The sequence below is a fragment of the Streptomyces sp. NPDC004610 genome (assembly GCF_040609715.1).
GTDB lineage: Bacteria > Actinomycetota > Actinomycetes > Streptomycetales > Streptomycetaceae > Streptomyces.
On record NZ_JBEXLA010000023.1, the window covers coordinates 1 to 57,671 of the forward strand.

A 57,671-nucleotide genomic window follows, 5' to 3' on the forward strand; every position below is an offset into this window, starting at 1 on the left:
AACCCGCTACGACAAGACCGCCGAGTCCTACCAGGCAGCCGTCACCCTCGCATCGCTCCTGATGTGGGCGTGACAATTGAAGACAACTCCTAGGACGCGTGGGGCGGTGGCCAGGGATCGCCCCAGTCGGCGTCCCGGGCGGCCTTGTAGAGATCACCGTGGCGCTTGGTCACGGTGATCCGCCCGAGCCGCTCCTCCCGCTCGCACAGATCGAGCAGCACCTGCCCCTTGCGGAGCTGCGGCTTGCGCACGACCCGCGCGGGCGCGGGCCCGTTCGGGAACCGGGTGGCGGCGACGTACGAGAACTTCTCGTCCTCGTACGCCAGCGAGCCGCCCTTGATCTGGCGGTGCAGGGAGGAGCGGCTGACCCGGGCCGCGAAGTGGCACCAGTCGGTGCCGGGCACGATCGGGCATCCGGCGCTGTGCGGACAGGGCGCGGCGATCCGGAACCCGGCGCCGATCAGCCGCTCCCGGGCGGCGAGGATCCGCTCGTAACCGTCGGGGGTACCGGGCTCGACCACGACGACGGCCTGCCCGGCGGAGGCGGCGGCGTCGACGACGGCGGCACGGGCCTCCTCGGTCAGCTCCCCGAGCACATAGGAGACGGTGACGAGATCGGCGGGTTCGACACCGAGCCCGGCACCGATCCGGGCGCGCTCCCAGCGGGCGGCGCGCAGCTCCGGGCGGGCGGCGGCGAGTTCCCGGCCGAGGGCGAGGGCGGGTTCGGCCCAGTCGAGCACGGTGACCGGCCGGGTGCCGTCCCAGGTCGCGCTGACCGCCCAGGTGGCGGCGCCGGTCCCCCCACCGATGTCGAGATGCGACCCGGGCGTCCACTCCGGCACGGCATCGGCGAACTCCCCGAGCGCCGCACTGACGGCCGCGAAGGTGGCGGGCATCCGATAAGCGGCATAGGCGACCACATCGGCCCGATCCCGCAACACCGGCGCATCGGTGGGCGTCCGCCCCCGGTACACACCGATCAGCCGCTCCACCGCCCGCCCGGCCTCCCGCGACGGCACCCCGTCCAGCATCCCGGCCAGCACCCCACGAAGCGACTCACCCACAGACCCACCAACGTTCACCCCAAGATTCTCTCAGCCCACAACACCACCCCCGAACACCCCCGGCAAAGGGGCGCTGGGGGTACCCCCTCTGGGGGAGGAACTGCGCACCCAGCCACACCCCACCCGCACCCCGAAGACAACCCTCACCACCCACCCCCCCTCAGGGGCGCGGGGAACTGCGCGACAAGCCCCCACGCACCCGCACCCCAAAAACAACCCCCACCACCCACCCCCCTCAGGGGCGCGGGGAACTGCGCAACCACCCCCCACCCACCCGCACCCCGAAAACAACCCCTCACCCACCCCGAACCGCCCGAGCCAACCGCGTCCCCGCGGCAGCGCGCGGCCGACTGTCCAACCCCTTCCGCACCGGATGCACCGTATTCGCCAGCAACACCAAAAACGTGTCCGTCGCCGCGTCCAGCACCACCGACGTCCCCGTGAACCCGGTGTGCCCCGCGGCCCCCCGCCCCGCCAGCTCCCCCATGAACCACGCCTGGTCGAGGGCGAAGCCCAGCCCCGGCGGGGTGAACAGCAGCTCCACGAATCCCGGCCCCAGAATCCGGGCGGGCCCATACGCGCCGCCCGCCAGCAGCGTCCGGCACAGCACCGCCAGATCCCGCCCAGTGGAGAACAGCCCCGCGTGCCCCGCGACCCCGCCGAGCGCCCACGCGTTCTCGTCGTGGACGACCCCCCGCAGCATCCCCCGGTCCGCCTTGGCCCACGGCCGCCGCTGGTCCTCCGTGGCGGCAGCCCCCGCGCACGGCCCGAACCCCGTGCCGGTCATCCCGAGCGGCCGGGTGATCCCGTCCCGGACGAGGATGTCGAGCCCGCGCCCGGAGACCCGTTCCAGGATCTGCTGGAGAACCAGCATGTTCAGATCGGAGTACCGGTACTCCCCCACCGGCCCGACCGGCGCCTGCGCCCGCAGCAGGGCCCGCCGCTCCGCCGCGTCCGCGCAGTCGTACAGCGGGGCGTCGGGGCGGAGCCCGGAGGTGTGGGTGAGGAGGTGGCGGACGGTCACCCCGTGCCGGGCGAGGGCGCGGTACTCGGGCAGATACGCGCCCACCCGGGCGTCGATCCCGAGGGTGCGGCGCTCGATCTGCTGGACCGCGGCGACCGCCGTGCAGAGCTTGGTGAGGGAGGCCACGTCGAAGGGGGTGGCGAGGGTCATCGGGATCTGGCGGTCGGGCGGGAGTTCGACGCCCCGCCGGGTCTCGGGGTCGTAGGCCGCGTACCGGACGGCCAGTCCGGCGGCCTCCCGGACCGCGACGACCGGGCCGCGCCCGGCGACGACGACCGCGCCGGGCGCCCAGGGGTGCTCGCCCCGGGTGAGGTCGCGCACCTCCCGCACCAGCAGGGCGATCTCGGCGGGGTCGAGCCCGGCCCGCTCGGGGCTGCCGTCGCGCAGGCGCGGCGCGCTCAGCGCCCCTCCCCCGCCGCCCCGGTCCGCTCCCCCGCTCCCCCGTTCCGCGCGCTCCACGGACGGCACATACCCGCGAAGCAGGCCGCGGCCACCAGCGCCGCCGCCAACTGGACGACGGCCATCGGGACGGCGGTGTGCTCCCCGGCGACCCCGACCAGCGGCGAGGCGATGGCGCCGATCAGGAAGGACGACGTACCGAGCAGCGCGGAGGCGGAACCGGCCGCGTGCTTGACCCGGAGCAGGGCGAGGGTCTGGGTGTTGGGCAGGGCGATGCCCATGGCGGACATCAGCACGAACAGCCCGGCGGCCACCGGCACGAGCCCGACCTCGCCGAACACCCCCGTGGTCATCAGCAGCAGCGCGGCCGACGCGGCGATGATGACCGCCAGGCCGACGGCCGTCACCCGCTCCAGCGGCACCCGCCCGACCAGCACCCGCCCGTTGATCTGCCCGCAGATCACCAGCCCGATGGAGTTGAGGCCGAAGAGCAGGCTGTAGGTCTGCGGGGAGGCGCCGTAGATCTCCTGGACGACGAACGGGGAGGCGGCGATGTAGGCGAAGAGGGAGGCGAAGGCGAAGCCGCCGGTGAGCATGTAGCCGGTGAAGGGCAGATCGCCGAGGAGGCCGCGCATCGCGCGCAGCGCCTCACCGATCCCGCCCGCGTGGCGCTCGGCGGGCGGCAGGGTCTCGGGCAGCCGGGCCCAGACGACGAGCGCGAGCAGCACCCCGACGACGGCCAGGGCGACGAAGACGCCCCGCCAGTCCGTCCCCCGCAGGATCTGCGCGCCGATCAGCGGCGCGATGATGGGGGCGACCCCGGAGATCAGCATCAGCGTGGAGAAGAACCGGGCCATGGCGACCCCGTCGTACAGATCGCGGACGACGGCCCGCGCGATGACGATCCCGGAGGCCCCGGCGAGGCCCTGGGCCAGCCGGAACGCCACCAGCGTCTCGATATTGGGCGCGACCGCGCACAGCGCGGTGGCCACGACGTACACCGCGAGGCCGATGAGGAGGGGGCGGCGGCGGCCCCAGCGGTCGCTCATCGGGCCGACGATCAGCTGGCCGAGGGCCATACCGGCGAGGCAGGCGGTGAGGGTGAGCTGGACGGTCGCGGCGGGCGCGTGCAGGGAGTCGGTGACCTCCGGGAGGGCCGGGAGGTACATGTCCATGGCCAGCGGGGGCGTGGCGGTGAGTCCACCGAGGATCAGGGTGACCAGCAGCCCGGTCCGGCGGGCGGCACGGACGGGCGACCGCGGGTCGGGCGCGGTCGCCTTGGTCAGATCCGGTATGTGTGCCCGGCTGTCGGGCATGTCGGGTCCCCTCCCTAGGTGTGCGGTTCCGAACCTATGCTCTCAGCTCGAACGGAGTGTCCGGGGCGACCGGGGTTCCACCGGGAACGGCCGGGGTGAGGAGCGAGCGGCGATGACGGCTGACGAGGGCGGCGGCGTGCGGTGGGGGATTCTGGCGACCGGGGGGATCGCCGCCGCGTTCACCGCGGACCTGATCGATCTGCCGGAGGCGGAGGTGGTGGCGGTCGCTTCCCGCTCCGAGGACTCCGCGCGGGCGTTCGCGGAACGCTTCGGGATCGCGCGGGCGTACGGCGACTGGGCCGCGCTCGCCGCCGACGAGGACGTGGACGTGGTGTACGTGGCCACCCCGCACTCGGCGCACCGGGCGGCGGCCGGGATGTGTCTGGCGGCGGGGCGGAACGTGCTGTGCGAGAAGGCGTTCACGCTGAACGCGCGCGAGGCCGGCGAACTGGCGGCGCTGGCGCGGGAGCACGACCGCTTCCTGATGGAGGCGATGTGGATGTACTGCCATCCGCTGGTGCGGCGGCTGAAGGCGCTGGTGGACGACGGGGCGATCGGCGCGGTGCGCACGGTGCACGCCGATTTCGGGCTGGCCGGCCCGTTCCCGCCGTCGCACCGGCTGCGCGACCCGGCGCAGGGCGGGGGCGCGCTGCTGGATCTCGGGGTGTACCCGGTGTCGTTCGCGCAGTTGCTGCTCGGCGAGCCGGACGGGGTCACGGCGAGCGCGGTCCGCTCCGAGGAGGGCGTGGACCTCCAGACGGGCGCGGTGCTGACCTGGGCGGGCGGGGCGCTGGCCGCGCTGCACTGCTCGCTGGTCGGCGCGACGGGCACCACGGCGTCGGTGACGGGGTCGGCGGGCCGGATCGACGTACCGGACGGGTTCTTCCACCCGGAGCGGTTCGTGCTGCACCGCGCGGGCCGCGACCCGGAGGAGTTCGTCCTCGACCCGGCGGACGGCCCGCGCTCCACCTTGCGGCACGAGGCCCGCGAGGTGATGCGCGCCCTGCGGGCCGGTGAGAAGGAGTCCCCGCTCGTCCCGCTGGACGGCACCCTCGCGGTGATGCGGACGCTGGACACGATCCGCGACCGGATCGGCGTCCGCTACCCGGGCGAGACGGTCTGACCGCGACCGGACCACCACCCGACCCTCGATTTCCGCATGGCGGACTATAAATTCCGCACGCGGGGCTCCGGGCCGTCATCGATCCCGTAGCCTGCGGCTCCATGGATGCCAAGAACACCGAGGACCACCCGGAGCAGGAGCAGGAGCAGGTGCGGGAGCAGGTAGAGGCGCAGGCGGAGCGCTCGGGCGGGTCACGGGTCGCGATCGTGACCGGCGCGGGCTCCGGGATCGGTCGCGCGGTCGCCGTCGAACTGCTGCGCTCCGGCTGGTCGGTGGCGCTGGCCGGGCGGCGGCCCGGGACCCTGGAGGAGACGGCGGCGCTGGTGCCGGGCGCGGACCCGCTCGTCGTCCGCACGGATGTGGCCCGGCAGGAGGACGTGACCGCACTGTTCGCGGCGGTCCTCGGCCGCCATGGCCGCCTGGACCTGCTGTTCAACAACGCCGGCACCTTCGGTCCGGGCGGGGTGCCGGTCGAGGAACTGTCCTACGACGCCTGGCGGCATGTGGTGGACACCAACCTCAACGGGGCGTTCCTGTGCGCCCAGGCCGCCTACCGGCAGATGAAGGAGCAGGATCCCCGGGGCGGCCGGATCATCAACAACGGCTCGATCAGCGCCCACACCCCGCGCCCCCGCTCGGCCGCCTACACCGCCACCAAGCACGCCCTCACCGGCCTCACCAAGGCCCTGTCCCTGGACGGCCGTCCGTACGGGATCGCCGTCTCGCAGATCGACATCGGCAACGCGGCCACCGACATGACCGCCCGGATGCAGTCGGGGGTGCTCCAGGCCGACGGCTCGGTGGCGCCGGAACCGGTGATGGACGCGGCCGATGTGGCCCGGACCGTACGGCACATGGCGGAACTGCCGCTGGAGGCGAACATGCAGTTCGTGACGGTGCTGGCGACGGGGATGCCGTTCATCGGGCGCGGCTGAGCGCCCGCCCGGGGCCCGCTTCACCCGCCGTACAAGTGGAGTTATCCGGTCCGCGGCATTGCGGCCCCTGACGCACCTGTGCTCAACTTCCCTCCACCAGAGCTTCACACTTGGGGGTCGGGGCTTCCGAGGCCCGCTCCCAGGGGGCGCTTTCCGCGGCCCACTCCGAGGGGGGAGGCGGCCGTCCCGCGGCCCGGAAGGGGGTGGACCTCGCGAGGGACCGCGAGGGACGCACCGGCCCGCGGGACGGCCGCGCCAATTCCGGAAGCCTGATCGCCGGTTACGCCTGCCCCGTCTCGAAGCGGGAGATGTGGCGGCCGTCCGGTGCCACCACGAAGCTCCACCGGGTGCGCATCTCGCCCCAGGTGTCGTTGCGGTAGCGGGCCACCAGGGAGCGCCCGCTGTCCGATTCGACGTCCAGATGGCCGTGGGAGGAGAAGATCTCCCGGTCGATCCAGTCGTCGAGGTCCCGGTCGGAACCGTCGTCCGACATGGTCGCGCCGGGGGTGAGCAGCGCCATGAAGGCGTCCCGGTCATGGGCGTTCACGGCGGTGACGAACGCGCGGACGGCCGGATCGCTGAGCTTGGCGGTCTGAATCGTCATACCGGCCAGCCTCACACCGCGCGCGGGGCCCCGCCACCCGGCCCTTACCCCCCTCCCCTGTGCGCCCGCCACCCGATCGGCCCTCCAGGACGCGGCGGCGCCCCCGCCGCGATGCCACGGTGATCGGAAGCGCCGTCCTTGGAGGCGCCCTCCTCGGACGCGCCCTGCTTGGACGCGCACTGCTGGACGCGCCCTGCTGGACAGGCCCTGCTGGATGAGCCCCCCTGGACGCGACCGCCCCGCCGACGCCGACTCGCTCGCCAACCCCCCGACCCACCGACCCACCGACCCGCCCCGGGAGCCACCGTGACCTGTGCCGACCGACGTGATCTGGGCCTGCTCCTGCTCCGGCTGTCCACCGGCGGGGTGCTGGCCGCCCATGGCGCCCAGAAACTGCTCGGCTGGTTCGGCGGCCACGGCATCGAGGGCACCGGCCTGTACATGGAGTCCGTCGGCTACCGTCCCGGCCGTGCCAGCGCCGTCGCCGCGGGTCTGGCGGAGGCGGGCGGCGGCACCCTGCTGGCGCTCGGCCTGGCGACCCCGGCCGCGGGCGCGGCGGCGGCCGGGGCGATGACGGGCGCGGCGGCCGTGCACGCCCCCCACGGCTTCTTCGCCCAGGAGGGCGGCTTCGAGTACCCCGTCGCCCTCGGCCTGGCCGCGACCGGTCTCGCCGTCGCCGGCCCCGGGCGACTGTCCCTGGACCACGCCCTCGGCCACGCCCTGAACCGCGGCTGGATGGTCCCGGCCGCGCTGGGGGTGACGGCGGCGGCGACGGCCGTGGTGGTCGGACTGCGGGCGCGGCGGCTGCGCCAGGAGGTGACGGGCGGGCAGGAGGCCCTGTTCGACGAGGAACAGGCACTGTCCTCCTGAGCACCACCCCACCTCATCCCACCCCTTGATCATACAATCACTCTTAGTCGTCAAAAGATTACCGGCTGTCGTCCCGGGCACCTTCGAAGTGAGGAACTCGGGGTTCGGGGAAGGGGGTTGGTCGTCCGTGGGGTCGCACTTATGGCTGCGCCGGATGGCCTATCCCGTGCTGCTGCTGGCGACCTTCGTCACTCCCGCGGCGGCCCTCGCGCTCGATCTCGACCGCGCCCCGACGACCACGGTGTTCCAGTACGGCGTCATCGGCTATCTGGTGCTCCTGGAGCATCTGATCCCCTATGACCGCTCCTGGAACCCCACCCGCCGCGAATGGGGCTGGTACGGGGTCTACTTCGTCCTCACCGCGATCGGCAGCATCACCGCGCAGTTGCTGGTGGACGCCCTGGTCTCGGTGCTCTCCCCGGCCGAGCCGGCGCTCCCTGCGGCCGTCGAGATCCCCTGCGCGCTGCTGGTGGGATCGCTGGCCAGCTACACGGTGCACCGCCTGGGCCACACCAACCGCTGGCTGTGGCGGCTGCACGGCGTCCACCATGTGCCGGAGAAGGTCAATGTGGCCAACAACGGCGTCAACCATGTGCTGGACGTGCTGTTCGCGCAGACCGGGGTGCAACTGGCCCTGAGCCTGCTGGGGTTCTCCCGGGACACGGTGTTCGTGGTCGGCCTCTTCGTGATCACCCAGGGCTATTTCATCCACGCGAACATCGATGTGCGGCTGGGCCGGCTCAACCACTGGCTGGCGGGTCCGGAGCAGCACCGGCTGCACCACAGCACCGATCTGTCGGAGGCCGGTCACTACGGTTCGGATCTCGCCGTGTGGGACCGAATATTCGGCAGCTACACCTGGTGTCCGGACCGCAGACCCCGTGCGGTGGGCCTGAGCGACCCGACGTCCTTCCCCAGGACCGAGGCCGTGCTCAGCAGCCACACCCAGGCCCTGCGGGGCCCGGTGCGCTGACCCCGCGCCCTTCCGGAACCCGCTGACCGGCTCCGGACCACGCGGCCCGCCCCGGCCCCCGGCCCGAACCGGACCACCAGGCCCCTCCACCGTGCCGTCCGCACGACGCGGCGACCGCCTGTCGCCCGCGCGCCCCCGTACGGCCACCATCCGCCCGGCCCCCGGCCGGGTCGTCGCCCTGCCCTTTCCCCCGTGTCCGCGCGTGCCGCTCACGCGCTCACACCATGACAGACCTAGGACTCGGCCATGTCCCACCCCTCGCCCGCCGTCCCCCGCGACAAGATCGCGATCATCGGAATCGGCTGCCGCCTGCCCGGCGGCGCCAGCGACCACCGCGCCTTCTGGCAGAACCTGGTCGACGGCAGAGACTGCATCACGGCGACGCCCCCGGACCGCTACGACACGGCGACCCTGGGCAGCCGGGACAAGGCCACCCCGGGACGGCTGGTCGGCGGACGCGGCGGGTACATCGACGGGTTCGACGAGTTCGACCCGGCCTTCTTCGGCATCAGCCCGCGCGAGGCCGCCCATATGGACCCGCAGCAGCGCAAGTTGCTGGAGGTGTCCTGGGAGGCGCTGGAGGACGGCGGACAGCGGCCCGGTGAGCTGGCGGGCACCGATGTCGGGGTGTTCGTCGGCGCGTTCACCCTGGACTACAAGATCCTCCAGTTCGCCGACCTCGGCTTCGAGACCCTGGCCGCGCACACCGCGACCGGCACGATGATGACGATGGTGTCGAACCGGATCTCGTACTGCTTCGACTTCCGCGGCCCCAGTGTCTCGCTGGACACGGCGTGCAGTTCCTCGCTGGTGGCGGTGCATCTGGCCTGCCAGAGCCTGAGCCGGGGCGAGAGCGGTCTCGCGCTGGCCGGCGGCACCCTGCTGCACATGGCGCCGCAGTACACCATCGCCGAGACCAAGGGCGGTTTCCTCTCCCCCGAGGGCCGCTCCCGCACCTTCGACGCGTCGGCGGACGGCTATGTGCGCGCCGAGGGCGTGGGCATCGTCGCCCTGAAGCGGCTGGACGACGCCCTGCGCGACGGCGACCCGATCCACGCCGTGATCACCGGCAGCGGCGTCAACCAGGACGGCCGGACCAACGGCATCACCGTGCCCAGTGCCGACGCGCAGGTCGCGCTGATCGAGCGGGTGTGCGCGGAGGCCGGGGTGGTGCCGGGCAGCCTCCAGTACGTGGAGGCGCACGGGACGTCGACGCCGGTCGGGGATCCCATCGAGGCGGGGGCGCTGGGGCGGGCGCTGGCCATCGGGCGGGAGCCGGGCGCCGAGTGCTATGTGGGGTCGGTCAAGACCAACATCGGGCACACCGAGTCGGCGGCCGGGATCGCCGGGCTGATCAAGACCGCGCTGGCCCTTGAGCACCGGACCATCCCGCCGCACATCAATCTGGAGCAGCTCAACCCGGCGATCGACGCGGACGCCCTGCCGTTCCGCATCCCGACCCGGGCGGTCGAGTGGCCCGAGCACGAGGGGCCCGCGCGGGCCGGGGTGAACTCCTTCGGGTTCGGCGGGACGAACGCGCATGTGCTGCTGGAGGCGGCACCGGAGCGAGGGGAGCGACCGGAGCCCGACGGGACGCCCGGGGTCGCGGAAGCGTCCGGGACTGCCTGGGCCGTCGGGGCTGCTGGGGCCTCTGGAATCGGTGGGGCCTCTGGAATCGGCGGGGTCACCGGGGCCGCCGGGACGGTCGGAGCCCGCGGGGCCGCCGAGACCCCTGGGACCGCCGAGGCACCCGGAATCCCCGGGGCCGCCGAGACCCTCGGGACCGCCAGGACCGCCGAGACCCGCAGGGCCGCCGAGGCCCTCGGCACCCCCAGGACCGCCGAGACCCCCGAGACCGCTGGGACCGCCGGGACCGCTGGGCCCCCCGGGACCACCGAGACCGCCGAGACCACCGAGACCGCCGAGACCACCGAGACCGCCGAGACCGCCGAGACCGCCGGAAACACCGAACCCCCCGGCGCCACCAAGGCGACCGGAGTCTCCGAGACCCCCGGAACCCCCGACACCCCCAGCACCCCCGGAACCCCTGGCACCCCCAGCACCCCCACCTTCTCGCTGCTCCCCCTCACCACCCGTGATCCGGAGCTGCTCGCCGAGGCCGCCGCCGGGATCCGGGACGAGTTGGCGGGGGGCGCGGCGCTGACCGATGTGGCGTTCACGCTCGCCCGGCGCCGGGAGCATCTGGACGCGCGCCTCGCCGTGGTGCACGACACGCCGGAGGTGCTGGCGGAGGCGCTGGGAGCCGCCGCGCGCGGGGAGGCGCACCCGGGGCTGGTGACCGGGCAGCGGCGGGCCGATCCGCGGCTGGTGTGGGTGTTCACCGGGATGGGGCCGCAGTGGTGGGCGATGGGCCGGGAGCTGTTCGCGACCGAGCCGGTCTACCGGGCGGCGGTCGAGGAGTGCGACCGGGAGATCCGGGAGCTGACCGGCTGGTCGCTGGTGGAGGAGCTGGCCGCCGACGAGGCCGACTCGCGGATGGCGGAGACCTGGCTCGCCCAGCCCGCCAACTTCGCCGTCCAGGTGGGCCTCGCCGCGCTGTGGCGCAGCCGGGGCGTGCGGCCGGACGCGATCGTCGGGCACAGCACCGGTGAGGTGGCCGCGTTCCACGAGGCCGGGGTCTACACCCTGCGGGAGGCGTGCACGGTCGTCGTGCACCGCAGCCGGCTCCAGCAGAAGCTGGTGGGCACCGGGGCGATGCTGGCGGTGAGCCTGTCGGAGGAGGAGGCGCAGCGGCTCGTCGCGCCGTACGCGGACCGGGTGTCGGTGGCGGCCGTGAACAGCCCGACCGCGATCACCCTGGCCGGGGACGAGGCGGCACTCGGGGAGCTGGCGGAGGCGCTGCGGCTGAGGGATGTGTTCGCCAAGTTCCTCGCCGTGCGGGTGCCGTACCACAGCCCTCGGATGGACCCGATCAAGGAGGAGTTGCTGGCGTCGCTGGCCGGGCTTGAGCCGGGGCGGGCGCGGGTGCCGCTGTATCTGACCGGAGGGCTGGCCGCGGCGGCGCAGGGGCGGGCCGAGGGGCCCGAGCTGGACGCGGACTACTGGTGGCGCAATGTGCGTGACAGCGTGCGGTTCCGGGACGCGGTGGACCGGCTGGTCGGGGACGGGTTCGGGCTGTTCCTGGAGATCGGGCCGCACCCGGTGCTGGGGCACTCCATCGCCGAGTGCCTGACGGCGGCCGGGGCCGAGGGGCGCAGTGTGCCGTCGATCCGGCGGCAGGAGGGCGAGCGGGAGCGGTTCGCCCTGGGGCTGGCCGCGCTGCACACCCTGGGGGTGGACATCGACTGGGCGGCGCTGCACCCGCGCGGGCGGGTCGTCCCGCTGCCGCGCTACCCGTGGCGGCGCGACCGGCACTGGACCGAGCCGAAGGCCGTCGAGCAGATCCGGCTCGGCAGGCGGACGCATCCGCTGCTGGGGCGGCGGATGGCGACGGCCGAGCCGGTCTGGGAGGCGCGGCTCGATGTCGAGGCGCTGCCGTATCTGGACGATCACCGGATCCAGGGCAACGCGCTGTTCCCGGCGGCCGGTTATGTGGAGATGGCGACGCAGGCGGTGCGGGCGCTGACCGGCGGCGGTGAGGCGGTGATCGCCGACGTGGAGCTGCGCAAGGCGCTGTTCCTGCCGTCGCAGGGGGCGGCGAGCGCCGGTGTGCAGCTGTCGTTCTCGCCGCAGGACGCCGGGTTCACGGTGGCGAGCGGGTCCGGCGAGGAGGGCCGGGAGCCGTCGGTGCACGCGCGCGGGGTGGTGCGGACCGGGCAGCGCGCGGCGGGCGCGCGGGCGCTGGACACCGAGGCCGTGCGGGCGCGCGGTGTGCGGCGGCTGACGGGCGCCGAGTGCTATGCGGCGCTGGCGGAGCTGGGCTACCACTACGGTCCGGCGTTCCAGGGCATCGAGGAGGTGTGGATCGGGCCCGGTGAGGCGCTGGCCCGGATCCGGCCCACCGCGCCGATCGGGGCCGACGCGGCCGGGCACCATATGCATCCGGTGCTGCTGGACTCCTGCTTCCAGACGTTGCTGACCCCGCAGTTGCTGGCGGGCTCGGGCGGTTCGGGCGGGATCCGGCTGCCGCTGTCGATCGCCGAGGTGCGGATGGCGGCGGTCGGCGACCGCGTGATCTGGGCGCACGCGGTCGTGACCCGCGAGGACGGCGGCGAACTCACCGGTGACATCGCTGTCCACGACGAGGAGGGCGCCCCGCTGGGCCGGGTGAGCGGCTTCCGGGCGGCCGATGTGGAGCGGGCGTCGGCGGCGGTGAGCGTGAGCACCGTCGACTCCTGGCTGGCGGACGTCGGCTGGGTGGAGCGGCCCCGGGAGCCGGAGGCGGCGCGGGGCGCCCCGCGCTGTCTGCTGCTGGCCGACGCGCACGGCGTGGCCGACGCGCTGGCCGCGGAGATCGCCGACCGAGGCGGCCACTGCCACCTGGTCCGCCCCGGTGCGGCCTATCACCTGGCCGGGGACGGGCGGGAGTCGACGGTGCGGCCGGGGTCGGCGGAGGATCTGCGGCGGCTGTTCGCGGAGCTGGCGGCGGCCGGGGCGGGCCCGTACGACGAGGTCGTGCATCTGTGGTCGCTGGATCTGCCCGCGCTGGACGCGGCGGGCGGCGCCGAGGAGCTGCGGGAGGCGTCCGGCGCCACCGGCTACTCGCTGGTCGCGCTCGCCCAGGCCCTGACCGGGGGCCGGCTGCACATCGTCACCCGGGGCACCCAGGCGGTGCGGCCCGGCGATCCGGTGGAGCCGGTGGGCGCCCCGGCGTGGGGCGTCGGCCGGGTGCTGTGGCAGCAGGAGCTCACCGCCCGGCGCGGGCGCCTGATCGACCTCGACCCGGTGGCCGGGGACCCGCGCGCGGAGGCGGCGGCGCTGCTGCGGGAGCTGACCGGCACCGACGGCGAGGACGAGATCGCGGTGCGCGGCGAGCGGCGGTTCACCAGCCGACTCGCGCCCGTCGAGGGGCTGACCCGGCCGCTGCCGCTGCGGCTGCGGGCCGACGGGGCGTATCTGGTGACCGGCGCGTTCGGCGCGCTGGGGCGGCTGCTGTGCCGGGCGCTGGTGGGCTGGGGGGCGCGGCGGCTGATCCTGGTCGGCCGGACCCGGCTGCCGGAGCGGTCCGCGTGGCGGGACACCGACCCCGACTCGGCGACCGGCCGGGCCGTGGCCTTCGTACGGGAGCTGGAGGCGCTCGGGGCGCAGCCGGTGCTCGCGCCGCTGGATGTGGCGGACGAGGCGGCGCTCGCCGGGTGGCTGGCGGAGTACCGGCGGCTGGAGTCGCCGCCGGTGCGCGGGGTGTTCCATCTGGCGGGGCAGGTGCGGGACACCCTGCTGCCGGAGATGGACCGGGAGACGTTCGCCGCCGTGCACGACCCGAAGGTGGCCGGCGCGTACGCCCTGCACCGGCAGTTCGCGGACGAACCGCTGGACCACTTCGTGCTGTTCTCGTCCATCGCCTCGCTGCTGACCACCGCCGGGCAGACCAACTACGCGGCGGGCAACGCCTTCCTGGACGCGCTGGCCCAGCACCGGCGCTCGCGCGGGCTGCCCGGCCTCAGCCTCGACTGGGGGCCCTGGGCGACCGGCATGGTCGAGGAACTCGGGCTGGTCGAGCACTACCGGGTGAACCGCGGCATGAGTTCGCTGTCGCCGGACGCGGGAATGGCCGTCCTGGAGCGGGTGATCGGGCAGGACCGGGCACAGTTGCTGGTGGCGACGGTGGTGGACTGGCCGGTGTTCCTGGCCTGGTATCCGGTGGAGCCGCCGCTGGTCGGGGAGCTGGCCGCCGCCGGGGGCGGGGCGGGCGCCGGGGCCGGGGGTGAGCACGGCGGGTTCCTGGACGCGTTCCGGGGAGCCGGGGAGCCGGAGCGGCGGGCGCTGGTCGCCGAGCGGTTCACGGCCGTCGTCGCGGGCGTGCTGCGGGTGCCCGCCGAGCGGGTGGAGCCGTCGGCGGCGCTGGGCGCGCTGGGGCTGGACTCGCTGCTGGCGATGGAGCTGCGCTCCCGGATCCACGCCGAACTGGGGCTCGCGCTGCCGGTCGTCACCCTGCTGGGGGCGGCGCCGGTCGCGGAGCTGGTCGGGCGGCTGCACGAGGGGCTCGCGGAGCTGGTCGCCGAGGGCGCGCAGGAGGGGATCGGCGCCGAGGTCGAGCTGTTCGAGGACGAGGCGCGGCATCCGCTGACCCAGAACCAGAAGGCCCTGTGGTTCCTGAAGCAGCTCAACCCCGACGGGTTCGCCTACAACATCGGCGGCGCGGTCGAGGTGCGGGTGGCGCTGGACCCGGAGCTGATGTTCGAGGCGTTCCGCACCCTCGTCGCCCGGCATCCGAGCCTGCGGGCCACCTTCGTCCCCGAGGAGGGGCGGCCGGTGCAGCGGGTGGCGCCCGCCGCCGAGGCCGCCGCCCGCGCGGACACCGCGCTGTTCGATGTGGAGGGCATGGCCTGGGACGACATCCACGCGCTGATCGTGCGCGAGTACCGCGAGCCGTACGACCTGGAGCGGGATCCGCTGGTGCGGCTGCGGCTGCTGCGCCGGGCCGATGACCGGTGGGTGCTGATGAAGGCCGTCCACCACATCGTCTCGGACGCCATCTCGACGTTCACCTTCATCGAGGAACTCCTCGCGGTCTACGAGGCGCTGCGCCGGGGCCGGTCCCTGGAGCTGCCCCCGCCGGCCGCCCGCTATCTGGACTTCCTCAACTGGCAGAACCGCTTCCTGGCGGGCCCGGAGGCGCGCCGGATGCTGGACTACTGGAAGGCGCACCTCCCGGCCGAGGTGCCGGTCCTGGACCTGCCCACCGACAAGCCCCGCCCCCCGGTGCAGACCCACAACGGGGCGTCGGAGTTCTTCGTGCTGGACGAGGAGCTGAGCGCCCGGGTCCATGAGCTGGCCCGCGAGCACCAGGTGACGGTGTTCATGGTGCTGATCAGCGCCTACTACGTGCTGCTGCACCGCTACTCCGGGCAGGACGACATCATCGTCGGCAGCCCGGTCACCGGCCGCACCCAGGAGGAGTTCTCCTCCGTGTACGGCTACTTCGTCAATCCGCTGCCGCTCCATGTGCACCTGGGCGACGGGCCGACCGTCGAGCAGCTGCTGGCGCGGGTGCGGGAGGTGGTGCTCGGCGGGCTCGACAACCAGGAGTATCCGTTCGTGCTGCTGGTGGAGGAGCTGGGGCTCCAGCACGACCCGAGCCGCTCGGCGGTGTTCCAGGCGATGTTCATCCTGCTCACCCACAAGGTGGCCACCCAGAAGTACGGCTACCGCCTGGAGTACATCGAACTCCCGGAGGAGGAGGGCCAGTTCGATCTGACGCTGTCGGTGTACGAGGACGAGGCGGACCGGCGCTTCCACTGCGTCTTCAAGTACAACACCGACCTGTTCGAGCCGGAGACCATGCGCCGGCTGTCCACGCACTACGTCCAGGTCCTGGACGCCCTCACCCGCGCGCCGGGCGCGCACCCGGCGGATCGGCTCCAGCTTCTCGCCGCGCCCGAGCGGCGGCGGATCCTCGGGGAGTGGAGCGGCGCCGGGCGCCGGGCCGCCGGTCCCGGGGTGCCGGTGCACGAGCTGATCGGGCGGGTCGCCGCCGAACACCCGGAGTCCCTCGCGGTCCGGATGCCCGCCGAGGACGGCGGCGCCCGGCTGACCTACGGCGATCTCGACATCCGCAGCCGCCGTGCGGCCGGGCGGCTGCGCGCGCTGGGGGTGGGCGAGGGCGCGGTGGTCGCGGTCTGCATGGCGAAGTCGCCGGAGCTGATCGTGACGCTGCTGGCGGTGTGGCGGGCGGGCGGCGCGTATCTGCCGCTCGACCCGGGCAACCCGGCCGACCGGCTGGCGTCCCTGGTGGAGCAGACCGGGGCGGCGCTCGTGGTGGTCGACGCGGCGGGCGGCGAGCGGCTGGCCGGACGGCCGTACACAGAGCTGTGCGCCCCGGCGGACGGGCCGGACGACGGCGCGGTGGAGCCGACCGTCTCCCTCGACAGCCCCGCCTATGTCATCCACACCTCCGGCTCCACCGGGACGCCCAAGGCGGTCCGGGTCAGCCACCGCAATCTGGCCGCCGCCTACGCCGCCTGGCACGAGGCGTACCGGCTCGGGGACGAGGTGCGGGTCCATCTCCAGATGGCGGGCCCGGCGTTCGATGTCTTCACCGGTGATCTGGTGCGCGCCCTGTGCTCGGGCGGGACCCTGGTGCCGGTCGGCCGGGAGCTGCTGTTCCACACCGGCCGGCTGTACGCGGCGATGCGCGCGGAGGGTGTGGACGGCGCGGAGTTCGTCCCGGCCGTGGTGCGGGCGCTGCTGGCGCACTGCGAGCGCGAGGGCCTCGGGCTGGACTTCCTGCGGCTGCTGGCGGTCGGCTCGGACACCTGGACGGTCGCCGAGTACGAGCGGCTGCGCGCCCTGTGCGGCCCGGACACCCGGGTGGTCAATTCCTACGGCCTGACCGAGGCGACCATCGACACCACCTGGTTCGAGGGCCCCGCCGACGGCCTGGAACCCGGCCGGATGGTGCCGATCGGACGCCCCTTCCCGGGCGCCGAGGTGTACGTCCTGGACCGGCACGGCGAGCCGGTGCCGCCCGGTGTCGCGGGCGAGCTGTGGATCGGCGGGGCCGGGGTCGCCCTCGGCTATCTCGGCGACGCCGCGCAGACCGCCGACCGCTTCACCGTCCGTGAGCTGGACGGGCGCCCGGTGCGGCTGTACCGGACCGGGGACCTGGCCCGCTGGGACACCGGCGGCACCATCCATCTGCTGGGCCGGGCCGACTCCCAGGTCAAGGTCGCCGGGCACCGGGTGGAGCCGGGCGAGATCGAGTCCCAGCTCGCCCGCAGGCCCGAGCTGGAGCGGGCGGTGGTGGTGGTCCGGCCGGACGCCCTCGGCGAGAACACCCTGTGCGCGTACGGGGTCGCCGCGCCCGGTCACCGGCTGGACTGGCGGGAGCTGCGCCGGGACCTCGGTGAGCGGCTGCCGACCTATCTGATCCCGTCCTCCTTCACCGAGTTGCCCGCGCTGCCGCTCACCGCCAACGGCAAGGTGGATGTGGCGGCGCTGCCCGAGCCCCGGTTCGTCACCGGCGAGGAGGCGCACGAGCCGCCGGTCACCCTGTACGAGACCCGTACCGCCGAGCTGTGGCGGACGCTGCTGTCCCTGGAGTCGCCGGGGCTCCAGGACGACTTCTTCGAGGCGGGCGGCAGTTCCATCAAGCTGATCGAGCTGATCCACGGGCTGCGCGGCGCGTTCGGGGTGGATGTCCCGGTCAGCCGGCTGTTCCAGGTGACGACCCTGCACGGCATGGCCCGTACGGTCGAGGACATCGTCACCGGGCGGCTGCCGGGCTCCCAGCCCTATCTGACCTTCCACCGGGACCACCGGGGCGCAAGGGAGCCGGTGTTCTGCTTCCCGCCCGCCGGGGGCCACGGCCTGGTGTACCGGCGGCTCGCGGAGCAGCTCCCCGAGTACGAGGTGATCGCGTTCAACTATCTCGCCGGGGACGGCAAGGTGGCGCGGTACGCCGATCTGGTCGAGGCGCTGCGCCCGATCGGCCGGTGCGCGCTGCTGGGCTACTCGCTGGGCGGCAATCTGGCCTTCGAGGTGGCCAAGGAGCTGGAGCGGCGCGGGCGCGAGGTCTGCGACGTGGTGATTCTCGACTCGTACCGGATCGACGCCGGGTTCACCCCGGGGCCGGAGCATCTCGCGGCCTTCGAGCAGGAGCTGAGCGAGCATCTGCGCAAGCACACCGGCTCGGACGCGGTGGCCCGCGAGACCCTGGAACAGGCCCGCGACTACATCGGGTTCAGCGGGCGCACCCCCAACACCGGCACGGTCGGGGCGCGGGTCACGGTGATCTCCGACGCGCTGAAGACCGCGTTCTACGCGGCCGGGGAGCGCGGCACCTGGCACGGCACGTCCACGGTCCGCACCGAGGTGCTGCGCGGCACCGGCGCCCACGCCGACATGCTGGACCCGGGGTGCGTGGAGCACAACGCGGGCCTGGTCCGGGAGGTGCTGACCGGCGCGGTGGTGGTCGAACCGGCACCGGAGCCACCGTACGAGCCCGCCGAACCCGCCGGGCCGGTGCGGCGGCCCGCCCGGCGCGGCCGGACCGCCCTGCCGGGCCCGCTGCCCCGTACCTCGGTGCTGGAGCAGCCACAGGCACCCCGCATCGAGCGCACCACGACACCGGCCCCGACAGCGACACCGACACCGACACCGGCGCCCACACCCACCGCCCGCCCGGAGCTGACCGCGGCCGGGGAGCAGACGGCGGCCAAAGCGGCGAAGGAGGCGACCCCCCATGCGCCGTAGCCGAAGGGCGCCCTGGGAGGCGCGGACGCGGACGGCGGAGCAGCCGCCCCGGGTGATCATCGTGGGCGCGGGCGTCGGCGGGCTGTCCGCCGGGTGCTACGGCCAGATGAGCGGGATGGAGACCCGGGTCTTCGAGAAGCATGTGCTGCCCGGCGGCTGCTGCACGGCCTGGGGCCGGGACGGCTATGTCTTCGACTACTGCATCGAGTGGCTGATCGGCACCGCCCCCGGCAACGACGCCCACCAGGTGTGGCGCGAACTGGGCGCGCTGGACGGCAAGACGATCCGCAACTTCGACATCTTCAACACGGTGGTCGACGCCGACGGCCGCTCGGTGGCGTTCTACAACGACCCCGACCGGCTGGAGGCCCATCTGCTGGGCCTGTCCCCCGGCGACGCCCGACTGATCCGGACGTTCTGCCGGGATCTGCGCGGCTTCGGCGACCTGGATCTGTTCTCGTTCCTGAAACCGGCCCCGCTGATGACGCTGCGGGAGAAGGCGCGGGCGGCCCGCAAGATCCTGCCCAAGCTGAATCTGCTGCGGCGCACCGCGGGCACCTCGATGGAGGCGTTCGCGGCCCGCTTCGAGGATCCGCTGCTGCGGCGGGCGCTGCCGTACATCTTCTTCCAGGACCACGAGGTCTTCCCGCTGATGCCGTACCTGTTCAACATGGCGGGCGCGCACCGGTCCAACACGGGCTTCCCGCAGGGGGGTTCGCTGGGGCTCGCCCGGTCCATCGAGGAGCGCTACACCTCGCTGGGCGGCCGGATCGACTACCGGTCCAGGGTGGAGCGGATCCTCGTGGAGGACGGGCGCGCGGTGGGGGTGGAGCTGCGCGGCGGTGAACGGCACTACGCCGACCATGTGGTGGCGGCCTGCGACGGCGCCACCACCCTGGACCGGCTGCTGGACGGCCGGTACTCCAGCTCCCGGGTGCGGCGGCTGTTCGACACGCTGCCGGACACCCCGGAGTCGGTGTACCCGGGGGTGGTGTCGGTGTTCGTCGGCTTCGACGGGGACGTCCCGGCGGACGCCCCGCACAGCGCGACCTATCTGCTCTCCGACGCCGACAGCGCCCGGCTGCCGGGGGTGCTCCAGAACAGTCTGGTGGTGCAGTTGCGCTCCCGGTTCTCCGACGGCCTCGCGCCGCCCGGGAAATCGGTGATCCATTGCACGTACTTCAGTGACTACACCTCCTGGAAAACCCTGCGGAGCACCGATCGCCGGGCCTATCGGGCGCGCAAGGAGACGGTCGGGGAATTCGTCCGGGAATTCCTGGAGCGCCGGTATCCGGGTATCGCGGCGCGGATCGAGGTGACCGATGTGGCCACCCCGGTCACCACCGAGCGCTACACCGGGAATCTGGGCGGTTCCATTCTCGGCTGGAAGTCCTTCACGGACGCCGAGGACCTGGTGCAGGGGCTGATCGACAAGGACCGGCTGCGGCTGCCGGGGCTGGCCGGGCTGTCGCTGGCCGGGCAGTGGTTCACCGGCGGCGGGCTGGTGCGGGTCGCGGCCGGCGGGCGGTTCGTCGCCCAGTACCTGTGCGACGAGTGGGGACTGCCGTTCCGGGCGTGGGAGAGCACGGGCGGCGAGGCATGGCACACGGGGAAGCTGGGCCGGCTGCCCCAGCTCGACCAGAGCATGAGGTGACGGCGGGAGTGGGCGTGACCAGGAACGACGTACGCGCGACAGCACCGGACGGGTCACCCCGCCGGACGATGATCATCATCGGGGCGGGGCTGGGCGGACTGTCCACCGGCTGCTACGCGCAGATGAACGGCTATGAGTCCCGGATCTTCGAGATGCACGAGATCCCCGGCGGCTGCTGCACGGCCTGGGACCGGGGCGATTTCACCTTCGACTGCTGTATCAGCTGGCTGCTGGGCAGCGGGCCAGGCAACGAGATGCATCAGATCTGGCTGGAGCTGGGCGCCCTCCAGGGCAAGGAGATCCGCCATTTCGACGTCTTCAACGTGGTGCGGGGCCGGGACGGACGCAGCGTCTATTTCTACTCCGACCCGGACCGGCTGGAGGCCCATCTGCGAGAGATCTCCCCGGCGGACGGCCGCCGCATCCGGGGCTTCTGCAACGGCCTCAGAAAATTCCGCGCCTGCCTCGCCGCGTACCCGTTCCTGAAACCGGTCGGGCTGATGGGCCGGGCGGAACGCTGGCGGATGCTGGCGTCCTTCGTCCCCTACTTCAATGTCATCCGGAAATCGATCAGCGTCCTGATGACCGAGTACTCGGCGAAGTTCAAGGACCCGCTGCTGCGCGAGGCATTCAATTTCGTCCTGTACGAGAAGCATTCCGCGTTCCCGGTGCTGCCGTTCTACTTCCAGATGGCCTCGCACGCCAATCTGTCGGCCGGGGTGCCCGAGGGCGGCTCGCTGGGCCTGTCCACCTCCATCGAGGAGCGCTACCGGCGGCTCGGCGGGGAGGTCACCTACAACGCGAAGGTCGAGGAGATCCTCGTCGAGGACGACCGGGCGGTCGGGGTGCGGCTGAGCGACGGCCGGGAGTTCCGCGCGGACATCGTGGTCTCGGCGGCCGACGGCCACGCCACCACCATGCGCCTGCTGAAGGGCCGCTATCTGCCCGACGAGTACCGGCGCCTCTACAACGAGGTCATCGACCGGCCCGGCATGGTCTTCCCCGGCTATGTGGCCCTCTTCCTCGGGCTGCGCCGCCCCTTCCCCGAGGGCGACCCCTGCACCACCCATCTGCTCACCGAGGAGGAGGCGGCCCGGCTCACCGGCATCCGCCACCCCAGCGTCAACGTCCAGTTCCGCAGCGTCCACTACCCCGAGCTGTCCCCGGAGCGGACCACCGTCCTCTACGTCACCTACTTCTCCGACGTCGAGCCCTGGCGGGAGCTGAGCGACGGCCCCGAGCAGCGCACCCGCAGCCGGGGCGGCACCGAGCTGCACACCCTGCCGGTGCGCCGCGGCCGGGCCTACTACGAGGGCAAGCACCAGGTGCGGGACGCCCTGCTGGAGCTGCTGGAGCGGCGCTTCCCCGGCCTCAGGGACGCGGTCGCGGTCCGGGATGTGTCCACCCCGCTCACCCAGGTCCGCTACACCGGCAACTACGACGGGACCGTGCTCGGCTGGCAGCCGTTCGTGGAGAGCGGCGAGACCCTGGAGGAGCTGGTCAAGAAGTGGGGCCCCGCCCTGCCGGACCTGGCCAACTTCTACTTCTCCGGCGTATGGGCCACCACCGGCGGACTGATCCGCGCCGCCGCCGCGGGCCGGCACGTCATGCAGTTCGTCTGCCGCGACGACGGCAGGCCGTTCACCGCCGACATCGACACCTCGGCCCCCCCGCCGACCCATGTGGTGATCCCCGTCGCCCCGCGCGACGAACACCCGGTCCGGGCCGGGCAGGACGACGACCAGAACGACAAGGAGACCCCCGATGACCGAGCAGCAGTCGTGCCCCCTGCGCTACCCGTTCACCTCCGCTGAGTGTCTGGACCTCTCCCCGCGCTACCCCGAACTGCGGGCCGGTCCGCTGCCGCGCGTACGGCTGCCGTACGGCGAGGACGCCTGGCTGGTGACCCGGTACGCGGACGCCCGGTTCGTGCTGGCGGACGCCCGGTTCAGCCTGGCCGCCGGGGTGCACCGCGACCAGCCCCGGATGCGCCCGCTGTCCACCAGCGGGGTCGGTCTGATGTCCACCGACGCGCCCGAGCACACCCGGCTGCGCCAGGTGATCTCCCGGCACTTCAGCCCCCGCCGGATCAACCAGCTCACCGACCGCGTCCAGGAGATCGCCACCGAACTGGTGGACCGCATGGAGGAGAAGGGCCCGCCCGGCGACCTCGTCCAGGACTACGCCTTCCCCCTCTCCATCACCCTGATCTGCGATCTGCTGGGCGTCCCCGAGAGCGACCACCGCAAGATCCAGGAGTGGCTGGATCTGATGCTGGCGCACAGTGTGTCGCTGGAGTCGTTCGTCGCCGAGTCGGAGGCGTTCGTCGCCTTCCTCGGCGAACTGCTCGAACTGCGCCGCCGCGAGCCCGGCGAGGACCTCCTCAGCGCCCTGGTCCGGGCCCAGGACGAGGAGGAGCGCCTCACCTACGAGGAGATGTTCGAGCTGGCGGCCGAGCTGCTGACGGCCGGTTTCGTGACCACGTACAACCAGATCTCCAACTTCTCCTACCTGCTGCTGCGCCGCCCCGAGTGGATGTCCCGGCTGCGCGAGGACCCGGAGCGGCTCCCGGCCGCGCTGGAGGAGCTGCTGCGGTACGTGCCCATGCCCAACGGGCTCAACTTCTGCCGGTACGCCACGCAGGATGTGGAGCTGGGCGGGGTGCTGGTACGGGCCGGGGACGCGGTCCTGGTCGATATGAACGCGGCCAACCGGGACCCCGAGGTCTACCGGGACCCCGACGCGCTGGTCCTGGACCGCAAGCCCGAGGCACCGCACCTCAGTTTCGGCCACGGCGCCCACTTCTGCGTCGGCTCCCGGCTGGCCCGTCTGGAACTCCAGATCGCCGTCCGCACCCTGCTGGACCGGCTCCCGGGCCTGAAACCGGCGGTCCCGGAGGAGGAGCTGAAGTGGAAGGCGGAGGCGATGCTGAAGGGGTTGTACGCGTTGCCGGTGATGTGGTGACCGGGTGATTCCAGGGGGTGTGGGATCCCCGTGTCTCACCCTGTGGGATCCCGCCGCCCTCCCCCCAGCAGCACCGCGCACCCCGCCGCCGTCAGCAGCCCGCCCGCCAGGAACGCGGTGCGGACATCGGCGACGGTGAGGACGAGTCCGCCGAGCGCCGCCCCCGCCGCGATGCCCGCGTTGTAGGCGCCGGAGTTGGCGGCCAGGGCGAGATCGGTGCGGCCGGGGGCGCAGTGCAGCATGGCGTTCTGGGTGGTCATGAAGACGGGGCCGAGCGCGCCGCCCACAGGGACGAGGAACAGCACCGCGCCCGGCTGGTGCCCGCCGGTCGCGTACAGCCCGAGCATCCCGGCCGCCTGGACGGCCACGGCGCCGGTGAGGGCGGCCCCCGGACGGCGGTCGAGGAGGACGCCGGTCAGGGTCACCCCGGCCAGACAGGCCACCCCGAACACCACCAGCAGCGCGTTGACCGCACCCGGCGAGAACCGGCCGACCTCGCCGAGGAAGGCCACCAGATAGGTGAACCCGGCGAAGGCGCCGGTGGCGGACAGCGCGCCCGCGATCAGCACGACGGCGAACCGGCGCCGGTCGGGCCGCGGGGCGAAGGCGGCGGGCTCCTCGTCCGGGCGGGAGGTGGGCAGCAGCGCGGCGACGGTGACCAGCGAGGCCAGTCCGAGGAGAGCGAGCAGCGCGACCGGCACCGGCCAGCCGCCCGCCCGGCCCAGCCAGGTCCCGGCGGGCACGCCCAGCACCAGGGCCGGCGACCCGGCGACCGACAGCGCCCCGATCACCCGGCCCCGCACCCGCGCCGGGAACAGCCCCACCGAGACCGGCCCCATCACCGCCCAGAACAGCGCCTGCCCCAGCGCGGTCACCAGCCGCGCCGCGAGCAGCACCCCGTACGAGGGGGCGAACGCGGCGGCGAGGCTGGCGACGACCGGCGCGGCGAGCACCCCGGTCAGCACCTGGCGCCGGGGCACCGCCCGGACGGCGTGCGCGAGCGGCACCGAGGCGACGGCCACGGTGAGCCCGTACCCGGTGACCAGCAGCCCGACGGCCGCGACCGGCACCTCAAGGCTCCCGGCGATCAGCTCCAGCAGCCCGACGGGGAGGTTCTCGGCGGTGTTGAAGGTGAACGCGGCGAGCATCAGGGCGAGGAGGACGGCGATCCCGCGCCAGGAGGTCGCCGACCGCGTCCGGTGTTCCGTCGCCTGCCCCATCCCCCCACGAGACCGGGCGCCCCCACCCCACCGCAACCGATTTCCGCCCCTGCGCCCGCCCCCGGCGCGTCACCGCTCCTCCAGTTCCAGGGTGAGCCGGGCGGCCGTGGTGACCGTCGAGTCGAACACCTGGCAGGCCACGACGGCATGGGTGACCCCGATGGCGGCACGGACCAGATCGAGCCGGGCGGTACCGCCCTCCTCGCCCGGCAGGGTCAGCCGGGCCTCCATCCAACTGGTGGTGGCACTGACCTCGGTGGTGCGGGTGCGCTCCCCGCGCAGCAGCCGGACCTCGCCGTACGCGGCTGTCGTGCGCAGGGCGGGCAGGTCGGGGTCGGTGGTGGTGAGGGTGCCGTCCGGGGTGAGGGTCCAGCGCAGCCGCAGCAGCCGGTCGGCGGTGTCCCGGGCGGCCTGCGCGCGGGTCCCGGCGAGGGGCTGGACGGCGGTGGCGCGGAGGGGGCGGAAGGTGCGGGTGGTGCCCGGGGCGGCCTGGCCGGGGTCGGCGCCGGGTGGGGTGGGGAAGGCGGGGAGGCCCTCGGGGGGTTCGGGGGGCGCGGGGCGGGAGGGGGTGGGGCAGGGGGACGGGAGGGTTCCACCGCCCGCCGGGGCAGGGACGGAGGCGGAGGCGGAGGCGGTGGGTCCGGTGGCGGTCGTCGGCAGCGGGGGCGGGGTGGGGCGGACGGTCAGCAGCCCCAGGAGCAGGAGCAGCGCGGGCAGCAGCAGGGCGGTGGCGTACACCCGGGGCGGGAACGTACCGGTCGCCGTCGGCCCGCCCCGGCCCATGAGCCGGGACCAGCGCCCGGCGAAAAGCGGCCACAGTGCGATCAGTACGAGCATCCCCCACCAGGTGGGCCCGGTGACGAGGGTGTCGTGGAGGAGGGCCAGCGCGGTGCGGGTGGCCTCGGCGGGGGTCTCGCCGAGCAGCCGGTACCCGACGACCGCGCCGAGCAGATCCAGCAGGCTCTCGACCAGTACGGCGACGGGCCACAGCAGCATCAGCAGCACCTGGGCGCCGGTCCGCCGGGAGTGCGCGGTGAACCAGCGGCGCAGGCGCGGCGGTGGGTGGTAGAGATGGGCGGACCGGGAACGGGGCGGCTCGTCCAGGGCCTTGAGCGCGCGCAGCCAGATGTCCTCGCCGAGGGCGCGGACCGCGTACCGGTCGGCGGTCAGCTCCGCCGCCCACAGCGCGCCCACCAGGGTCAGCAGCAGTTGCGGTACGGCCAGCAGCATCAGCACGACCTGCGCGGTGAGCGGCCCCGCCGGAAGCGTCCCGGACGCCACCAGCAGCGCGGCGGGCAGCAGCCCGAACCCCGCGAACAGATACGGCCACGCCTTCACCAGCCCGATCAGCGGACTGCCCAGCCCGGCGACATGCTGCTCCCCATGGCCGAGGTGCCCCACCTCATGCAGCAGGATCGCCTCGGCCGCCGCCCGGTCCCGCACCCACAGCTCCACCAGCGGCCGGAACACCGCGACCCGGGAGGTGCGGGGCCCGCCCGGGTAGACGCGGGCGGGCATCCCACGCAGCAGGGAGATCCGCAGTTCGGCGCGGGGGGCGTGGGCGGCGAGGAAGGCGCGCATCTCGGTGAGGGGGTGGTGGGGGAGGTCGGCGGGGTGGGGGTGAGGGTGGGGGCTGAGGTCGGGGGCTGATGTGTGGCCGGGGTCGGGACTGGGGCGAGGGTTGAGGCCGGGACTGAGGCCGGGGCCGGTGCCGGGGCCCGGGCCGGGGCCGGTGCCGGGGCCGGGGCCGGGGTCCGTTGTGAGGTCGGCGACCCGCTCCGGCGCCAGCAGCCCGTACCGCCGCTCCACCCGCCGCGCCCGCGCGCCCGGCGCGAGAAGGGCGAGCGCCCCCGCCAGCAGCACCAGCGAGGGTGCCGCCAGGACGAGGCTCATGGCCAGGACCGTCAGCAGGCCGAAGGTCTCGGGGAAGTCCTCCTGGCGGTACCAGAGCACCCAGTCGACCATCCCCCAGGTCTGGAGCAAGGCCAGCCCCAGGGTCAGCCACAGCCAGGGCGGAGGCCCCCAGAGCCGCCCGGCACCCCCGGCGTTCACCCCCCGCCACCCCCGCCAGCACCGTCACCCCCACGACCTCCACCGCCCCCACGACCGCCGCCGCGCCACCACCGGAACCACCGGAACCACCGCGACCGGCGGCCACCCGCCGCCCCCCGCACGCTCCCCGCCGCCCCCTCCCGCGCGACCAGCGCGTCGAGGAAGGCGATGGCACCGGCGGGGTCCCCGGAGCCGAGCAGTTCACTGGTGAGCCCGGCGACGAGTTCATCGGCGACATCGGGGGCGACCCCGCGGGCGAGGAGCCGGTCCCGCATCCGCAGGGCGGCCCGCAGCACCTCGGGACTCGGCGGCTCCCCGGCGGCGCCCTCGCCGGGCGGCGGGTCCGGCCCGCCCCGCAGACTCAGCAGCAGCGCGGTGGTGGCGACGGTGTTGGCCAGCTCCGGGCTGGCGAGCACCGCGCGGAGCGCGTCGGCGGCGTGGGCGAGTGCGTCGAGGAGTTCCGGCGGCACCGGCGAGCCCGCCGCCGGTGCCGCCGGGGACGTACACCGTCGTACGGAAGAGGTCGCGGCGGGTGGTGCCGCCCTGGGCGTAGGCCCGGGTGAGCTGGGCGGCGAGCACGGCCTCGGCCGGTGCGGCCCACTGGGCGACCCGTACCCCCCAGACCCCAAGAACATCCTGCGGCCCCGTCCCCTCCATCCCCTCGATCCCCTCCGCCTCGCTCATGAGGCGGACCCGCTGAAGTCGAAGCCGAACTCGAACTGTCCGTCGCCGGTGGCGCCCTGGGCGGTGAGGGAGGCGCCATCGGTGTCGAGGTCGCCGCCGAGGGTGGTGCCCTCGGCGAGGGCGTGCGGATAGCCGATGGGCAACTGGCCGAGGTCGTCGCGGCAGGGGACGGTCTGGCTGGGCCAGTTGAGGAGGTTGAGCGCGATGGCCTGCTCCACGTGGTCGTCGATGAGCCGGCCGGTCACCTCACCGTCGTCCCACTCCAGTTGCCAGTAGGTGATCAGCAGGTCCGGGTCCCGTGGGTTACCGGCGAGATCCTGCCCCGACACGGCACTGACGGACGACGACCACAGGGACAGGGCCCCGGCTTCGTCGGGCTGCCCGACGGCCATCACCAGGGTGAACGGATTGTCCTCACTGGCACCCCCACCGGAACGCGGCGCCCCGAGACTGAGCGTGGCGTTCATGGAGTACGACTGCGAGTCCGCGAGCTGCCGGGATCCGTCGGCGGCGCAGTAGTCGTACACGTCGACGGACACCTCGGCGGTGCCGGAGTACTCGGCTCCCCACAGCCCTTCGGCGCCCTCGGGCTCGTCCGGGACGACCTCTTCCTCGACGGGCGGCTCGGTGGTCTCCGCCAGATCGCTCTCCGGACTCTCGAAGGCGGGTTCCGAGGCGGGGGGCGTCAAGAGTTCGGGGGTGGCGGACGGACTCACACTCGCCACGACGGACGGCGACCCGGCCCCGCTCCCCTCCTCACCCCCACCCCCCGAACACCCGCTCAGCACCACCGGCAGCAACACTCCGAGCCAGACTCCGAAGCCGACCGCTACCACACGCACTTGCTCAGAACGCGACCCCCCACGGGCCGCACACGGGAACTTCACCGTTCCCCCCTCCCCCACCCGGACACTCACGGCAAAAGACCCGGGGACAGAGGATGCTACGGCGCGCGCATCCGGCCAACTACGGCTGATTCAGGCTTCGTTACCGTTCCGTGCCGCCGGGCCCGATCACCGCCCGACCGCCCCCGCCCCCTCGCCGTCACTCCCCCACCTCCCCTACCTCCCCTACCTCCCCTACCTCCCGCACGAACCGCCCCACCAGTTCCGCGACCACCTCGGGCGCCTCGACCTGCGGGGCGTGCCCGCTGCCGGGGATCAGCTGGACCTCCCCGCGCCACAGCGTCGGCATGGTCAGCCCGCGCAGATACTCCAGACTGACGAACTGCTCGCCCTCCCCCTGAAGCACCGCGAGCGGCCGGTCGAGCCCGCCGACGATCCCGACCTCATCGGTGAACCGCCCGCCGACGAGACTGGCGAAGAGACTGGTGCGGGCGGTGCCGTCGGTGGCGAGGATGTCGGCGACGAGATCACCGACCGGGAGGGTGGAACCCGGGACGAGAAAGCCACGCGCGTACGCCTCCGCGCCCTCGGCGTCGACCTCGTCGACGAACCCGATCTTCAGGGCGGGGCTGGGCAGAAAGGCCCGCCCGAAGTCGGCGGCACCGCTGACCGGCGGCGCACCGAACACCAGCAACCCGGCGGCCCCGGCCAGCTCCGCCGCCGCCTCCAGCACGATGTGCCCACCGAGGCTCCAGCCCACCAGCACGGCGTCCTCGGCCCCGCTCAGCCGGGCGAACCCGGCGAGCACGGCGGCGTACCCCGGCAACGAGTAGTCGTCCGCCCGCTCGGCCGGCGCCGACCGCCCATGCCCCGGCAGATCGATCGCCAGACACCGGAACCGCGCCCCGAACTCCCCGCCCAGCAGGGGCGCCCAGACCCCGGACGACGACGAGTTCCCGTGCACGAACAGCACGGCGGGCCCGGTCCCCTCCGACTCGACGTACGCGATGTCCCGCCCGTGGACGCTCAACTGCTGCTGCCTCACAGCGTGTTCCCCTCTTCGGACACAGACGAATACGGATCGGATCTCATGGGCGACGGGCCACGGAATGCCGGGCCCTGCCCCCTTGGTCAACGCACCGAGCCATGGGCCGCTTCCGGGCCGATGCCGGGCACGCGGGATCGCGAGCGCCTTCGGTGGACCCGTGTGCTGACACTGTGTCGGCACTAGAGTTGAAGGCCGGGCCGCATCGTGGGAGGGCGGAGGATGGACGCGGAGATCACCCTCTTGGCGGGGACCGCCGGGACGACGATCGTGACGCTGCTGGCGTCCGACACATGGAACGCCGCGCGGAACGGGATGCTCGCGCTGTGGCGACGCGTCCGGCCGGGCGACGAGGAGCACGTGGCCGCGCAACTCGAAGTGTCGCGCCGGGAACTCGTGGACGCGCGGGCCGACGGTGACGAGGCGAGCGAGCGGGAGATCGCGGAGGAGTGGCGGGGCCGCATCCGGCGTCTCCTCGTCGCCCACCCCGAGCTGGCGGCGGATCTGCGCTCCCTGCTGACCGAACTCGCCGCCGAGGCTCCCGCCACCGTGACCGTCACCCAACGCGCAACCGCCTCCGGCAGCTCACGGGTCTACCAGGCCGGCCGCGACCTGAACGTCGAACAGCGGTGACCGGCCGCAACGACGGCCGGGCCACTGATCAGGGGCGCGTCTACCAGGCTTCCGGTGATCAGCACATCATCGAGCACCACCATCACGACGCCGCCTGGACCGGCCCCGACTCCGTACGGCGTCCGCCCATCGGCCGGGCACCGGCGATCCTCCGGGATCGCAGTGAACTCATCGGGCGCCTGAAGGAGACGGTGACCGAGGGCGCCGGAAACACCGTGTTCGTCCTGCACGGTCTGGGCGGATGCGGCAAGACGGCCGTGGCGTGCGCCCTCTTCGACCACGCCACCCGGGAGAGCGGACGCCTGGGTCTGTGGGTCAACGCCTCCGATCAGGCGTCCCTGCGGGCCGGGATGCTCGCGGTGGCCGCCGACCGCGGCGCCAGGGACGGTGAGTTGATGGCCGCGCGCAACGGCCTGCGCGCGGCCGCGGACCTGGTCTGGGACCATCTCGACCGGTCCGACCTGCCCTGGCTGCTGGTGCTGGACAACGCCGACGATCCAGCGGTGCTGCGGGACGGCGGATGGCTGCGCACCAGCCCGCGCGGAACCGTCCTCGTGACGACACGGCAGGCCGCCGGTCACTGGTGGCCCGCCGCCGAGCTGCTGCACGTGGGTGTCCTGCCTCGTGAGGACGCGGCCCAGGTCCTGTCCGATCTGGCCCCCGGAACGGGGTCCGCCGAGGATGCGGCCGCCATTGCCGACCGCCTCGGCCGCCTGCCGCTCGCCCTGACCCTGGCCGGCGGGTTCCTGGCCCACCAGGTGATCGACCCCTGGACGATGGAGGAGTACGGGCGTCGTCTACAGGAACGTCCGGATCCCATCGAACTGCTCGACCAGGGCGCCACCGTCGCGGGCAACGACTCACGTCACCTGGTCAGCGGAACGTGGCAGCTCTCGCTGAACTCCCTGATCGGACAGGATCTGCCCGAGGCCGTCACCCTGCTGCGCCTGCTGGCCTGCTGGTCGAGCGATCCGCTGCCCCTGTCCCTGCTCGCCGACGCCCGCCTCGACCTGCCCCTGCCCGCCGATCGGATGGAGCTGGCCCTCCGGGGACTGCTCAACCACTCGCTCACCGAACTCGTCCCCGGCGACATCCGCTGCCTGCGCACGCACGGGGTGCTGCTCGACAGCGTCGCGCGCGCCACCCCGGCCGACGAACGCGACCGACTCGCTGCCGCATCGGCCGGACTTCTGCTGCGCTGCCTCCCCGCCTCACCGGACCGCGGCTTGCGGGACAGCCGGCTCACCGTTCTCGCCCCCCATGTCCTGGCGCTGCTTCGCCGCGTGGTCACCTGGCCCGAGGTCACGGTCGGCACCGCCGAGTCCGCGGCCACCTGTGCCCTGCTTCTGGTGACGGCCCAGCATCGTTCCGGCGACTACGCCTCTGCGCTGGCCGCGGCCGAACAGGCGACGGACCTCGTGCGACGGCGACTGGGTGACGATCACATCCTGGTCCTGCGTCTGCGGCAGCGGATCGGGAAGGCAACCGATCGTCTGGGACGCCTTGAGGCGGCAGCAGAGCTCCACCGGGGACTGCTCGACGACCTCGAACGGGTCTGCGGTTCCGCGGCAGCGGACACCCTGACCACCTGCCTCCACCTGTCCCGCCCGCTGACCTGGCTCGACCGGCCGGCGGAAGCGGTGCGGTTGATGCACCGGGCGGCGGCCGGGCGGGCCGCGCTGCTGGGCCCGTGGCACCCGCTGACGCTGGAGGCGAGAGCTTGTCTGCTCGAACTGCCTCCCGGGCCCGACCTGGACCGCGAGGCGCCGGCAGGACCGGACGTGGTCACTGACTGCCGCCGTGAGCTGGGCACCGACCACCCGATCACACTGTCCGCCGAGCTCAACTGCGCAGGAGCGCTGTTCAACACCGGACAGCACTCCGAAGCGCTGCCGTTGGCCCGCCGTGCCCTGGCGGCACACGAAGACCGCTTCGGAGCGGACTACCCCATCACGCTGGCGGCGCGGAGCCTGCTCGGCAGCGTCCTGCACGCGGTCGGCGAGTACCGGGAAGCAGTCGAACAGGCGGAGGCCGTCAAGGAATGGCGCGAGCGGGTCCTCGGTGAGGAGCACCCGTGGACGACGGTGATCCGGGACAAGCTCGCGCGATACCGGCGTTCCCTGGCGTCGGCAACACCACCCGGCCCGACCTGACACGCGCTGGTTCGGGGCCCGTTCAGGACTCGGAGTCCGGCACCGCGACGGACTCCGTGATCCACACCGGTCCGTCCCCGCACATCACCTTGATTCCGTCCGTCGGCTGCAACGAGGTGCGCAGAACCTCCAGCCGACGGCCTGCCACCATGGCAACCGGGCCGGATCTTCCCGAACTGCCGAACCTGAGGGCACGCACCTGGTTGTGGATCACTTCCCTGGTGGCGCTCCAGTCGATCCGCGAGAACTCGGGTTCCATCCATCCCGCGTACGTGGCCGCTCCCTCGTCCTGCGGTGTACCGGGGGCACCGGCTTCAGCCTGTGCGAGTGCGAGAGGGAGAAGCCGCTCGATGTATCGATCGACCTCTTCCCACAACAGCCCTGCGACGACATCGTCTCCCAAAGCGATCCCCGACTCCTGAGCCAGAATCCCACCGGAGTCGAATGCACTCTCCATCCAGTGGATGCTGACACCGATTTCCTTGTCGCCGTTCCTGATCGCCCAATTGACCGGAAGGGGACCTCGGTATTTCGGCAGCATCGACGTGTGCACATTGATCGCACCCAGACTCGTCGCCCGCATTACCTCCGACGGCAACTTCCAGGGGAAGCCGTAGCAGACGATGAGATCGGCCCGATACCCTTCGACGATGTGGGGCAGCATGCTTTTCCGGCCCGGAATCAGCAGATCCGTCCCGTCCGGCAGCGCATCAACGATCCGGCCCACGACATCGCCCGCACCCTGGCGCGTCGGCCCACCCGGCCGCAGGGATCGCGCATGCAGATAGGCGACGGACACATGCCCGGCCCGTTCACACACATCGCGCAGAAGCTCGAATCCCTGCGCGGAGTAGGAAATCAGAATGGTGCGCATATATCGCCTTCGTCTCGCGACCGGCATTTCGACCGGTGCCTCTGTCCGACCTCGGTACCATCCGCCGAAGTGCCGTCGCAGCCGCTCAGACTCGCTCGTCGGTCACGGTCGGCGGAGGCAACCGGGCGACATGGCGGCTGAAGAACTCGTCCAACGGCTCACCGGACCGGTGCATCTCCTGGATCGCCTGACGGCACCGGGAGATGTCATGCGGATCGCCGAAGCGGATGCCACCGGCGAGTTTCCCCTCCCCGTCATAGACGACCTCGTACATCACGGCGGAACCGAGGACGACGATCTCGGAGAGGGCGCGCTCTGCTTCGTACCGGCGGATTGCGTCTCTGCTGAGGACTCTTGTGTCCTCCCCGTACCGGGCTTTCAGATGCAGCAGGTGGAGTTCCCACTGGAGGTACGGGGAAATGGGCTCCTCCACGCAACGGACGCGGTGCAGGGTGAACCCGTGTCCGGCGATGCGCAGGAAGTATTCCTCGTAGTGGTCCCGCTGTCCCTCGATCAACGCCAGGGACTCGTCCCAGCGCCCCTGACGGAACGCTTCCCAGCTCTCCACCCCGGGCTCCCGGAAGCTCTGCTGTCTTTCGAGCTTCCAGAACCCCTCCGGGCCGGAACGCCAGAAATGGCGGTCGAAGTCCTCAAGGTAGTCGTCCAGCCCAAGACGCCGACCGGGGCCGACGGCCCGCGGACTACGCATCGGGAATGTCCGCCTTCGCCGCGGCGGCCGTCCTGCGGGGAATTACCACGATCCGCTCATCACTGGCGACGGCGAGCCCGGGGGGGAAGGCGAGTCAGATAGGAATCGGTGAGATCACGCCCCACGACGGCGATGTCACCATTCTCCAGTTCCCAGATGTCCGGGCACCCGGCCTCGCCGCCCGTGGTCCCCAGCTCGGCGGGCGACTTGCCCAGTCGGCGCACCAGCGGTGAAGAGGGATCGGCTTCCCAGCCTCGTGTCATGGCAGACCTCCGTTCAGTCCGTCCGAAGGTAACCGAGATCACACTTGACGCAGGATCAGAAAGCGATTTCCGGCCAGGTGAAGGAGGACGCCACCGTTGCCGGCACAGGGGGATTGCTCAGGGAGAGACGCGGCCTCTGGACAGCGAACCAAAGGGCGGCAGACGAGCCGAGCTATACGCCGGGTTCTGTCCCCCGGTACCTCGCGGTCGCCGGGGGGACGGCCATCCATCTAGGGCCGGTGTTGCCACCGGCCTCGTGCGGTCTACCCGCGGACTCGGGCGGGCAGCCCTCGAACGTCCGCGCAGTCGCGCCTTTTCCATTCCTGGGAAAGAGCGCTCCCTTTTGACCTTGCTCCAGGTGGGGTTTACCTAGCTGCCCAGGTCACCCTGGGCACTGGTGGTCTCTTACACCACCGTTTCACCCTTACCCGGTGCCGAAGCGCCGGGCGGTCTGTTTTCTGTGGCACTGTCCCGCGGGTCACCCCGGGTGGCCGTTAGCCACCACCCTGCCCTGTGGAGCCCGGACGTTCCTCGGGGAGATCCACCAGGACCTCCACGCGGCCGTCCGCCCGGCTCGTCTGCCGTGTGGACCATGGTAGCCGCCCGCGCGGGCGGGTCGGGCCCGCGGCTGTGGCCAGGACCGATCCCGCCAGGATCAGGGTGAAGGCCAGCAGGACGGTGGTGGTGAGTTCCTCGTCCAGGAAGAGGGCGCCCGCCGCCACCGCGACCGCCGGGTTGACGTAGGTGATCACCGTGGCGCGGGTCGGGCCCGCCTCCTTGATCAGTTCCAGGAAGGCGACGAAGGCGATCGCCGTGCAGATGACGCCCAGGGCGGCCAGGGAGACGAGGACCTCGGTGGAGGGGAGGTTCTCGGGGCGGGTCAGGGTGGCCGCGGGGGCGTAGACGACGGCGGCCAGGGCCAGGCAGGGGGCCGTCAGGTGGAGGGAGGGGACGTCGCGGAGGTGGCGGGCCGCTATCAGGGGGGCCGTGGCGTAGCCGAGGACCGTGAGGAACACCTCGGCGAGGGAGCGGGCGTCGCCGCCCGTCAGATGCGGGGCGGTGAGGACGCCCACGCCCGCCAGGCCCAGGGCCAGGCCCGTCACCCGGCGCGGGCCGAGCCGTTCCTCGGCGCCGAAGAAGCGGGCGAGGAGGACGCCGACGATGGGCACCCCCGCGATCAGCAGACCCGCCGTGGAGCTGGAGAGATGGCGTTCCGCGTCCGTCAGGGTCCACCAGGGGCCGATGACCTCGATGCACGCGAAGGCCAGCATCGGTTTCCAGTGACGGCGGACCGTCGCCCCCATTCCGCCCTGCCGGAGCGCGAACGGGAGCAGCAGCGCCGCGCCCAGCGCGCAGCGGACGAAGACGACGAAGGAGGGGGACAGGTCCGCTTCCACCGCCACCTTGATCAGGAGGTACGGGATGCCCCAGATCACTCCCATGAGGGCGAAGAGCAGCCATGCGCGTGCAGTCATGGAGGGAGTGTCAGGGGGCGGATCGAACGGTGTCTTGAACGCTGTTGCGGTACGCCGCCGGGGTCACCCCGAGCACCCGCCGGAACCAGCGCGTCAGATGCGCCTGGTCCGCGAAGCCGACCAGCCCGGCCACCTCCGCCGGGCGCAGCCCGCGCTCCAGCAGCACCCGCGCCCGGCCCACCCGGTACTGGGCCAGCCACGCGTACGGGGGCAGTCCCATCGCCGTGCGGAAGGCCCGGAGGAGTTGGTAGCGGGACATGTCCAGGTCCGCCGCCAGGGCGGCCAGAGAGGGCGGCGAGAGGAGGTCGTCAGCGAGGCGGTCTCGGACGGCGGCGGCCACCGCGGCGGCGCCGGGGATCCGGGGCGGCTGGGGGCGCGCGGTGGAGTGGCGGTGGGTGAGGGCCGTCAGCAGCCAGGGCAGGCGTGACTCGGTCTCCAGCGGGTCGGGGCAGGTGGCGAGGTCGGTGTGGGCCAGGCGCAGCGCGCGGGAGAGTTCGGGGTCGTCGTCCAGGACCGCGCAGCCGAAGTCGGGGAGGGCGGCCTCGCCGAGCACGCCCTCGGTGAGCAGGGCGGGGGGTGCGTAGAGGGCCCGGTAGGCGTATCCGGCGCAGTCGTCCGCCGGGCGGCCGGTGTGGGTCTCGCCGGGGGCCAGCACGACGATCGAGCCGGGGCCGGAGACGACCCGGCCGCCGCGGTAGTCGATGATCTCCCGCCCGCCGACGGTCACGCCGATCGTGTACTCCTCGTGGGTGTGCGGGGCGTACACATGGCGGTCGAAGGACGCCGTCAGCAGATGCAGCGCCGGTCCTCCGTGGCCGAGTCTCGCTCTGGCCCAGCGTGCCTGTTCCATCCGCGGTCCCCCATGTCCGTCTCCGTCTCCGTGCTTTTCTCCCTTCATCTTCCTGCCGCTCCCGGGGCCGCCGCCCGCGAGCCCGAGCCGCCCCGCCGGTCGGGCTCGTCCTCCTGCCGTCCCCGGGTCCGCCCCTGTCCCCCGGCTCCGTCCGCTTGACCTTGCCGTGGCGTCAACGTCTGTACTGGGGTCATGCGGATCGGAGAACTCGCCGCGGCCGTCGGGGTCACCACCCGGACCGTCCGGCACTACCACCACCTCGGCCTGCTGCCCGAGCCCGAGCGGCTGGCGAACGGCTACCGGAGCTACTCCCTGCGCCATGCCGTCGTGCTGGCCCGGATCAGACGGCTGACCGAGCTGGGGCTCGGGCTCGCCGAGGTGCGGGACGTGCTCGCGGACGACGCCGGGCGGGACCTGGCCGAGGTGCTGGAGGAACTGGACGCCGACCTCGCCCGGCAGGAGGCGGCGCTGCGGGAGCGGCGGGCCCGGCTGCGCGCGCTGCTGGAGAACGGGGAGCTGTCCGCCGACGGGCCGGTCTCCCCGGAGCTGGCCGAGCTGTTCGCCGGGATGGCGCAGGTGCCCGACTCCCCCATGGCCGCCCGGGACCGGGAGATCTTCACGCTGCTGGAGAGCACGGCCGGGCCCGAGGACCGGCGGCGGATCCATGCCGCGCTGACCACCGCGTTCGCCCGGCCGGAGGCGGTCGCCCGGGTCACCCGCGCCTACGCCCTGCTCGACGCGCTCGCCGACGCCGGTCCGGACGATCCCCGGATCGAGGAGGCCGCCCGCGCCCTCGCCGACTGTCTGCCGCCGGGGCTGATCCCGGACGCGGGGCTGCCGTCCGAGTCGGAGCACGGCTTTCTGCGGGCCTTCTTCTCGGACTTCCCGCCCGGCCAGGCGGCGGCGATCCGGCTGGCCATGCGCTATGCGGTGGAGGGGGCATGAGGGGAGGGGCGCGGATGCTGCTGCGGGGCGCGGTGTCGGTCGGTGGGCGGCTGGTCCGGCACGAGGCGCGGCTGCTGGGCTGTCTGGTGCTGTGGATCGCGCGGCGGCGGCAGGGCGGGGCGCTCGGGGAGCTGTTCCCGTCGGCGCGGGGGTTCGGGCCGGTGATGTTCGGCTTCGGGTTCGTGTGCGTGGTCGAGACGATCGTGATGTCCGTGCTGCTCACACCGTGGCCGGTGATGCATCTGGTGGTGCTGGTGCTGGATGTCTACACGGTGTTCTTCGTGGTCGGGCTGTATGCCGCGGCGGTGGTCCGGCCGCATGTGCTGGAGCCCGACGCCGTGCGGATCCGGTACGCCGGCCATGTCGATCTGCGGATTCCGCTGGAGCGGATCGCCGGGGTGCGGCGCGAGCTGCTGCTGACCCACACCAAGGCGGAGGGCGAGCTGAATGTCGAGGTCGCCGGGCAGACGTCCGTCACGCTGGAGCTGAACGGGCCGGTCGCCCACACCGCCCTTCTCGGCCGGACCCGGCCGGTGCGGACCGTCCGGGTCAACGCCGACGACCCCGCCGGATTCGTACGGGCACTGAACGAGGCCGTGGCGCGGGCGTGAGGGGGGTGGCGGGCCCCGGTGGTGCGGCCCCGGTCGTGGGCCGCCGTACGCTGACGCGGGGCTCCGTCGCGGGCGGGGCCGGAACGGAACGGAACGAAGGAGACATCACCGTGCTCGTCCTGCTGCCGCCGTCCGAGGGCAAGGCCGCCTCCTCCGGCCGTGGTGCCCCGCTCAAGCCCCAGGCGCTCTCGTTGCCGGGGCTCGCGTCCGCCCGGGAGGCCGTGCTGTCGGAGCTGGTGGAGCTGTGCGCGGGCGACGAGGACAAGGCCGCCGAGGTGCTCGGGCTGAGCGCGGGGCTGCGCGATGAGATCGCCAAGAACACCGAGCTGCGCACGGCGGGCACCCGTCCGGCCGGGGACATCTACACGGGTGTGCTGTACGACGCCCTGGACCTGGCCTCGCTGGAGACCGCGGCCAAGCGGCGCGCGGCGCGTTCGCTACTGGTGTTCTCGGGGCTGTGGGGCGCGGTCCGGGTCACCGACCGGATCCCGTCCTACCGCTGCTCGATGGGGGTCCGGCTGCCGGGGCTCGGGGCGCTGGCCGGGCACTGGCGGGTACCGATGGCCGAGGTGCTGCCGGAGGTCGCCGGGGACGGGCTGGTGCTGGATCTGCGGTCGGCCGCGTACGCGGCGGCGTGGAAGCCGGGGGGCGCGGTCGCGGGCCGTACGGCGACGGTACGGGTGCTGCACGCGCCGACCCGGAAGGTCGTCAGCCACTTCAACAAGGCGACCAAGGGGCGGATCGTACGGAGTCTGCTGGTGGCCGGGGTGGCGCCGCGGCGGCCGGCGGAGCTGGTGGAGGCGTTGCGGGATCTGGGGTATGTGGTGGAGGCACAGGCTCCGGGGACGGGGACGGGGACGGGGACGGGGGCGGGGGCGGGGGGCCAGGGGTGGGCGGTGGATGTGCTGGTGAACGAGGTGCATTGATGGGTATGCCGCCCGCCTGCTTGTTGCAGAGAGCGCAATGGGCTTTGCGTAGGGTGCACTCGACCGGCAGGATGACGTCCATGGTCTCCTCCGACGCCTCCGTGCTGGATCTCGCCCCCGTCATCCCCGTGGTCGTCGTGGACGACCCCGCCGACGCCGTGCCGCTCGCCCGTGCCCTGGTCGCCGGGGGGCTGCCCGCGATCGAGGTGACCCTGCGGACGCCGGGGGCGCTGGACGCGATCCGGGCGATCGCCGCGGAGGTGCCGGACGCGGTGGTCGGGGCCGGGACCCTCATCAACCCCGGCCAGGTCACGGACGCGGTCGCGGCCGGGGCGCGCTTTCTGGTGAGCCCGGGGTGGACGGACGCCCTGGTCGAGTCGATGCGGGGCTCCGGGGTGCCGTTCCTGCCGGGGGTGTCGACCACGTCCGAGGTGGTGGCGCTGCTGGAGCGCGGGGTGAGTGAGCTGAAGTTCTTCCCCGCGCAGGCGGCGGGCGGGACGGCGTATCTGAAGTCGCTGTACGGGCCGCTGCCGCAGGCCCGGTTCTGCCCGACCGGTGGGATCGGGGCGGACAGCGCGCCCGGTTATCTGGCGCTGCCCAATGTGGCCTGCGTGGGCGGGAGCTGGATGCTGCCCAAGGACGCGGTGGCGGGCGGGGACTGGGGGCGGATCACGGGGCTGGCTCGGGAAGCGGCCGGGCTGCGCGGGGCGCGGTCGCGGTCGCGGTAGCTGTGTCTCGGGCCCTGTCGCGGTAGCGGTAGGGGGCCCAGTCGCGGTAGCGGTGGCGGTGTCGCGGTCAGCGCAGGTGTGAGGTGTCGTTGAAGAGCCGTAGGCCCGAGTTGCCGTCGGAGTAGTGGGCGACGACCGAGAGGGACGCGGCCGACAGTTCCATCCGGAACATCGACTCCGGTGGGGCGCCGAGTGCGAGCCGGACCAGGGTCTTGATCGGGGTCACGTGCGTGACCAGCAGGACCGTGCGGCCCGCGTACGCCGCGAGCAGTTTCTCGCGGGCGGCGGTGACGCGGGTCGCGGTGGCCGCGAAGCTCTCGCCGCCGCCGGTGGGGGTGGCCTCCGGGTCGGCCAGCCAGACGGTGAGGTCGTCGGGGTGGCGCTGCTGGACCTCGGCGAAGGTGAGTCCCTCCCAGGCGCCGAAGTCCGTCTCGCGCAGGCCCTCCTCGATGGTGACGTCCAGGTGGAGGCGGGTGGCCACGGCGGCGGCGGTCTCGCGGGTGCGGGTGAGGGGGGAGGCGATGATCGCGTCGATCTCGCCGATCGCGTCGATCGCTCCGCGGGTGGTCGCGAGGGTGGTGGCGGCTCGGGCCGCCTGGTCGTGGCCGGTGGGGGAGAGGGAGGGGTCGGTGCCGCCGCTGCCGGAGAAGCGTTTCTGGGGGGTGAGGGGGGTTTCGCCGTGGCGGAGGAGGACGAAGGTGGTGGGTTTGCCCAGGTCGGGGGCGCGCCAACCCCCTCCGGGGGGTTGCGTGGTGGTGGCGGCGGTGGTGGTGACGGTGGCGGTCGGTGGGGGCTGGTCGCGCAGTTCCCCGCGCCCCTGCTCGGCGACGTCGGGGGTGGGCGGCGTGTTCGGTGCACGCCGCCGCTGAATCGCTGCCCCTTCGGTCGAGTCCCCCACGGTCGCGCCCCGCCTCCCCTACAGGCCCGACTCGGCGGTGCGTACCAGGATGCGGCGGCAGTTCTCGCAGCGGACCACCGTGTCGGGGGCCGCGGAGCGGATCGCGTTGATGTCGGTGATCGCCAGTTCCTGGCGGCAGCCCTGGCAGGTGCGCTGGTAGAGCTTGGCCGCGCCGATGCCGCCCTGCTGGCCGCGCAGCTTGTCGTAGAGCTTGAGGAGGTCCGCGGGGATCGTCGCGGCGATGACCTCGCGCTCCTTCGAGGCCGTGGCCGCCTCGCCGTCCAGGGTCTCGAACGCGGCGTCGCGGCGGGCCGTGGCGTCGTCGATGCGGCCCTGCACCGCGCCGGTCCGCTCGGTCAGTTCGGTGACCCGCTCCTGCGCGGACTCCCGGCGCTCCATGACCTCCAGCACCACATCCTCCAGATCGCCCTGGCGCTTGGCGAGGGAGGTGATCTCGCGCTGGAGGTTCTCCAGGTCCTTGGGGGAGGTGACCGCGCCGGAGTCCAGGCGCTGCTGGTCGCGCGCGGCGCGCTGCCGGACCTGGTCGACGTCCTGCTCCGCCTTGGTCTGCTCGCGGGCGCAGTCGCTCTCCTCGGTCTGCGCGGCGACCAGCAGATCGCGCAGCTGGGTGTGGTCCTTGGTCAGCGACTCGATCTCGGCGTGCTCGGGAAGGGACTTCCGCTTGTGGGCGAGCTGCTGGAGACGGACGTCGAGGTCCTGGACGTCGAGGAGTCGGATCTGGTCGGCGAGCGCGGCGTTCAGTTGGGGGCTCCTGAAGAAGAAGGGGCGGAGGGGACGTGGGTGACCCAGGGGTCGGTGACCGTGCGCGAGACATGGACGCGCAGATCCCAGCCGTGCCGGTCGGAGATCTCGTCGAGCTGGGCGGCGGCCAGCTCGCACCAGGGCCACTCGGTGGCCCAGTGCGCCGCGTCGAACAGGGCGAGCGGTGTCTCGGCGCGCGCCTCGGACGCCGGGTGGTGGCGCAGATCGGCGGTGAGGAAGGCGTCCACCCCGGCGGCGCGCACCCGGCCGAAGAGGCTGTCGCCGGAGCCGCCGCTGACCGCGACCGTGCGGAGCACGGCGCCGGGGTCGCCGGCCACCCGGATGCCCTGCGCGGTGGCGGGCAGCCGCTCGGCGGCACGGGCGGCGAACTCGGCGACGGTGAGCGGATGGTCCAGCGCGCAGATCCGGCCGAGGCCGCGGCGACCGCCCGGGTCGGAGGGGTCCGGCACCAGCGGGCCCACGACCCTGAGGTCCAGCGCGCCGGCGAGGGCGTCGGAGACCCCGGGGTCGGCGCTGTCGGCGTTGGTGTGGGCGACGTGCAGGGCGATGTCGTGCTTGATCAGGGTGTGCACGGCCCGGCCCTTGAAGTGGCTCGCGGCGACCGTCGTCGTCCCCCGCAGATAGAGCGGGTGGTGGGTGACCAGCAGATCGGCGTCCAGCTTCACCGCCTCGTCGACGATCTCCTGGACCGGGTCGACGGCGAACAGGACCCGGGAGACCTCCTGGCCGGGGTCGCCCACGACCGTGCCCACCGCGTCCCAGGACTCGGCACGCTCGGCGGGCCACAGGTTCTCCAGCGCGGCGATGACTTCTGACAGACGGGGCACGCGCCAAGGCTACCTGGCGCTTCCCGCACCCGGACCCGGTCCCGCAGGGCCCGATCCGTACCGAGCACACGGGTCGCCGTCTCCCCGGACGAACCGCCGCACGGCCACCCTTATGTGTGAAGCGGTGGCCCTGCGGTCCCCCGGCCGTGCGTACGAAACTAGCTTCGTCGCCGGAAGTGACCGGAGGTGACCGAACGATGACGGCCTGTTCGATCGAGCCCGCCGCGGCGGACCAGAACGACCCCGCGCCCCGGCCGGGCTGTGTGCTCACGGCGGACGGCGCCTACGCGGCCCGGCTCACCGTCCCGCGCGGGGACGGCGGCAGCGGCGACTCCTGGTTCCCGGAGCGCTGGACCCTGGACGGGCCCGAGCCGTACGCCGTGCCGCTGCCCGGCAACCAGCCCGAGGAGCCCGGTACCGAGGTGCAGCCGATGGGCGACGGCCGGGTGCTGATCTGCCGTCCCGCCGACGGCCGGCACTTCTTCTCGCTGCTCTATCCGACCGGGCCCGGCACCGGTGAACTCCCGCTGGGCGCGGTGCAGTGCCCGCCCGGCGCCCGGCTGCGGCTGCTGCCCCCGGCCCCGGGCGGCGCCCACGCCTACGCCCTCGCCGAGGGCCCGGCTTCCAGCACGGTGTGGCTGGTGGCGGGCGGGGCGTTCGGCCCCGAGCATGTCGCCCATGTCCCCGGGCGGTGCACGGGCGGGGTCTGGCTGGACGGCGCCGGACGGATGCTGGCGCTGGACCGTACCGACCCGGAGTCCGGGCGGACCAAGGCGGTCGTGGTGGACCTGGGGCGGGGCGGTGAGGTCTCCCCGCTGCTCCAGATCGCGGCGGACAGCGACGACCGGCTCCTGCTCGCCGACCCGGACAGCGGACTGCTGCTGATCCGCTCCGACGCCCCCTCCCCCGGCACCGGGCGGCTGGGCTGGGGGGTGCTCGGCTCGACCCTGCCGGTGCGGTTCCCGGAGAGCCTGCGGGTGGCGGGGTGCGCGGTGACGCCGTTCGCGATCCAGCCGGGTCAGACGCTGACGCCGGAGAGCTGCGGGGTGGCGCTGCGGATCGAGCGGGCGGGGGGTGAGGGAGGTCCGGGTCCGGGGGGCGAATGGGGTCCCGGGGGGCCGGTTGGCGGGGCCTGGGTGGGGGTGTGGCGTCCGGCGGACCGGCGGCTGCGCCAGCTCCCGGCGCCGGAGGGCTGGCTGACCGGGTCGGGGCTGTGGACGCGGGAGGGCGTACTGCGGCTGCCGTGCGCGACGGAGGCGCTGCCGTGCGGGGTGCGGGGGTGGGAGGCGGAGTGGGGGCCGGTGACGGGGGGCTGTCCGCCCCGGACCGCGCGAGAAGCGGAGGAGGCGGAGGAAGCCGAGAAATCGAAGGAAACGAAGGAGACGAAGGAGACGAACGAAACAGAGAGGGCGGAGGAGACCGAGGGAGCCGTCGCCGCCGTGCTGCGGCCGGTGCCCCTGCAACAGGCACCGCTCGCGAGGACCGTCTCTCAACCCCTCAACGGCCGTAAAGATTCCGCAGTGTGACGTAACCGACCAGTAACCCGTTGCGAAACCTCAAGGTGGTGAAGGGGTGGTAACGAAGTGACTGCGGTTGCGGGGGCGCCTGGATCCGGGATATGGGGCGGCGGTTAAACTCGCCGGGCTGTTTGAACGATCATATTTGACGGGGTGAATTCTTCCGATGAGCGACGCCAGCATGTCCGAGCCGCTGTCCGCCGACGCCGCCGAGGAGGCCGCCGGGCACGGTCGGCACCGGGGTCAGGTCGCCTCCCAGGACGCCGAGTCGGCCCCCAGTGGCCGCCACCGCAAGCCGGAGCACCGGCCGAAGGGTACGGCTGCCTGAGGGTCTGACCGCAGGTCATATCCAACTGCCCGAACTCCCTGACGGCATCAGATCTCGACGCAGGTGCGCAGCGCTGTGCCGGTGCGCACCTGGTCGGGTGCCTCGCTGACGCAGACGAGCGGCACGCGGTGGGTGATCGGTCCGGGCAGATCGACCCGGCCCGCCCGCCGCAGGGCGTGGCGGGCCGTCGGCGTCGGACGCCTCGGTGCGCAGCACCAGGGCGGCGGCCGTCCGGGGGTGCGTTCCGTTCGCTCCTCACAGGGGGCACGGCGGGAACCGGAACGGGGGGCTGCGTGCTCACGCCGGGGAGCCGGAACCGTCCCTCACCCGCCCGGCGGTCCTACGCTTGGCCCGTGAACGAGATGCCCCGTGAGTACCGGCCCGCGAAGTCCGTCCGGGTGCTCCTCGCCGAGGACCGGACCATGCCGCGCGGCGCTCTCGCCCTGCTCCTCGGGATGGAGCGGGACATGCAGGTGGTCGCCCAGGTGACGGCGGGGGACGCGGTCGTGGACGCGGCGCTGCTGCACCGGCCCGATGTGGCGCTGCTCGACATCGAGTTGCCCGGCGTCAGCGGCCTGGACGCGGCGGCGGAGCTGCGGACACAGGTGCCGGACTGCCGGGTGCTGATCCTGACGACGTTCGGGCGGCCCGGGTATCTGCGCCGGGCGATGGCTGCCGGAGCCGCCGGTTTCCTGGTGAAGGACGGTCCGGTGGAGGAGTTGGCCCAGGCGATCCGCCGGGTGCTGACCGGCGAGACGGTGATCGATCCCGCGTTCGCGGCGGCGGAGCTCGACGCCGGGCCCGATCCACTGACCGAGCGGGAGCGCGAGGTCCTCGGGGCGATGGCGGACGGGGCTACGGTCGCGGATGTGGCGGCCCGGCTGCGGCTGCCGGAGTCGGCCGTCCGCGACGATCTCGCGTCGGCGATGGGCAAGACGGCGACCCGCAGCGGCGCGGAGGCCCTCCGGGCGGCGCGTCGGCAGGGGTGGGTGTAGGGGCGGTTGTCGACGCCCGCGCTTCTTTCTTGCGCTACCTCCGTGCGCTTCCTCCGTGGACTTCCTCCGCGCGCTCGGGCCGCTCGGGCCGGTCACCCCCGGTCAGCCCAGCCGACCCGATCAGCCCAACCGACCCGATCGACCCGGCCGACCCAACCGACCCGGTCAACACCGTCAGCCCAGCCGACCCGATCAGCCCAACCGACCCGATCAACCCGGCCGAACCAACCGACCCGGTCAACACCGTCACCCCCATCAAACCCATCACCCCCACCACCCCCATCACACCCGTCACCCCCGTCGCCCCCACAAACGCCCCCCACCCCCCGAAGACCCCGGTAGCCACACCGCCATCATCGCCGCCCCCACCACCAGCACCCCCGCGCTCACCCGGAACACCAGCGCGTACCCCTCCGTCAGGGCCACCGGTTCCGGGGCCGTGGAGGCGGCGGTGTGGGTCGCGGCGAGGGTGGACATCACGGCGAGGCCGAGCGAGCCGCCCATCGTGCGGGAGGTGTTGACCAGGCCGGAGACCAGCCCGGCCTCCTCCGGCGCGGTGCCGGACGTGGCCAGCGCGGCGAGCGGCGTGGTGGCCAGGCCCGCGCCGAACATCATCAGCAGGCCGGGCAGCAGGATCGCGGTGACATAGCCGCCGTCCGCCGTCATGGCCGACTGCCAGCCGAATCCGGCCGCCGCGATCAGCACACCACCCACCGCCACCCACCGGGCGCCCAGCGTCCGCATCACGCTCGGCGCGGCCTTGGAGCCGATGACCACGGCGAGGGAGGTGGGCGCCTGGGCCAGTCCGGCCTCCAGCGGGGTGTAGCCCAGCACGTTCTGGGCGTACAGGGTCATGAAGAACCACATGCAGAACGTGGCGGAACCGGCGATCAGCATCGCCGCGTTCGCCGACGAAACCGACCGCACCCGGAACAGCGCCAGCGGCATCAGCGGCGCCCGGGTCCGCGCCTCGACCGCCACGAACGCGCCGATCAGCAGCGCCCCGGCGAGCAGCGGGACCACCGACGCCGGAGCCGTCCAGCCGTGCGACTCGGTCTGCACGATCCCGAAGGCGAGGGTGGCGAGCCCGGCGGTGACCAGGACCGCGCCCGGCAGATCGAGCCGGCGTCCGCCTCCGGCCCGGCTCTCCGGGAGGCGGCGCAGCGCGAGGGCGAGGAGCACCGCGCCGACGGGGACGTTGATCAGCAGCACCCAGCGCCAGGACAGCCCGTCGACCAGGACGCCGCCGACCAGACCGCCCGCCGCGCCGCCGCCCGCGCCGACCGCCGTCCAGGTGGCCACCGCCCGCGCACGGGCGGCGCCCTCGGGCACGGTGGCGGTGAGGATGGTCAGAGTTGAGGGCGCGAGAACGGCGGCCCCGAGACCCTGCGCCGCGCGTGCGACCAGCAACTGCCAGCCGTCCTGCGCCAGTCCGCCGGCCAGCGAGGCCAGGGTGAACACGGCGAGGCCGACCAGGAACATCCGCTTGCGCCCGTACAGGTCGGCGGCCCGGCCGCCCAGCAGCATGAATCCGGCGAAGGCGATGGCGTAGGCGTTGACCACCCACTGGAGTCCCGGGCCGCTCAGTCCCAGGTCGGCGCGCATCGAGGGGAGGGCCACATTGACCACGGACACATCGAGGACGACCAGGAACTGCCCCGCGCAGACCAGCAGCACCACCAGCCAGGTCGGGGGCGGGGCGGCGCTCCGACGGGCGCCGGATATCGCGGGGAGGTCGGAAGAGGCTTCGGAGGCGGATTCAGAGGCGGAGTCGGTGGGGGCATCGGGCATGGGTGTCATGCTCTCAACCGCCCCACGCTCCTGGCATCGGGTATGCGTACGACCCTCGTTCCGTCGTGCGACCTACGTCCGCCCCTTCCCCGGACGCACCAAGAGACGTTAAAGAATGCTTAGTGCGCCGAAGCAACGGAATAGTTGCCCTGGGGTACCGGGTTCGGGATACATGTAAATAGCCGCGCACGCGCACGGATCACGATCACCGCACGGACGCCGTACCGATCGCCGCACACATCGGCCTGGAGGCCCCCGCAATGTTGCTCACGACGAAGGACCGGTCCCCCCGGAGCACCGGGGGGACCGTCGTCCCCGTGCTCGCCTTCGCGGGCATCGTTGTCGCGGTGATGCAGACCCTGCTCGTGCCGGTCATCAAGGATCTGCCCCGGTTGCTGGACACCTCGCCCGGCAACGCGACCTGGGTCCTGACCTCGACCCTGCTGTCCGGTGCCGTCTCGACCCCGATCATGGGACGGCTCGGCGATCTGTACGGCAAGCGCAAGCTGCTCGTCGTCAGTCTGGCCGTGATGGTCGTCGGCGCGCTGGTCAGCGCGTTCAGCAGCGCCCTGCTGCCGATGATCGCCGGGCGCACCCTCCAGGGGTTCGCCATGGGCGCGATACCGCTGGGCATCGGGCTGATGCGGGACATGCTGCCGCGTGAGCGGCTCGGCTCGGCGATGGCCCTGATGAGTTCCTCGATCGGCGTCGGCGGCGGACTGGCGCTGCCCGCAGCCGCCCTGGTCGCCCAGCACAGCGACTGGCACGCCCTCTTCTACGGCGCCGCCGCGCTCGGTGTCATCGCCATCGCCCTCACCCTGGTCTTCGTACCGGAGTCGAAGGTGCGCGCCACCGGCACCTTCGATCTGCCCGGCGCGCTCGGGCTGTCCGCCGGTCTGGTGCTGTTCCTGCTGCCGATCACCAAGGGCAGCGACTGGGGCTGGACCTCCGGCCTCACCCTCGGCCTGTTCGCGGGCGCGGTCCTGACGCTGCTGCTGTGGGGTGTGATGGAGCTGCGGCTCGCCGCCCCGCTGGTGGATCTGCGGACCACCGCCCGCCCGGCGGTGCTGTTCACCAACCTCGCCTCGATCATGATCGGCGTCTCCTTCTTCGTCGTCTCCCTGGTGCTGCCGCAGCTCCTCCAGCTCCCCACCAGCACCGGCTACGGCCTCGGCCAGTCCATGGTCATGGCCGGACTGCTGGTCGCCCCGCTCGGGCTGACGATGATGCTGACCGCGCCGATCTACGCCCGGCTCTCGGCGAAGCACGGCCCCCGCACCACCCTCATCATCGGTCTGCTGATCATCGGCACCGGCTACGGCGCCGGGCTGGGCCTGATGACCGCCGCCTGGCAGTCGCTCGTCATCTCGGTGCTGCTCGGGGCGGGCATCGGCCTCGCCTACTCCTCGCTGCCCGCGCTGATCATCGGCGCCGTCCCGGCCGAGGAGACCGGCGCCGCCAACGGTCTGAACACCCTGATGCGCTCCATCGGCACCTCGGTGTCGAGCGCCGTCATCGGCATGGTGCTGGCCAACACCTCGAATGTGGTCGGCGGGGTCGCCGTCCCCTCCATGCACGGCTTCCGGCTGTCCTTCCTGATCGCCACCGGCGCGGTCGCCGCCGGGCTGGTCCTGGCCCTGTTCCTGCCGCGCCCGAGCCGGGGCTCGCAACTGCGCGCCAGCAGCGAGGAGGAGGCCAACCTCGCGCACGCCGAGGAGATGCTGCGCGGCTTCCGGGGCCGGGTGCTGGACGCCGGCGGGGTGCCGGTGCCCCGGGCGCGGGTCACCCTGATCGACCGCCAGGGCCGCCGCGCGGGCGCCACCCTCTCCGCCGAGGACGGCTCCTACGCCCTCACGGTCCCCTCCGGCGGCGCCTATGTCCTGGCCGCCCAGGCCCACGGCCACGCCCCGCTGGCCTCCTCGGCCACCCACCCCGGCGCCCGCCGCGCCATCGCCCTGGACCTCTCCCTCCCGGACGGCGAGCCGGTGACCGCGTAGGGGTACGGGGCCGGTACGGGGTGCGCGGGGGGCGTGGTGCACGATGGGCCGGGCCCCCACCCGTGCCTGCCCCGACGAGAGGACCCTCCCCCATGACCAGCCCGGCGCCGACGCCGAAGCCGACGCCCGAGATCCTGGCCGCGTTCGAGGCGGCGAAGGGGTTCATGCCGCTGGACGAGGGCCTCGCCCTGTACGCGGCGGCGCTGACGGCGGGCCGGCTCGGGCTGCCGCTGCTGGAGATCGGCACCTACTGCGGGCGCTCCACCCTGCTGCTCGCCGACGCGGCCCGCGCGTGCGGGGTCACCGCGCTGACCGTCGACCACCACCGGGGCAGCGAGGAGCAGCAGCCGGGCTGGGACTACCACGACCCGGGGACGGTCGATCCGGAGCTGGGTGTGATGGACACCCTGCCGGAGTTCCGCCGCACCCTGCACCGGGCCGGTCTTGAGGACCGGGTGATCGCCCTGGTCGGCCGCTCCCCCGCGATCGCCCGGCTCTGGAGCGCCCCCCTCGGCCTGGTCTTCGTCGACGGCGGCCACACCGACGCGCACGCGAACGCCGACTACGAGGGCTGGGCGCCCCGGATCGCGGACGGCGGTCTCCTCGTCCTGCACGATGTGTTCCCGGACCCGGTGGACGAGTTCACCGGCCAGGCGCCCTACCGCGTCCTGTTGCGCGCGCTGGCGTCGGGCGCCTTCACGGAGGTGTCGGCGACGGGCTCGCTGCGGGTGCTGCGCCGGACCGGACGGGGCGTCTGAAGGGCCGGCGCACGCCGACCGCTCCGGCGTCCAAGGCCCGGCCCACGCCGACCGGTCCCGCCTCCGAAGGCCCGTACCCCCGGGTCACGGACATGACCCGTTCGCCCGTGTGGTGAATCCCGGTCGCCGGGTTGACGGCGGTTAGGGTGTCACGCGTGTCGTACACAGGCCCGGATCTCGAACCGTCCCCCACCGGCCGTCCGCGCAGAAGCGTGCTGACCGTCGCCCTCGCCGCACTCGTGCCGGGGGCGCTGATCGGATGGCTGGTGTACGAGACGGCGGGCGGGAGCGGCGGCTCCGCCGAAGGGGCCGCCGGGAGCAGCGCGAGCCGCCCGGCCGCAGCGCCCCCGGCGTCCTCCGAGCCCCCGGCCGCCGACGACAAGAAGCCCGCCCCCTCTCCTTCCGGGTCCGTCGCCGAGGCGCTGAAGGGCAAGGTCGTCGTCATCGACCCGGGGCACAACCCGGGGAACTTCCAGCACACCGCCGAGATCAACCGCAAGGTGGACATCGGTTCGGCGATGAAGGAGTGCGACACCACCGGCACCTCCACCAACGACGGTTATCTGGAGGCGCGGTTCACCCTGGACGTGGCGCACCGGCTGCGCGATCTGCTCACCGTGCAGGGGGTGACGGTGAAGCTGACGCACGACGCCGAGCGCCCGTTCGGCCCGTGCATCGACGAGCGGGCCCGGATCGGCAACGAGGCGAAGGCGGACGCCGTCGTCTCGATCCACGCCGACGGGGTCGGCACCGGCAACCGCGGCTTCCACATGATCCTGCCCGGCAGTGTCACCGCGGGCGCCGCCGACACCCGCCCGATCCTCGCCCCCTCCCGCGACCTGGGCGAACGCATCGCGGGCAGCTTCGCCCGGGAGACCGGCAGCGCGCCCTCCAACTACGTGGGCGACGGCACCGGTCTGGTCACCCGTACCGACCTGGGCGGTCTCAATCTCTCAACGGTTGCGAAGGTGTTCATCGAGTGCGGCAACATGCGCGACGGCGCGGACGCCGCACAGCTCACCAGCGGCGACTGGCGGCAGCGGGCCGCGAAAGGGATCTCTGAGGGAATCGTGAGTTTCCTGCGCGGGTCGTGATCTACGCCCCGTTCGGGGCGGACAGCCCGATCTCCGTGGGGGTAGGGTCCCTACGATGAGGGCCACCCCCGCGCTCGCACCGAATCCCTACGGCGGCATGGTGACAGCGACGCCTCCAGCAGTGCCGATGCAGAGACGACTGACGAAGGACCTGAAGTGAATATCCGCTCCCTCACTAGAGGCGACGGCGTGGTGATCGGAGCAGCGGTACTGCTGTTCATCGCGTCGCTCCTCGACGTCACCGGATGCGACGGCCCCGACGCCGTGTGCGACTCGCTGGAGACGAACGCCTGGGGCCTGAGCCTCGGCCTCGGTCTCGGCACCTACATGCTCGGCGTGGCCGGTGCGGTGCTGGTCGTGCTGGCCCGGCTCGCCCCGCAGCCCCGCAAGATCGCCGGTCTCGACCTGGGTCAGGTCGGTGCCGGGCTGGCGGTCGCCGCCGCCTGGTCGCTGCTGTGGTGGACGCTGGACGCGGAGAACGTCGGTGTCGGTCTGATCCTCGGTCTGATCGCCGCGCTGCTGCTGGCGGGCGGTGCCATCGCCGCGCCGCTGGTCCCCGCGCTCAAGGCCGCCCTCGTCCCGGCGCCCCGCCCGGCCGCCCCGCAGCCCTACGGCGGTCAGCCGCAGGGTGGTTACGGCTACCCCGGCGCCCAGCAGCAACCGCCGCCGTTCGGCGGGCAGCAGCCGCAGGGTCCGTTCGGCGGGCAGGCCCCGGCCACGCCCCCGGCCGCCGACTTCTCCCCGTTCTGGTTCGCGGTGCCGGTGGCCCGTCCGCTGTTCGCGGAGGACGGTTCGCCGAGCCCGATCGCCGAACTGGCGCCGGGCACCTGGTACCTGGCCGTCGAGCAGCGCGGCCCGGCCCTGGTCGCGCAGACCCAGGACGGCCGCCGGGGCGTCCTCCAGGACACCAGCGGCATCCAGCGCGGCTGACGCGCCTCACCCAGCAGACCGGCGACGGCCCCCCACCCTTCCGGGCGGGGGGCCGTCGCCGGGTTTGGCTTCCCCGACCGGGGCAACCCGACGTACATGTCCCCTCGATATCGCAATGGAACACGCGGTGCGGGCACGGTGATCGCCGTGGTCGCCGACATCATGGCCGGCATTCTCGGCCTCTGGATCCTGATGTACCTGCTGGACGCCAACCGCGGAAACGAACTGGTCCAGTTCATCCACGACGCCGCGAACTGGCTCGCCGGCTGGTCCCACGACCTCTTCACCTTCGACGCCGCCTGGGCAAGGGTGGTGGCGGGCTACGGCCTGGCAGCGATCGTCTACGCGGTAGTGGGCCACGCAATAGCCAACAGGGTGAGCCGCCACTGAGGACTTTTCAGCAGGCGAAGACTTTCCAACGCCGCGCGACCAACGGCTTTTAGGGGCGCGGGGAACTGCGCGACCAGCCCCCACTCAGCCGCACCCGCCCCTCAACCGCCCACCCCCACCCCCCTAGGCGCCGAAACTAACCACAACAATCCGCATCCAACCCCCACGGCAACCACCGCCCCCCAAACACCGCACAGGTCGCCTCATCTCCCCCCAACGCCGCCACCGCCAACAACAACGCCCCCGCCGTCCACGACGTCAGCTCCCGGGGCCACACCGCGTCGTCCTCGAACACATACCCCGTCCAGTACAGCCCGGACTCCGGCTCCCGCAGATGCCGGATGGACTTCAGCACCTCCAGCGCCCGGTCCGACTCCCCCGTCACCCACAGCGTGAGCGCCAGCTCGGCCGATTCCCCGCCCGTCACCCAGGGGTTCGGCACCACGCACCGCACCCCCAGCCCTGGTACCACGAACCGCTCCCAGCCCTCCGCGATCCGCGCGTCCGCCTCCGCGCCGGTCAGCGCGCCGCCCAGTACCGGGTAGTACCAGTCCATGGAGTAGCGGCCCTTGTCCAGGAACCGTTCCGGATGCCGCCGTATCGCATGGCGGAGCATCCCCGCGGCGAGTTCCCAGTCCGGCTGGGGCTCCTCGCGCTGCTCGGCGATGGCGAGCGCGCAGCGCAGGGCGTGGTGGACGGAGGAGGAGCCGGTGAGCAGCGCGTCCGCCGTCGCCGTGCCGTCGTCCTCGCGGCGCCAGCCGATCTGGCCGCCGGGCTGCTGGAGCCGTAGGACCCATTCGACGGCGGCGTGGACGACCGGCCACATCCGGTCGAGGAACGGGTCGTCGCCGGTGGCGAGATAGTGGTGCCAGACGCCGACGGCCACATAGGCGACGAAGTTGGACTCGCGGCCCCGGTCGGTGACCCGATGGGCGTCGCCGTCGGCGTAGGCGGCGTACCAGGAGCCGTCGTCGTTCTGGTGGGCGGCGAGCCAGTGGTAGGCGCGCTCGGCGGCCTCGTGCTCACCGGCGGCGTCGAGGGCCATGGCGGCCTCGACATGGTCCCAGGGGTCGAGATGGTGGCCGCGGAACCAGGGGATCGCGCCGTCCGCGCGCTGGACGGCGCGCAGTCCGGCGACGGTGGCGGCGGCCTGCCCGGCGGTGAGGACCCCGGGCAGGACGAGGTGCTCGGTGCGGGGTGTGGTCACTGGGTGTCCGCCGGGGGGAGGTGGGGCTTGGTCGCGTAGGCCACGAAGCTCTTGCCGATCAGCGGGTTGAGGGCCTGCTCGGCGACCCGGGTGGCCAGGGGTTTCTTCATGATGTCCCAGACCAGCAGCTTGTGGTAGGCGCGGACCGGGAGCGCCTTGTCGTTGTCGACGCCGAAGGCGCACTTCAGCCACCAGTAGGGGCTGTGCAGGGCGTGGGCGTGATGGCTGCCGTAGGGCTTGAGTCCGGACTCGCGGATGCGGGTGAGGAGTTCATCGGCGCGGTAGATGCGGATGTGGCCGCCCTCGACCTCGTGGTAGGCGTCGGAGAGGGCCCAGCAGACCTTCTCGGGGCCGTAGCGGGGCACGGTGACGGCGATCCGGCCGCCGGGGCGGAGCACCCGGACCATCTCGGCGAGGACGCCCTTGTCGTCGGGGATGTGCTCCATCACCTCGGAGATGATGACGACGTCGAAGGCCCCGTCGGGGAAGGGCAGGGCGAGGGCGTCGCCCTCCAGCGCGGTGGCGGTGGCGCCCTCGGGGGCCTCCCCGGCCTCCCGCATCGCGGCGAACCAGCGGGCGACCTCGCGGATCTCCTCCCCGTTGCGGTCCAGCGCGACGACCCGGGCGCCGCGCCGGTAGCACTCGAAGGCGTGCCGTCCGGCACCGCATCCGAGGTCCAGGACACGGTCGCCGGGGGCGATCGGGAACCGGGAGAAGTCGACGGTCAGCACGTGGCCCTGCTTTCGCGATCGGGGGTGGGGGCGGGGTGAGTCGCCGGGTGCCGGGCGATGGCCTCGCGGTAGTGGGCGACCGTGCCCTCGGCGGCGCGGGCCCAGGTGAAGCGGCGCAGCACCCGCTCGCGTCCGGCGGTGCCGAGCCGGGCGCGCAGTTCCGGGTCGCCGAGGAGGCGGCCGAGGCCGGCGGCGAGGGCGCCGGGGTCGCCGGGGGGTACGGCGAGGCAGGTCTCGCCGTCGGGTCCGGCGACCTCGGGGATGGCACCGCCGGTGGTGGCGAGCAGCGGCGTCCCGGTGGCCATGGCCTCGGCGGCGGGCAGCGAGAACCCCTCGTAGAGGGAGGGCACGCAGGCGACGGTGGCCGAGCGGATCAGGTCGACGAGCGCGGGGTCGGAGATGCCCTTGACGAACTCGACGGCCCCTTCGAGCCCGTAGCGGGTGAGGGCTCGGGCGACCGGGCCCTCGGTGGGGCGGGTGCCGACGACGACGAGATGGGCGGCGGGGTGTTCGGTGCGGACCTTGGCGAGCGCCTCGACCAGGAAGACGAGACCCTTGAGGGGGACGTCGGCGCTGGCGGTGGTGACGATCCGGCCGGGGACGCGGGCGATGGAGGGGTCGGGGGAGAAGAGCCGGGTGTCGGCGCCGATGGGCACCACATGGATCCGGTCGGGGCGGACACCGAGGTGGTCGGCGATCTCGGTGCGGGAGGTGCCGGAGACGGTGAGGACGGCGGGCAGCCGACGGGCGACGCGCTTCTGCATCCGGGTGAAGGCGTACCAGCGGCGGACGGAGTAGCGGCGCTGCCAGGTGGCGGCGGCGTCCAGTTCGAGCCGCCGGTCGACGGTGATGGGGTGGTGGACGGTGGTGACCAGGGGGGCGCCGAGGTCGCCGAGGAGTCCGTAGCCGAGCGTCTGGTTGTCGTGGACGACGTCGAACTCACCTCGCCGGGACCGGAGTTGGCGGCGGGCGCGGAGGGAGAAGGTGAGGGGTTCGGGGAAGCCGCCGGTCCACATGGTGGCGACTTCGAGGGCGTCGATCCAGTCCCGGTACTCACCGCGACCCGGGGTGCGGAAGGGGTCGGGCTGGCGGTAGAGGTCGAGGCTCGGGAGTTCGGTGAGGCGCAGTCGCTCGCCCTCGGGGTCGAGCACCGGGTAGGGCTGGGCGCCGATCACCTCGACCCGGTGGCCGAGGCGGGCGAGTTCGCGGCTGAGGTGGCGGACGTAGACGCCCTGGCCGCCGCAGAACGGGTTTCCCTTATAGGTGAGGAGTGCGATGCGCAGCGGTGGTGAGCCGTCAGCGGCAGGACCGTCATGAGCCCTTTCCCGACTGGCCTCAGCGGTCACTCCGGGCCCCCTTCTGCCTGCACGACGGTGAGACTACGACACGGGACGCTAATCTAGAACAAGTTTCAGACTTGATCGTCCGAGAGGCTCCGAATCTACCGGCTGGTAGTGCCGGGGCGAGAAGTGGATCAGGTGATTCACGCCACGGCGGGCTGGATCGACCCGGCTCCTGCCATGCTGTCTGATCGCCCCCACTCCTCACAGTTCCTCATGGACTGTCACGGAACCCACGGAACGGTGCCCATGCCTGCGGAAGCCAAGGTGACCAAGGTGGAAGCCAGTTGCGCGCGAGCCGACTCGCCGCCGCTGACCGAGCGGCAGGAGGCGCGGCGCCGCCGCATCCTGCACGCGAGCGCGCAGTTGGCCGGCCGGGGTGGGTTCGACGCGGTGCAGATGCGGGAGGTCGCGGAGTCCTCGCAGGTGGCGCTGGGCACGCTGTACCGGTACTTCCCGTCCAAGGTGCATCTGCTGGTGGCGACGATGCAGGCCCAGTTGGAGCATATGCACGGCACGCTGCGCAAGAAGCCGCCGGCCGGTGAGACGGCGGCGGAGCGGGTGGCGGAGACCCTGATGCGGGCCTTCCGCGGGCTCCAGCGCGAGCCGCATCTCGCCGACGCGATGGTCCGCGCCCTCACCTTCGCCGACCGCAGCGTCTCCCCCGAGGTCGACCAGGTGTCCCGGCAGACGACGGCGATCATCCTGGACGCGATGGGCCTGGACCGCCCCACGCCCGAACAGCTCGCCGCGGTCCGCGTCATCGAGCACACCTGGCACTCCGCCCTGATCACCTGGCTCTCGGGCCGCGCGTCGATCGCCCAGGTGAAGATCGACATCGAGACGGTGTGCCGGTTGATCGACCTGCCGTCGCCGGAGGACGCACCGCGGACGCGGTGACCGACGGGGGCCCCGCCCCAGCCCACCGCCCCGCCCCCGCCGACCGGATCCGCTCCCTGCTCGACCATCACGAGGCCCGGCTGCGCGAACTCCTCGCCCTGCCCGCCGAACCCGGCGCCCCGCACCCCCTGGCAGCTCGCCACCCCGATGACCTGGAACCGCCACTGGAACCACCCCCGGGTGCGCACCCCGCACACCTCCCGCACCATCGCCGTCGCCGAGGCCGAGGCCCAGCTGCGCCGGCTGGTGGACAGGGCCGGGCGGAGCCGACGGCGGCGGGCGGCGAGCCGGTGACATATGTCGCGGTGTGAGGCGGGATGGGCCGTTCGGGGCGCCCGGTAGAGTGAGCAGGTCGTCATCACATCCGTACGCGAGGAAGCCGGTGCGAATCCGGCGCCGACCCGCAACCGTATGAGCCCCGCCCCGCCGGGCTCTCAGCCGGACCACCGCCAGCGGACCAGTGACCGGCTCATGCGCACCGGCGTCCGCCGGGCGCGGCACCGTCGAGGCATACGGAGCCGAGCCGCCCGGGGTGCCCGGTGCTGCCCGCCTCCGCACAGGAAAGGGCTCCCGCCGATCATGTTGTTCCGCCGCAGTGCCGCGGTCGTCGCCGCCGCCTTCGGGATCGGCGCCGTCGCCGCTCCGCTCGCCCAGGCCGCCGACCCGTCCCCATCCTCACCCTCCTCCGTGACGATCCCGGAGGGCCTGTACGGCACGGCCGACCCGACGTACGACGGTGTGTGGCGCCAGTCGCTGGCGCTGCTGGCCCAGTCGTCGGTGGGCGTCACCCCGGCGGCGCGGGCCGGGGACTGGCTGGCCGGCCAGCAGTGCGCCGACGGCGGCTTCGCCGCCTTCCGCCCCGACCCGGCGGCGGCCTGCGACAGCAAGACACCCCTGGACTCCAACAGCACCGCCGCCGCCGTCCAGGCCCTCGCCGAACTCGGCGACCACGAGGCCGCCACCGGCAAGGCCGTCACCTGGCTGAAGTCCGTGCAGAACGCGGACGGCGGCTGGGGCTACACCCCCGGCGGCCCCAGCGACACCAACTCCACCGGCCTGGTCGTCGGCGCCCTCACCGCCGCCGGGGAGAGACCCGCCGAGGTCCGCAAGGACGGCAAGTCCCCCTATGACGCCCTGCTCGCCCTGAGCGTCCCCTGCGACGACCCGGAGGGCGGCGGCGCCTTCGCCTACCAGCCCGAGCAGAACGGCGACCTGCTCGCCAACGCCGACGCCACCGCGGCCGGCGTCCTGGGCGCCCTCGGCACAGGCCTCAACGCGGAGGCCCCCGACACGACCGCCACCCCCGCGACGGCCGGGTGCGCCGACGCCACCACCCCCGCGCAGGCCGCCGCCAACGCCACCGCCTGGCTGACCACCACGCTCGCCGGGAACGACGACCACCTCATCTCCGCCCTCCCCGGCGCCGAGGACCAGCCGGACTACGGCAACACCGCCGACGCCGTGGTGGCGCTGGCCGCGCTGGGCGAGGGCGAGCAGGCCCGCGCCTCCATGACCTGGCTGGAGCGCAACGCGCGCGCCTGGGCCGACGCGTCCGGCCCCGCCGCCCACGCCCAGCTCGTGCTGGCCGCGCACGCGATCGGCGACGGCCCCGAGGAGTTCGGCGGCACCGGCCTCATCGACCGTCTCAACGCCAGCGGCCCGACCCCGGCGGCGACCGACGACCTGGTCGAGAAGCGCCTGGTCGAGAAGGAGACCACGGCCTCCGCCGAGGACGACGACTCCCCCTTCGGCGTCTGGTGGTACGTCGGCGTCTTCGGCGTCGTGGGCGTCGGCATCGGCTTCCTGGTCAGTGGCCGCAACCGCGGCGACCGGCCGTGATCCGCCGGTTCCCCCCGCTCCTGCTGGCCGCGCTGCTGCTCGCCCTCACCGGCGCGGCGGGCCAGGCCCAGGCCGCCGGCTACCGCTACTGGT

General features: G+C 73.2%; 42 protein-coding genes, 1 other RNA gene, 6 pseudogenes and 1 riboswitch (1 of these 50 running past the window's edge). Of the genes and pseudogenes, 26 read left to right on the top strand and 23 right to left on the bottom strand.

Annotated elements, in window-relative coordinates; all coding sequences use genetic code 11:
- Positions 1-89: 89 nt before the first annotated feature.
- From ABZX40_RS24445 to ABZX40_RS24455, 3 genes are all read right to left on the bottom strand, one after another.
- Positions 90-1,031: a small ribosomal subunit Rsm22 family protein gene (locus ABZX40_RS24445; protein WP_355732148.1), complete on the bottom strand. Its 942-nt coding sequence runs from the start codon at positions 1,029-1,031 to the stop codon at positions 90-92.
- Positions 1,032-1,359: 328 nt separating this feature from the next.
- Entirely contained in the window at positions 1,360-2,547 is a 1,188-nt protein-coding gene (locus ABZX40_RS24450; RefSeq protein WP_355732118.1) for a serine hydrolase domain-containing protein, read from the bottom strand.
- Entirely contained in the window at positions 2,487-3,803 is a 1,317-nt protein-coding gene (locus tag ABZX40_RS24455) for a multidrug effflux MFS transporter (protein WP_355732116.1), read from the bottom strand. The genes ABZX40_RS24450 and ABZX40_RS24455 overlap by 61 nt, the downstream gene beginning before the upstream one ends.
- A gap of 112 nt (positions 3,804-3,915) precedes the next feature.
- Here ABZX40_RS24455 and ABZX40_RS24460 point away from each other — a divergent pair, with 112 nt between their 5' ends.
- On the top strand, positions 3,916-4,926 hold the full coding sequence (locus tag ABZX40_RS24460; protein WP_355732114.1) for a Gfo/Idh/MocA family oxidoreductase: 1,011 nt from the start codon (positions 3,916-3,918) through the stop codon (positions 4,924-4,926).
- A gap of 101 nt (positions 4,927-5,027) precedes the next feature.
- Positions 5,028-5,861, top strand: a complete 834-nt coding sequence (locus tag ABZX40_RS24465; RefSeq protein ID WP_355732112.1) for an SDR family oxidoreductase — start codon at positions 5,028-5,030, stop codon at positions 5,859-5,861.
- A 280-nt stretch (positions 5,862-6,141) separates the two neighbouring features.
- On the opposite strand, the gene ABZX40_RS24470 is transcribed toward ABZX40_RS24465, so the two are convergent.
- Positions 6,142-6,465, bottom strand: a complete 324-nt coding sequence (locus tag ABZX40_RS24470; RefSeq protein ID WP_355732110.1) for a nuclear transport factor 2 family protein — start codon at positions 6,463-6,465, stop codon at positions 6,142-6,144.
- A 306-nt stretch (positions 6,466-6,771) separates the two neighbouring features.
- Here ABZX40_RS24470 and ABZX40_RS24475 point away from each other — a divergent pair, with 306 nt between their 5' ends.
- The 6 genes and pseudogenes from ABZX40_RS24475 (at position 6,772) to ABZX40_RS24500 (ending at position 23,240) form a co-directional block, all read left to right on the top strand.
- Positions 6,772-7,335: a DoxX family membrane protein gene (locus ABZX40_RS24475; RefSeq protein WP_355732109.1), complete on the top strand. Its 564-nt coding sequence runs from the start codon at positions 6,772-6,774 to the stop codon at positions 7,333-7,335.
- A 154-nt stretch (positions 7,336-7,489) separates the two neighbouring features.
- A complete protein-coding gene (locus ABZX40_RS24480) occupies positions 7,490-8,308 on the top strand; it encodes a sterol desaturase family protein (protein WP_355732146.1) in 819 nt (272 codons plus the stop codon).
- Positions 8,309-8,554: 246 nt separating this feature from the next.
- Positions 8,555-18,325, top strand: a pseudogene (locus ABZX40_RS24485) (amino acid adenylation domain-containing protein); the annotation flags it as partial.
- A 286-nt stretch (positions 18,326-18,611) separates the two neighbouring features.
- Positions 18,612-20,276, top strand: coding sequence for an NAD(P)/FAD-dependent oxidoreductase (locus ABZX40_RS24490; RefSeq protein WP_355732107.1), 1,665 nt, complete (start codon positions 18,612-18,614; stop codon positions 20,274-20,276).
- Positions 20,277-20,344: 68 nt separating this feature from the next.
- Positions 20,345-22,090, top strand: a complete 1,746-nt coding sequence (locus tag ABZX40_RS24495) for an NAD(P)/FAD-dependent oxidoreductase (protein WP_355732144.1) — start codon at positions 20,345-20,347, stop codon at positions 22,088-22,090.
- Positions 22,041-23,240, top strand: coding sequence for a cytochrome P450 (locus ABZX40_RS24500; protein ID WP_355732105.1), 1,200 nt, complete (start codon positions 22,041-22,043; stop codon positions 23,238-23,240). The genes ABZX40_RS24495 and ABZX40_RS24500 overlap by 50 nt, the downstream gene beginning before the upstream one ends.
- Before the next feature lie 35 nt (positions 23,241-23,275).
- On the opposite strand, the gene ABZX40_RS24505 is transcribed toward ABZX40_RS24500, so the two are convergent.
- The 5 genes from ABZX40_RS24505 to ABZX40_RS24525 form a co-directional block, all read right to left on the bottom strand.
- The gene (locus ABZX40_RS24505) at positions 23,276-24,460 is read right to left on the bottom strand and encodes an MFS transporter (RefSeq protein WP_355732103.1); all 1,185 of its coding nucleotides are present in this window, start codon (positions 24,458-24,460) and stop codon (positions 23,276-23,278) included.
- A gap of 69 nt (positions 24,461-24,529) precedes the next feature.
- Complete coding sequence (locus tag ABZX40_RS24510; RefSeq protein WP_355732101.1) at positions 24,530-26,512, bottom strand: M48 family metalloprotease; 1,983 nt, start codon at positions 26,510-26,512, stop codon at positions 24,530-24,532.
- Positions 26,509-26,982, bottom strand: a complete 474-nt coding sequence (locus tag ABZX40_RS24515) for a hypothetical protein (protein WP_355732099.1) — start codon at positions 26,980-26,982, stop codon at positions 26,509-26,511. The genes ABZX40_RS24510 and ABZX40_RS24515 overlap by 4 nt, the downstream gene beginning before the upstream one ends.
- 210 nt (positions 26,983-27,192) lie before the next feature.
- A complete protein-coding gene (locus ABZX40_RS24520; protein ID WP_355732097.1) occupies positions 27,193-27,885 on the bottom strand; it encodes a hypothetical protein in 693 nt (230 codons plus the stop codon).
- Between the two features lie 355 nt (positions 27,886-28,240).
- Complete coding sequence (locus ABZX40_RS24525; protein ID WP_355732096.1) at positions 28,241-29,086, bottom strand: alpha/beta hydrolase; 846 nt, start codon at positions 29,084-29,086, stop codon at positions 28,241-28,243.
- A gap of 222 nt (positions 29,087-29,308) precedes the next feature.
- On the opposite strand from ABZX40_RS24525, the gene ABZX40_RS24530 reads away from it, so the two are divergent.
- Complete coding sequence (locus ABZX40_RS24530; RefSeq protein WP_355732094.1) at positions 29,309-29,719, top strand: hypothetical protein; 411 nt, start codon at positions 29,309-29,311, stop codon at positions 29,717-29,719.
- Positions 29,716-31,872 (top strand): tetratricopeptide repeat protein, encoded by a 2,157-nt coding sequence (locus ABZX40_RS24535; protein ID WP_355732093.1) that lies wholly within the window; start codon positions 29,716-29,718, stop codon positions 31,870-31,872. The genes ABZX40_RS24530 and ABZX40_RS24535 overlap by 4 nt, the downstream gene beginning before the upstream one ends.
- Before the next feature lie 22 nt (positions 31,873-31,894).
- On the opposite strand, the gene ABZX40_RS24540 is transcribed toward ABZX40_RS24535, so the two are convergent.
- The 6 genes and pseudogenes from ABZX40_RS24540 to ABZX40_RS24565 all read right to left on the bottom strand — a co-directional run bounded on the left by ABZX40_RS24540 (position 31,895) and on the right by ABZX40_RS24565 (position 36,043).
- Positions 31,895-32,746, bottom strand: coding sequence for a formyltransferase family protein (locus ABZX40_RS24540; protein ID WP_355732092.1), 852 nt, complete (start codon positions 32,744-32,746; stop codon positions 31,895-31,897).
- 85 nt (positions 32,747-32,831) lie between these two features.
- Positions 32,832-33,455: a DUF6879 family protein gene (locus tag ABZX40_RS24545; RefSeq protein ID WP_355732090.1), complete on the bottom strand. Its 624-nt coding sequence runs from the start codon at positions 33,453-33,455 to the stop codon at positions 32,832-32,834.
- Positions 33,448-33,718 (bottom strand): annotated as a pseudogene (locus tag ABZX40_RS24550) (hypothetical protein). Before ABZX40_RS24550 ends, ABZX40_RS24545 begins: the two are co-directional and overlap by 8 nt.
- 159 nt (positions 33,719-33,877) lie before the next feature.
- Positions 33,878-34,295, bottom strand: an RNA gene (gene rnpB / locus ABZX40_RS24555) — RNase P RNA component class A.
- Positions 34,296-34,362: 67 nt separating this feature from the next.
- A pseudogene (locus ABZX40_RS24560) lies at positions 34,363-35,193 on the bottom strand (EamA family transporter); the annotation flags it as partial.
- A gap of 10 nt (positions 35,194-35,203) precedes the next feature.
- A complete protein-coding gene (locus tag ABZX40_RS24565; RefSeq protein ID WP_355732088.1) occupies positions 35,204-36,043 on the bottom strand; it encodes an AraC family transcriptional regulator in 840 nt (279 codons plus the stop codon).
- 192 nt (positions 36,044-36,235) lie between these two features.
- Between ABZX40_RS24565 and ABZX40_RS24570 the strand changes: the two genes are divergently transcribed.
- From ABZX40_RS24570 to eda, 4 genes are all read left to right on the top strand, one after another.
- Positions 36,236-36,988 carry a MerR family transcriptional regulator gene (locus ABZX40_RS24570; protein ID WP_355732086.1) on the top strand — a complete coding sequence of 251 codons (753 nt, stop codon included), beginning with the start codon at positions 36,236-36,238 and terminating at the stop codon, positions 36,986-36,988.
- Positions 36,985-37,599 (top strand): hypothetical protein, encoded by a 615-nt coding sequence (locus ABZX40_RS24575; protein ID WP_355732084.1) that lies wholly within the window; start codon positions 36,985-36,987, stop codon positions 37,597-37,599. The genes ABZX40_RS24570 and ABZX40_RS24575 overlap by 4 nt, the downstream gene beginning before the upstream one ends.
- Positions 37,600-37,709: 110 nt before the next feature.
- Positions 37,710-38,525: a peroxide stress protein YaaA gene (gene yaaA / locus ABZX40_RS24580; protein WP_355732082.1), complete on the top strand. Its 816-nt coding sequence runs from the start codon at positions 37,710-37,712 to the stop codon at positions 38,523-38,525.
- A gap of 71 nt (positions 38,526-38,596) precedes the next feature.
- On the top strand, positions 38,597-39,253 hold the full coding sequence (eda, locus tag ABZX40_RS24585; protein WP_355732080.1) for a bifunctional 4-hydroxy-2-oxoglutarate aldolase/2-dehydro-3-deoxy-phosphogluconate aldolase: 657 nt from the start codon (positions 38,597-38,599) through the stop codon (positions 39,251-39,253).
- Between the two features lie 67 nt (positions 39,254-39,320).
- On the opposite strand, the pseudogene ABZX40_RS24590 reads toward eda, so the two are convergent.
- The 3 genes and pseudogenes from ABZX40_RS24590 to ABZX40_RS24600 all read right to left on the bottom strand — a co-directional run.
- Positions 39,321-39,971 (bottom strand): annotated as a pseudogene (locus ABZX40_RS24590) (histidine phosphatase family protein); the annotation flags it as partial.
- Between the two features lie 198 nt (positions 39,972-40,169).
- Complete coding sequence (locus tag ABZX40_RS24595) at positions 40,170-40,913, bottom strand: C4-type zinc ribbon domain-containing protein (RefSeq protein WP_355732142.1); 744 nt, start codon at positions 40,911-40,913, stop codon at positions 40,170-40,172.
- Positions 40,910-41,761: a Nif3-like dinuclear metal center hexameric protein gene (locus tag ABZX40_RS24600; protein ID WP_355732079.1), complete on the bottom strand. Its 852-nt coding sequence runs from the start codon at positions 41,759-41,761 to the stop codon at positions 40,910-40,912. Before ABZX40_RS24600 ends, ABZX40_RS24595 begins: the two co-directional genes overlap by 4 nt.
- A 197-nt stretch (positions 41,762-41,958) precedes the next feature.
- Between ABZX40_RS24600 and ABZX40_RS24605 the strand changes: the two genes are divergently transcribed.
- Entirely contained in the window at positions 41,959-43,287 is a 1,329-nt protein-coding gene (locus ABZX40_RS24605; RefSeq protein WP_355732077.1) for a hypothetical protein, read from the top strand.
- Between the two features lie 157 nt (positions 43,288-43,444).
- The gene (locus tag ABZX40_RS24610; RefSeq protein ID WP_355732075.1) at positions 43,445-43,606 is read left to right on the top strand and encodes a hypothetical protein; all 162 of its coding nucleotides are present in this window, start codon (positions 43,445-43,447) and stop codon (positions 43,604-43,606) included.
- A 47-nt stretch (positions 43,607-43,653) separates the two neighbouring features.
- Here ABZX40_RS24610 and ABZX40_RS24615 read toward each other — a convergent pair.
- Positions 43,654-43,782, bottom strand: a pseudogene (locus tag ABZX40_RS24615) (Zn-dependent alcohol dehydrogenase); the annotation flags it as partial.
- A 186-nt stretch (positions 43,783-43,968) separates the two neighbouring features.
- Here ABZX40_RS24615 and ABZX40_RS24620 point away from each other — a divergent pair.
- Positions 43,969-44,601, top strand: coding sequence for a response regulator transcription factor (locus ABZX40_RS24620; RefSeq protein WP_355732140.1), 633 nt, complete (start codon positions 43,969-43,971; stop codon positions 44,599-44,601).
- Between the two features lie 291 nt (positions 44,602-44,892).
- Here ABZX40_RS24620 and ABZX40_RS24625 read toward each other — a convergent pair whose 3' ends face one another.
- Positions 44,893-46,401 carry a DHA2 family efflux MFS transporter permease subunit gene (locus tag ABZX40_RS24625; protein ID WP_355732073.1) on the bottom strand — a complete coding sequence of 503 codons (1,509 nt, stop codon included), beginning with the start codon at positions 46,399-46,401 and terminating at the stop codon, positions 44,893-44,895.
- A 251-nt stretch (positions 46,402-46,652) separates the two neighbouring features.
- Between ABZX40_RS24625 and ABZX40_RS24630 the strand changes: the two genes are divergently transcribed.
- From ABZX40_RS24630 to ABZX40_RS24650, 5 genes are all read left to right on the top strand, one after another.
- Complete coding sequence (locus tag ABZX40_RS24630; RefSeq protein ID WP_355732072.1) at positions 46,653-48,389, top strand: MFS transporter; 1,737 nt, start codon at positions 46,653-46,655, stop codon at positions 48,387-48,389.
- A gap of 92 nt (positions 48,390-48,481) precedes the next feature.
- Positions 48,482-49,147 carry a class I SAM-dependent methyltransferase gene (locus ABZX40_RS24635; RefSeq protein ID WP_355732070.1) on the top strand — a complete coding sequence of 222 codons (666 nt, stop codon included), beginning with the start codon at positions 48,482-48,484 and terminating at the stop codon, positions 49,145-49,147.
- A 155-nt stretch (positions 49,148-49,302) separates the two neighbouring features.
- Positions 49,303-50,241 (top strand): N-acetylmuramoyl-L-alanine amidase, encoded by a 939-nt coding sequence (locus ABZX40_RS24640; RefSeq protein ID WP_355732068.1) that lies wholly within the window; start codon positions 49,303-49,305, stop codon positions 50,239-50,241.
- Positions 50,242-50,397: 156 nt separating this feature from the next.
- Positions 50,398-51,171 (top strand): hypothetical protein, encoded by a 774-nt coding sequence (locus ABZX40_RS24645; RefSeq protein ID WP_355732067.1) that lies wholly within the window; start codon positions 50,398-50,400, stop codon positions 51,169-51,171.
- A 96-nt stretch (positions 51,172-51,267) separates the two neighbouring features.
- The gene (locus ABZX40_RS24650; protein ID WP_355732065.1) at positions 51,268-51,561 is read left to right on the top strand and encodes a hypothetical protein; all 294 of its coding nucleotides are present in this window, start codon (positions 51,268-51,270) and stop codon (positions 51,559-51,561) included.
- 136 nt (positions 51,562-51,697) lie between these two features.
- On the opposite strand, the gene ABZX40_RS24655 is transcribed toward ABZX40_RS24650, so the two are convergent.
- From ABZX40_RS24655 to ABZX40_RS24665, 3 genes are read right to left on the bottom strand one after another with little or no spacing between them, the layout of a single operon-like run.
- Positions 51,698-52,768 (bottom strand): prenyltransferase, encoded by a 1,071-nt coding sequence (locus ABZX40_RS24655; RefSeq protein WP_355732063.1) that lies wholly within the window; start codon positions 52,766-52,768, stop codon positions 51,698-51,700.
- Positions 52,765-53,499 carry a methyltransferase domain-containing protein gene (locus tag ABZX40_RS24660; protein WP_355732062.1) on the bottom strand — a complete coding sequence of 245 codons (735 nt, stop codon included), beginning with the start codon at positions 53,497-53,499 and terminating at the stop codon, positions 52,765-52,767. Before ABZX40_RS24660 ends, ABZX40_RS24655 begins: the two co-directional genes overlap by 4 nt.
- Complete coding sequence (locus ABZX40_RS24665; protein WP_355732060.1) at positions 53,493-54,845, bottom strand: glycosyltransferase family 4 protein; 1,353 nt, start codon at positions 54,843-54,845, stop codon at positions 53,493-53,495. Before ABZX40_RS24665 ends, ABZX40_RS24660 begins: the two co-directional genes overlap by 7 nt.
- 243 nt (positions 54,846-55,088) lie before the next feature.
- On the opposite strand from ABZX40_RS24665, the gene ABZX40_RS24670 reads away from it, so the two are divergent.
- The 4 genes and pseudogenes from ABZX40_RS24670 to ABZX40_RS24685 all read left to right on the top strand — a co-directional run.
- Positions 55,089-55,739, top strand: coding sequence for a TetR family transcriptional regulator (locus ABZX40_RS24670; RefSeq protein WP_355732058.1), 651 nt, complete (start codon positions 55,089-55,091; stop codon positions 55,737-55,739).
- A gap of 17 nt (positions 55,740-55,756) precedes the next feature.
- Positions 55,757-56,050 (top strand): annotated as a pseudogene (locus ABZX40_RS24675) (MBL fold metallo-hydrolase); the annotation flags it as partial.
- 21 nt (positions 56,051-56,071) lie between these two features.
- Positions 56,072-56,208: riboswitch (cobalamin riboswitch) on the top strand.
- Positions 56,209-56,318: 110 nt separating this feature from the next.
- Positions 56,319-57,578, top strand: coding sequence for a prenyltransferase/squalene oxidase repeat-containing protein (locus ABZX40_RS24680; protein WP_355732056.1), 1,260 nt, complete (start codon positions 56,319-56,321; stop codon positions 57,576-57,578).
- Positions 57,575-57,671 carry the start of an SCO2322 family protein gene (locus ABZX40_RS24685; protein WP_355732054.1) on the top strand. Its footprint extends 533 nt past the window's final position, so 97 of the gene's 630 nt are visible here — the first part of the coding sequence; its start codon is at positions 57,575-57,577; its stop codon lies beyond the right edge, outside the window. Before ABZX40_RS24680 ends, ABZX40_RS24685 begins: the two co-directional genes overlap by 4 nt.

Bases quoted from the DNA above. Each gene is read 5' to 3' on its own strand.
- ABZX40_RS24545 (WP_355732090.1), bottom strand. From the start codon at position 33,455: ATGCGTAGTCCGCGGGCCGTCGGCCCCGGTCGGCGTCTTGGGCTGGAC.
- ABZX40_RS24540 (WP_355732092.1), bottom strand. From the start codon at position 32,746: ATGCGCACCATTCTGATTTCCTACTCCGCGCAGGGATTCGAGCTTCTG.
- ABZX40_RS24620 (WP_355732140.1), top strand. From the start codon at position 43,969: ATGCCCCGTGAGTACCGGCCCGCGAAGTCCGTCCGGGTGCTCCTCGCC.
- ABZX40_RS24460 (WP_355732114.1), top strand. From the start codon at position 3,916: ATGACGGCTGACGAGGGCGGCGGCGTGCGGTGGGGGATTCTGGCGACC.
- ABZX40_RS24650 (WP_355732065.1), top strand. From the start codon at position 51,268: ATGTCCCCTCGATATCGCAATGGAACACGCGGTGCGGGCACGGTGATC.
- ABZX40_RS24570 (WP_355732086.1), top strand. From the start codon at position 36,236: ATGCGGATCGGAGAACTCGCCGCGGCCGTCGGGGTCACCACCCGGACC.
- ABZX40_RS24565 (WP_355732088.1), bottom strand. From the start codon at position 36,043: ATGGAACAGGCACGCTGGGCCAGAGCGAGACTCGGCCACGGAGGACCG.
- ABZX40_RS24630 (WP_355732072.1), top strand. From the start codon at position 46,653: ATGTTGCTCACGACGAAGGACCGGTCCCCCCGGAGCACCGGGGGGACC.
- ABZX40_RS24670 (WP_355732058.1), top strand. From the start codon at position 55,089: ATGCCTGCGGAAGCCAAGGTGACCAAGGTGGAAGCCAGTTGCGCGCGA.
- ABZX40_RS24470 (WP_355732110.1), bottom strand. From the start codon at position 6,465: ATGACGATTCAGACCGCCAAGCTCAGCGATCCGGCCGTCCGCGCGTTC.
- ABZX40_RS24610 (WP_355732075.1), top strand. From the start codon at position 43,445: ATGAGCGACGCCAGCATGTCCGAGCCGCTGTCCGCCGACGCCGCCGAG.
- ABZX40_RS24500 (WP_355732105.1), top strand. From the start codon at position 22,041: ATGACCGAGCAGCAGTCGTGCCCCCTGCGCTACCCGTTCACCTCCGCT.
- ABZX40_RS24455 (WP_355732116.1), bottom strand. From the start codon at position 3,803: ATGCCCGACAGCCGGGCACACATACCGGATCTGACCAAGGCGACCGCG.
- ABZX40_RS24495 (WP_355732144.1), top strand. From the start codon at position 20,345: ATGATCATCATCGGGGCGGGGCTGGGCGGACTGTCCACCGGCTGCTAC.
- eda (WP_355732080.1), top strand. From the start codon at position 38,597: ATGACGTCCATGGTCTCCTCCGACGCCTCCGTGCTGGATCTCGCCCCC.
- ABZX40_RS24480 (WP_355732146.1), top strand. From the start codon at position 7,490: ATGGCCTATCCCGTGCTGCTGCTGGCGACCTTCGTCACTCCCGCGGCG.
- ABZX40_RS24605 (WP_355732077.1), top strand. From the start codon at position 41,959: ATGACGGCCTGTTCGATCGAGCCCGCCGCGGCGGACCAGAACGACCCC.
- ABZX40_RS24505 (WP_355732103.1), bottom strand. From the start codon at position 24,460: ATGGGGCAGGCGACGGAACACCGGACGCGGTCGGCGACCTCCTGGCGC.
- ABZX40_RS24490 (WP_355732107.1), top strand. From the start codon at position 18,612: ATGCGCCGTAGCCGAAGGGCGCCCTGGGAGGCGCGGACGCGGACGGCG.
- ABZX40_RS24445 (WP_355732148.1), bottom strand. From the start codon at position 1,031: ATGCTGGACGGGGTGCCGTCGCGGGAGGCCGGGCGGGCGGTGGAGCGG.
- ABZX40_RS24635 (WP_355732070.1), top strand. From the start codon at position 48,482: ATGACCAGCCCGGCGCCGACGCCGAAGCCGACGCCCGAGATCCTGGCC.
- ABZX40_RS24680 (WP_355732056.1), top strand. From the start codon at position 56,319: ATGTTGTTCCGCCGCAGTGCCGCGGTCGTCGCCGCCGCCTTCGGGATC.
- ABZX40_RS24575 (WP_355732084.1), top strand. From the start codon at position 36,985: ATGAGGGGAGGGGCGCGGATGCTGCTGCGGGGCGCGGTGTCGGTCGGT.
- ABZX40_RS24530 (WP_355732094.1), top strand. From the start codon at position 29,309: ATGGACGCGGAGATCACCCTCTTGGCGGGGACCGCCGGGACGACGATC.
- ABZX40_RS24465 (WP_355732112.1), top strand. From the start codon at position 5,028: ATGGATGCCAAGAACACCGAGGACCACCCGGAGCAGGAGCAGGAGCAG.
- ABZX40_RS24625 (WP_355732073.1), bottom strand. From the start codon at position 46,401: ATGACACCCATGCCCGATGCCCCCACCGACTCCGCCTCTGAATCCGCC.